At 69.0% G+C, this 57,671-nt stretch carries 54 protein-coding genes and 1 tRNA gene (2 of these 55 only partly in view); 20 read left to right on the top strand and 35 right to left on the bottom strand.

Features of this window, described 5'->3' with window-relative positions; translation table 11 throughout:
* The 4 genes from cydD to NV348_RS19445 all read right to left on the bottom strand — a co-directional run.
* A protein-coding gene (cydD, locus tag NV348_RS19460) for a thiol reductant ABC exporter subunit CydD (protein ID WP_447151094.1) crosses the window boundary here: on the bottom strand, positions 1–543 show its start. Its footprint begins 1,404 nt before the window's first position; only the first 543 of its 1,947 coding nucleotides appear in the window; its start codon is at positions 541–543; its stop codon lies beyond the left edge, outside the window.
* Between the two features lie 18 nt (positions 544–561).
* The gene (gene cydB, locus NV348_RS19455) at positions 562–1,590 is read right to left on the bottom strand and encodes a cytochrome d ubiquinol oxidase subunit II (protein WP_447148174.1); all 1,029 of its coding nucleotides are present in this window, start codon (positions 1,588–1,590) and stop codon (positions 562–564) included.
* Between the two features lie 9 nt (positions 1,591–1,599).
* Positions 1,600–3,096: a cytochrome ubiquinol oxidase subunit I gene (locus NV348_RS19450; protein WP_447148173.1), complete on the bottom strand. Its 1,497-nt coding sequence runs from the start codon at positions 3,094–3,096 to the stop codon at positions 1,600–1,602.
* 178 nt (positions 3,097–3,274) lie between these two features.
* Entirely contained in the window at positions 3,275–4,177 is a 903-nt protein-coding gene (locus tag NV348_RS19445; protein WP_447148172.1) for an aminodeoxychorismate lyase, read from the bottom strand.
* Positions 4,178–4,346: 169 nt separating this feature from the next.
* Between NV348_RS19445 and ygfZ the strand changes: the two genes are divergently transcribed.
* The 4 genes from ygfZ (at position 4,347) to NV348_RS19425 (ending at position 7,489) form a co-directional block, all read left to right on the top strand.
* Positions 4,347–5,462 (top strand): CAF17-like 4Fe-4S cluster assembly/insertion protein YgfZ, encoded by a 1,116-nt coding sequence (gene ygfZ, locus NV348_RS19440; protein WP_447148171.1) that lies wholly within the window; start codon positions 4,347–4,349, stop codon positions 5,460–5,462.
* An 11-nt stretch (positions 5,463–5,473) separates the two neighbouring features.
* Positions 5,474–6,142, top strand: coding sequence for an MOSC domain-containing protein (locus NV348_RS19435; protein ID WP_447148170.1), 669 nt, complete (start codon positions 5,474–5,476; stop codon positions 6,140–6,142).
* Positions 6,139–7,089 carry an asparaginase gene (locus NV348_RS19430; protein WP_447148169.1) on the top strand — a complete coding sequence of 317 codons (951 nt, stop codon included), beginning with the start codon at positions 6,139–6,141 and terminating at the stop codon, positions 7,087–7,089. The genes NV348_RS19435 and NV348_RS19430 overlap by 4 nt, the downstream gene beginning before the upstream one ends.
* Positions 7,090–7,264: 175 nt before the next feature.
* On the top strand, positions 7,265–7,489 hold the full coding sequence (locus NV348_RS19425; RefSeq protein WP_189030048.1) for a DUF3073 domain-containing protein: 225 nt from the start codon (positions 7,265–7,267) through the stop codon (positions 7,487–7,489).
* A gap of 289 nt (positions 7,490–7,778) precedes the next feature.
* On the opposite strand, the gene purM is transcribed toward NV348_RS19425, so the two are convergent.
* The 6 genes from purM to purF all read right to left on the bottom strand — a co-directional run bounded on the left by purM (position 7,779) and on the right by purF (position 16,082).
* Positions 7,779–8,858: a phosphoribosylformylglycinamidine cyclo-ligase gene (purM, locus tag NV348_RS19420; protein ID WP_447148168.1), complete on the bottom strand. Its 1,080-nt coding sequence runs from the start codon at positions 8,856–8,858 to the stop codon at positions 7,779–7,781.
* Positions 8,859–8,946: 88 nt separating this feature from the next.
* A complete protein-coding gene (locus tag NV348_RS19415) occupies positions 8,947–10,620 on the bottom strand; it encodes an ABC transporter ATP-binding protein (RefSeq protein WP_447148167.1) in 1,674 nt (557 codons plus the stop codon).
* On the bottom strand, positions 10,613–11,569 hold the full coding sequence (locus tag NV348_RS19410; protein WP_447148166.1) for an ABC transporter permease: 957 nt from the start codon (positions 11,567–11,569) through the stop codon (positions 10,613–10,615). Before NV348_RS19410 ends, NV348_RS19415 begins: the two co-directional genes overlap by 8 nt.
* Positions 11,569–12,585, bottom strand: coding sequence for an ABC transporter permease (locus tag NV348_RS19405; protein ID WP_447151093.1), 1,017 nt, complete (start codon positions 12,583–12,585; stop codon positions 11,569–11,571). Before NV348_RS19405 ends, NV348_RS19410 begins: the two co-directional genes overlap by 1 nt.
* A 77-nt stretch (positions 12,586–12,662) precedes the next feature.
* A complete protein-coding gene (locus NV348_RS19400; protein ID WP_447148165.1) occupies positions 12,663–14,279 on the bottom strand; it encodes an ABC transporter substrate-binding protein in 1,617 nt (538 codons plus the stop codon).
* Between the two features lie 255 nt (positions 14,280–14,534).
* The gene (gene purF, locus NV348_RS19395) at positions 14,535–16,082 is read right to left on the bottom strand and encodes an amidophosphoribosyltransferase (protein WP_447148164.1); all 1,548 of its coding nucleotides are present in this window, start codon (positions 16,080–16,082) and stop codon (positions 14,535–14,537) included.
* A gap of 252 nt (positions 16,083–16,334) precedes the next feature.
* Here purF and NV348_RS19390 point away from each other — a divergent pair, with 252 nt between their 5' ends.
* The 3 genes from NV348_RS19390 (at position 16,335) to NV348_RS19380 (ending at position 18,509) form a co-directional block, all read left to right on the top strand.
* Positions 16,335–17,642 (top strand): YhgE/Pip domain-containing protein, encoded by a 1,308-nt coding sequence (locus NV348_RS19390; RefSeq protein ID WP_447148163.1) that lies wholly within the window; start codon positions 16,335–16,337, stop codon positions 17,640–17,642.
* Positions 17,643–17,661: 19 nt separating this feature from the next.
* A complete protein-coding gene (locus NV348_RS19385) occupies positions 17,662–18,006 on the top strand; it encodes a type II toxin-antitoxin system TacA family antitoxin (RefSeq protein ID WP_447148162.1) in 345 nt (114 codons plus the stop codon).
* 92 nt (positions 18,007–18,098) lie between these two features.
* Entirely contained in the window at positions 18,099–18,509 is a 411-nt protein-coding gene (locus tag NV348_RS19380; protein ID WP_447148161.1) for a GNAT family N-acetyltransferase, read from the top strand.
* A 60-nt stretch (positions 18,510–18,569) separates the two neighbouring features.
* On the opposite strand, the gene NV348_RS19375 is transcribed toward NV348_RS19380, so the two are convergent.
* Both NV348_RS19375 and NV348_RS19370 read right to left on the bottom strand, forming a co-directional pair.
* Positions 18,570–18,968 (bottom strand): sterol carrier family protein, encoded by a 399-nt coding sequence (locus NV348_RS19375; RefSeq protein ID WP_447148160.1) that lies wholly within the window; start codon positions 18,966–18,968, stop codon positions 18,570–18,572.
* 31 nt (positions 18,969–18,999) lie between these two features.
* A complete protein-coding gene (locus NV348_RS19370) occupies positions 19,000–19,632 on the bottom strand; it encodes a TetR/AcrR family transcriptional regulator (protein WP_447148159.1) in 633 nt (210 codons plus the stop codon).
* An 82-nt stretch (positions 19,633–19,714) separates the two neighbouring features.
* Here NV348_RS19370 and NV348_RS19365 point away from each other — a divergent pair, with 82 nt between their 5' ends.
* Entirely contained in the window at positions 19,715–20,584 is an 870-nt protein-coding gene (locus NV348_RS19365; RefSeq protein WP_447148158.1) for an alpha/beta fold hydrolase, read from the top strand.
* Positions 20,585–20,785: 201 nt separating this feature from the next.
* Here NV348_RS19365 and NV348_RS19360 read toward each other — a convergent pair whose 3' ends face one another.
* Together NV348_RS19360 and NV348_RS19355 are read right to left on the bottom strand one after the other, a co-directional pair.
* The gene (locus tag NV348_RS19360) at positions 20,786–21,412 is read right to left on the bottom strand and encodes a CPBP family glutamic-type intramembrane protease (RefSeq protein WP_447148157.1); all 627 of its coding nucleotides are present in this window, start codon (positions 21,410–21,412) and stop codon (positions 20,786–20,788) included.
* 68 nt (positions 21,413–21,480) lie between these two features.
* Positions 21,481–23,214, bottom strand: coding sequence for an alpha/beta hydrolase (locus NV348_RS19355; RefSeq protein ID WP_447151092.1), 1,734 nt, complete (start codon positions 23,212–23,214; stop codon positions 21,481–21,483).
* Positions 23,215–23,355: 141 nt separating this feature from the next.
* On the opposite strand from NV348_RS19355, the gene NV348_RS19350 reads away from it, so the two are divergent.
* Positions 23,356–23,646, top strand: coding sequence for a YiaA/YiaB family inner membrane protein (locus NV348_RS19350; RefSeq protein WP_447148156.1), 291 nt, complete (start codon positions 23,356–23,358; stop codon positions 23,644–23,646).
* A 48-nt stretch (positions 23,647–23,694) separates the two neighbouring features.
* On the opposite strand, the gene NV348_RS19345 is transcribed toward NV348_RS19350, so the two are convergent.
* Positions 23,695–25,536 (bottom strand): alpha/beta hydrolase, encoded by a 1,842-nt coding sequence (locus NV348_RS19345; protein WP_447148155.1) that lies wholly within the window; start codon positions 25,534–25,536, stop codon positions 23,695–23,697.
* 22 nt (positions 25,537–25,558) lie between these two features.
* The gene (gene purL / locus NV348_RS19340; protein ID WP_447148154.1) at positions 25,559–27,853 is read right to left on the bottom strand and encodes a phosphoribosylformylglycinamidine synthase subunit PurL; all 2,295 of its coding nucleotides are present in this window, start codon (positions 27,851–27,853) and stop codon (positions 25,559–25,561) included.
* 163 nt (positions 27,854–28,016) lie between these two features.
* On the opposite strand from purL, the gene NV348_RS19335 reads away from it, so the two are divergent.
* On the top strand, positions 28,017–29,327 hold the full coding sequence (locus NV348_RS19335) for a glycosyltransferase 87 family protein (RefSeq protein WP_447148153.1): 1,311 nt from the start codon (positions 28,017–28,019) through the stop codon (positions 29,325–29,327).
* Between the two features lie 208 nt (positions 29,328–29,535).
* On the opposite strand, the gene NV348_RS19330 is transcribed toward NV348_RS19335, so the two are convergent.
* On the bottom strand, positions 29,536–30,828 hold the full coding sequence (locus tag NV348_RS19330) for a M18 family aminopeptidase (protein WP_447148152.1): 1,293 nt from the start codon (positions 30,826–30,828) through the stop codon (positions 29,536–29,538).
* Between the two features lie 374 nt (positions 30,829–31,202).
* The gene (locus NV348_RS19325; protein ID WP_447148151.1) at positions 31,203–31,634 is read right to left on the bottom strand and encodes a MarR family winged helix-turn-helix transcriptional regulator; all 432 of its coding nucleotides are present in this window, start codon (positions 31,632–31,634) and stop codon (positions 31,203–31,205) included.
* Positions 31,635–31,694: 60 nt separating this feature from the next.
* Here NV348_RS19325 and NV348_RS19320 point away from each other — a divergent pair, with 60 nt between their 5' ends.
* Positions 31,695–32,771 (top strand): substrate-binding domain-containing protein, encoded by a 1,077-nt coding sequence (locus NV348_RS19320; RefSeq protein ID WP_447148150.1) that lies wholly within the window; start codon positions 31,695–31,697, stop codon positions 32,769–32,771.
* A 445-nt stretch (positions 32,772–33,216) separates the two neighbouring features.
* Here NV348_RS19320 and purQ read toward each other — a convergent pair whose 3' ends face one another.
* Both purQ and purS read right to left on the bottom strand, forming a co-directional pair.
* Positions 33,217–33,894 carry a phosphoribosylformylglycinamidine synthase subunit PurQ gene (purQ, locus tag NV348_RS19315; protein ID WP_447148149.1) on the bottom strand — a complete coding sequence of 226 codons (678 nt, stop codon included), beginning with the start codon at positions 33,892–33,894 and terminating at the stop codon, positions 33,217–33,219.
* The gene (purS, locus tag NV348_RS19310; protein ID WP_218718741.1) at positions 33,891–34,127 is read right to left on the bottom strand and encodes a phosphoribosylformylglycinamidine synthase subunit PurS; all 237 of its coding nucleotides are present in this window, start codon (positions 34,125–34,127) and stop codon (positions 33,891–33,893) included. The genes purQ and purS overlap by 4 nt, the downstream gene beginning before the upstream one ends.
* A 180-nt stretch (positions 34,128–34,307) precedes the next feature.
* On the opposite strand from purS, the gene NV348_RS19305 reads away from it, so the two are divergent.
* Positions 34,308–34,952, top strand: coding sequence for an MBL fold metallo-hydrolase (locus NV348_RS19305; protein WP_447148148.1), 645 nt, complete (start codon positions 34,308–34,310; stop codon positions 34,950–34,952).
* Here the strand turns inward: NV348_RS19305 and NV348_RS19300 are convergent, their stop codons facing one another.
* The 5 genes from NV348_RS19300 to NV348_RS19280 form a co-directional block, all read right to left on the bottom strand.
* Positions 34,953–36,305, bottom strand: coding sequence for a dipeptidase (locus NV348_RS19300; RefSeq protein ID WP_447148147.1), 1,353 nt, complete (start codon positions 36,303–36,305; stop codon positions 34,953–34,955).
* Positions 36,306–36,315: 10 nt separating this feature from the next.
* The gene (locus NV348_RS19295) at positions 36,316–36,753 is read right to left on the bottom strand and encodes a hypothetical protein (protein WP_447148146.1); all 438 of its coding nucleotides are present in this window, start codon (positions 36,751–36,753) and stop codon (positions 36,316–36,318) included.
* Positions 36,750–38,174, bottom strand: coding sequence for a glutamate/gamma-aminobutyrate antiporter GadC (gene gadC, locus NV348_RS19290; protein ID WP_447148145.1), 1,425 nt, complete (start codon positions 38,172–38,174; stop codon positions 36,750–36,752). The genes NV348_RS19295 and gadC overlap by 4 nt, the downstream gene beginning before the upstream one ends.
* 360 nt (positions 38,175–38,534) lie before the next feature.
* The gene (locus tag NV348_RS19285) at positions 38,535–39,236 is read right to left on the bottom strand and encodes a DUF2334 domain-containing protein (protein WP_447148144.1); all 702 of its coding nucleotides are present in this window, start codon (positions 39,234–39,236) and stop codon (positions 38,535–38,537) included.
* A gap of 108 nt (positions 39,237–39,344) precedes the next feature.
* A complete protein-coding gene (locus tag NV348_RS19280; protein ID WP_447148143.1) occupies positions 39,345–41,492 on the bottom strand; it encodes a S9 family peptidase in 2,148 nt (715 codons plus the stop codon).
* A 126-nt stretch (positions 41,493–41,618) separates the two neighbouring features.
* On the opposite strand from NV348_RS19280, the gene NV348_RS19275 reads away from it, so the two are divergent.
* Positions 41,619–42,653, top strand: a complete 1,035-nt coding sequence (locus NV348_RS19275; protein ID WP_447148142.1) for a DUF2330 domain-containing protein — start codon at positions 41,619–41,621, stop codon at positions 42,651–42,653.
* Positions 42,654–42,723: 70 nt separating this feature from the next.
* Here NV348_RS19275 and NV348_RS19270 read toward each other — a convergent pair whose 3' ends face one another.
* From NV348_RS19270 to NV348_RS19250, 5 genes are all read right to left on the bottom strand, one after another.
* Positions 42,724–43,683 (bottom strand): alpha/beta hydrolase, encoded by a 960-nt coding sequence (locus NV348_RS19270; protein ID WP_447148141.1) that lies wholly within the window; start codon positions 43,681–43,683, stop codon positions 42,724–42,726.
* Positions 43,684–43,820: 137 nt separating this feature from the next.
* Complete coding sequence (locus NV348_RS19265; RefSeq protein ID WP_447148140.1) at positions 43,821–44,243, bottom strand: HIT family protein; 423 nt, start codon at positions 44,241–44,243, stop codon at positions 43,821–43,823.
* A 96-nt stretch (positions 44,244–44,339) separates the two neighbouring features.
* Positions 44,340–45,761, bottom strand: coding sequence for an adenylosuccinate lyase (gene purB / locus NV348_RS19260; protein ID WP_447148139.1), 1,422 nt, complete (start codon positions 45,759–45,761; stop codon positions 44,340–44,342).
* 6 nt (positions 45,762–45,767) lie between these two features.
* Entirely contained in the window at positions 45,768–46,421 is a 654-nt protein-coding gene (locus NV348_RS19255; protein ID WP_218718730.1) for a TetR/AcrR family transcriptional regulator, read from the bottom strand.
* Positions 46,422–46,577: 156 nt separating this feature from the next.
* Complete coding sequence (locus NV348_RS19250) at positions 46,578–47,738, bottom strand: pyridoxal phosphate-dependent aminotransferase (protein WP_447148138.1); 1,161 nt, start codon at positions 47,736–47,738, stop codon at positions 46,578–46,580.
* A gap of 614 nt (positions 47,739–48,352) precedes the next feature.
* Here NV348_RS19250 and NV348_RS19245 point away from each other — a divergent pair.
* Positions 48,353–49,255: a M23 family metallopeptidase gene (locus NV348_RS19245; protein ID WP_447148137.1), complete on the top strand. Its 903-nt coding sequence runs from the start codon at positions 48,353–48,355 to the stop codon at positions 49,253–49,255.
* 58 nt (positions 49,256–49,313) lie between these two features.
* Here the strand turns inward: NV348_RS19245 and purD are convergent, their stop codons facing one another.
* Positions 49,314–50,597 carry a phosphoribosylamine--glycine ligase gene (gene purD / locus NV348_RS19240; RefSeq protein ID WP_447148136.1) on the bottom strand — a complete coding sequence of 428 codons (1,284 nt, stop codon included), beginning with the start codon at positions 50,595–50,597 and terminating at the stop codon, positions 49,314–49,316.
* A gap of 206 nt (positions 50,598–50,803) precedes the next feature.
* Between purD and NV348_RS19235 the strand changes: the two genes are divergently transcribed.
* Both NV348_RS19235 and NV348_RS19230 read left to right on the top strand, forming a co-directional pair.
* Positions 50,804–51,181 (top strand): PH domain-containing protein, encoded by a 378-nt coding sequence (locus NV348_RS19235; RefSeq protein WP_447148135.1) that lies wholly within the window; start codon positions 50,804–50,806, stop codon positions 51,179–51,181.
* A 14-nt stretch (positions 51,182–51,195) separates the two neighbouring features.
* Complete coding sequence (locus NV348_RS19230; RefSeq protein ID WP_447148134.1) at positions 51,196–51,621, top strand: HIT family protein; 426 nt, start codon at positions 51,196–51,198, stop codon at positions 51,619–51,621.
* Positions 51,622–51,665: 44 nt separating this feature from the next.
* Here NV348_RS19230 and NV348_RS19225 read toward each other — a convergent pair whose 3' ends face one another.
* The 4 genes from NV348_RS19225 to NV348_RS19210 form a co-directional block, all read right to left on the bottom strand.
* Positions 51,666–52,076, bottom strand: a complete 411-nt coding sequence (locus NV348_RS19225; protein WP_447148133.1) for a DUF4189 domain-containing protein — start codon at positions 52,074–52,076, stop codon at positions 51,666–51,668.
* Between the two features lie 185 nt (positions 52,077–52,261).
* Positions 52,262–52,333: transfer RNA gene (locus NV348_RS19220), tRNA-Thr, on the bottom strand.
* 127 nt (positions 52,334–52,460) lie between these two features.
* A complete protein-coding gene (locus NV348_RS19215; protein WP_022565839.1) occupies positions 52,461–52,697 on the bottom strand; it encodes an MbtH family protein in 237 nt (78 codons plus the stop codon).
* Between the two features lie 119 nt (positions 52,698–52,816).
* Positions 52,817–53,650, bottom strand: coding sequence for an alpha/beta fold hydrolase (locus NV348_RS19210; RefSeq protein ID WP_447148132.1), 834 nt, complete (start codon positions 53,648–53,650; stop codon positions 52,817–52,819).
* Between the two features lie 174 nt (positions 53,651–53,824).
* On the opposite strand from NV348_RS19210, the gene NV348_RS19205 reads away from it, so the two are divergent.
* The 4 genes from NV348_RS19205 to NV348_RS19190 form a co-directional block, all read left to right on the top strand.
* Complete coding sequence (locus tag NV348_RS19205; protein WP_019044795.1) at positions 53,825–53,983, top strand: hypothetical protein; 159 nt, start codon at positions 53,825–53,827, stop codon at positions 53,981–53,983.
* Between the two features lie 65 nt (positions 53,984–54,048).
* Entirely contained in the window at positions 54,049–55,584 is a 1,536-nt protein-coding gene (locus tag NV348_RS19200; RefSeq protein WP_447148131.1) for an alpha,alpha-trehalose-phosphate synthase (UDP-forming), read from the top strand.
* 67 nt (positions 55,585–55,651) lie between these two features.
* The gene (locus NV348_RS19195; RefSeq protein WP_447148130.1) at positions 55,652–56,368 is read left to right on the top strand and encodes a response regulator transcription factor; all 717 of its coding nucleotides are present in this window, start codon (positions 55,652–55,654) and stop codon (positions 56,366–56,368) included.
* Positions 56,365–57,671: the 5' portion of a sensor histidine kinase gene (locus tag NV348_RS19190; RefSeq protein WP_447148129.1), read on the top strand. The gene runs 145 nt beyond the window's last position; only the first 1,307 of its 1,452 coding nucleotides appear in the window; it begins with the start codon at positions 56,365–56,367; its stop codon lies off the right edge, out of view. The genes NV348_RS19195 and NV348_RS19190 overlap by 4 nt, the downstream gene beginning before the upstream one ends.

Raw genomic sequence — 57,671 nt, 5'->3', positions numbered from 1 at the left:
CACCAGGACGATCGGCGGCACCAGACAGGCCAGCAGCAGGGCGGGCAGATAGCCGGTGAACCAGCCGCGCAACCCGCTGAGCCCGTTCCCGACGACGACCGCGATCTCGGTGCGGCGCGCGTCGAGTTCCCGTGGCGGCAGCTCGGCACCGGCCCGCAGCACCGCCGATTCGAGTTCGGCGACGACGGTGGCGCCGGCCCGATGGGCCAGCCGCGCCTGCCACCAGCTCGCCGCCGCGCGGACCAGCACCGCCACGGCGAGCCCGATCAGTTCCGTTGTCCACGCCCCGAACTCACGCTTGCCGGGGTCGGTGATGACCCCGGCGAGCACGCGTCCGAGGAGCACGGCGATCACCACGATCGTCGCCGTGATCACCAGGGCGAGCAGGACCGACACCACCAGGTGGGGCCGGGCCGAGCGGGCGTAGCGCCACAGGCGAGGGTCCACGGGACGGCGCTTGGCGGCCGTCGGCCGGTCGGCAGCCGAGCCGGCCGCCGAGGTGGCATCGGTCCGCCGATCGACGCCCGAACCATCCCGGGACATCCCCGCCCGCGCCATCGCTCAGTCCTTGCTGCGCAGCGGCAGACCGGTCGGCGCCGGGATCTGCTCGACGGTCAGGCGCTTGCGGAACACCCAGTACGTCCAGCCCTGGTAGACCAGCACCACCGGGGTGGCCAGCACCGCGGCCCAGCTCATCACCTTCAGCGTGTAGGCGCTGGAAGAGGCGTTGTAGATGTTCAGGTCGAACAGCGGGCTGATGGTCGAGGGCAGCACATTCGGGTACATCGAGCCGACGATGAGCACGGTCGCCGAGGCGATGGTGACCGCGGTGCCGACGAAGGCCCACCCGTCGCGGCCGGCCATGTTCGCCGCACCGGCGACCACCAGGCCGAGCACGGCCGTCACCAGTACCGCCCAGGTCCAGCCGGTGCCGTAGGCGAGCTGGGTCCACAGCCCGAACGCGCCGACGACCAGCGCGGTCGGCACCAGCAGCAGCCGGGCGGTGCGCTGGGCGTCGTCACGGACCTCGCCGCCGGTCTTGAGAACCAGGAACACCGCACCGTGCAGCGCGAACAGGATGCCGGTCGCCAGGCCGCCGAGCAGGGCGTACGGGCTGAGCAGTTCCCAGACCGAGCCGACGATCTGGCGCTCCTCGTTCAGCGGCACGCCGCGCACCAGGTTCGCGAACACCCAGCCCCAGGCCAGCGCGGGAATCCAGGAGCCGATCCCGATGCCGATGTCGCACCAGGCCCGCCACTTCGGATCGTTGATCTTGGCGCGGTACTCGATCGCGCAGATCCGCAGGATCAGCGCGACCAGCAACAGCAGCAGCGCGAGGTAGAAACCGGAGAACATGCTCGCGTACCACTCGGGGAAGGCCGCGAACATCGCGCCGCCCGCGGTGATCAGCCACACCTCGTTGCCGTCCCACACGGGACCGATGGTGTTGAGCACCACGCGCCTGCGCGCGTCGGAACCCTTGCCGAGGATCGGCATCAGCATGCCGACGCCGAAGTCGAAGCCCTCCAGCACGAAGTAGCCGGTGAAGAGCACGCCGATCAGGACGAACCAGAATTGCTGCAGATCCATCACCGGCTCCTAGTAAGCGAAGGAAAGTTGCTCGACGGCAGGCTCTTCCGGTTTGTGGTGCCTGCCGGTGTCCGGACCGTTGGGCCCGTCGCCCGGGGTCGGCCGCGTCGGCTCGTCCGGTCCGGCGATCGTGTACCGGCGGATGAGGTAGAACCACACCACCGCCAGCACGCCGTAGAGCAGGGTGAACACGATCAGCGAGAACACCACCGTCGCCGTGGCGTGGTCGGAGACGGCCTGCTGCACGGTCATCCGGATGTTCGGGTCACCGGTCGGGTTGGGTACCACCGCCCACGGCTGACGCCCCATCTCGGTGAACACCCAGCCCGCGCTGTTGGCCAGGAAGGGCGTGGGGATCGCGATCAGGCTGAGCCAGGAGAACCAGCGCTGGTCGGGCACCCGGCCACCGCGGGTCACCCAGAAGCCGGCGAGCAGCAGCAGCACCGACCCCGCGGCCAGACCGATCATGGCGCGGAAGGACCAGTAGGTGACGAACAGGTTCGGCCGGTAGTCGCCGGGACCGTATTTCACGTTGTAGGTCTGCTGGAGGTCGACGACACCGTCGAGGGTGACGTCGGTGAACTGGCCCTCGGCCAGGTACGGCAGCACGTACGGCACCTCGAGCACGTGGGTGACGCTGTCGCAGTTGTTGTGCGTGCCGACGGTCAGGATGGAGAAGTCGGGGTCGGTCTGGGTGTGGCACAGCGATTCCGCCGAGGCCATCTTCATCGGCTGCTGTTCGAACATCAGCTTGCCCTGAATGTCGCCGGTGAAGATCACCGCGACACCGGCCAGCGCGACGACCACCAGCGAGGCCCGCCCGACCGGCCGCCACATGGTGCGCGCGTCCTCGAGTTTCGCCGGGTCGCCGCTGCGCGCGTTGCGCACCATCCACCAGCCGGCGATACCCGCGACGAAGGTGCCCGCGGTGAGGAACGCGCCCGCGACGACGTGCGGGAACGCGGCCAGCGTCGTGTTGTTGGTGAGCAGCGCCGAGATGCTTTCCAGCTCAGCGCGTTCGGTCTCGGGGTTGTAGCGCGCACCGACCGGATGCTGCATGAACGAGTTCGCGGCGACGATGAAGTAGGCCGAGGCGTTCACGCCGAAGGCGACGATCCAGATGGTCGCCAGGTGCACCAGTTTCGGGAGCCGGGTCCAGCCGAAGATCCACAGGCCGATGAACGTCGACTCCATGAAGAACGCGATGAGCGCTTCCAGCGCCAGTGGCGCGCCGAAGATGTCGCCGATGAAGCGGGAGTATTCGCTCCAGTTCATCCCGAACTGGAATTCCTGCACGATGCCGGTGGCGACGCCGATGGCGAAGTTGATCAGGAAGAGTTTGCCGAAGAACTTCGTGAGCCGGTACCAGTGTTCCTTGCCGGTGATCACCCAGGCGGTCTGCATCATGGCGATCAACGGTGCGAGACCGATGGTCAGCGGCACGAAGATGAAGTGATAGACGGTGGTGATACCGAATTGCCACCGGGAGACGTCCACAATGTCCATCCGACCCTCCAGCTTCTACTACGACAAGTCGTAGTAGATCGTACGCCTGGATCAGGCCCCACAGAGCGTGACAACCGCCACGACACGCCGAAAGATTGCTGCACGATTGGATACAAGCGGTTCGACCGGGGAATCTCCGGCGCCGCAGGGGCACGCCCACCCGTGCCCCTCACACGACTCACCAGTCGCCGATGGTCCCCGGCCGCTCGATCCCCAGATCCACCATATCGATGATTTCCTGCGCGTTGTCCGGAGCCGACATGCGCACACCGTCGAGCTGATTCACCCGCGCGGCCAGCGTGATGCTCGACAGCAGCCAGATGCTGTCGCAGTCGAACAGGTCGGCGGTGAACAGCGACTGGTACTTGCACTCCCAGCCCTGCCTCTCCGCGACCGCGAACAGCGAACGCTGAGTGACCCCGGGCAGCACGCCGCTTTTCGCCGGCGGGGTGATGAGCTGCTTGTCGCGGGCGATCACCACGGTCGAGCGCGGGCCCTCGAGCACGCGGTGCTCGGTGCTGTGGAAGATCACGTCCTCGGCGCCCATCCGGCGGGCGAAACGCAGCGCGGCCATATTGGTCGCGTAGGACAGCGTCTTCGCGCCGAGCAGCTGCCACGGCGCCGCCTGCGCCAGGTCGACCGAGATGCCGCGGGCCAGCGACATCACCTTGACGCCTTCGGCGCGGGCGGTCGCGACGCGCGCCGGTACCGGGGAGACGAGCACGTACGCGGTGGGCTTCGGGTCCGTCGACGTCAGGCCCGTCGGAGCGTCGTATTCCGAGTCGCGGCCGCGGGTATAGATCAGCCGCAGCAAGCCTTCTTCTTCGGAACCCCATTCCTTGACCGCGACTTCCACCGCGGAGCGCCACTTCGACAGCCCCGGCTCCGGCAGATCCAGCGCCTGCGCCGACCGCCGCAGCCTGGCGAGATGGAACTCCAGCGCGGTCGCCGTGCCGCCGCGCACCAAAATAGTCTCGAAGACGCCATCGCCGCGCAGAGCGCCGATGTCGTCGGCATAAAGCGACGGCGCGTCCGCATCAGCGACCGCGCCGTCGAGTGTCACAAGAACCCGTTCTCCCATGTGACGAGCGTAGGCGTTATCGGTCCGTTATGCCTATGGCTGCGCGTATTGGCATCCTCGGACGGCCTGCGTGGTCACGCTCCGCTACCGCCTCCGGCCGCTGACCTCGCGGGCCGAATCGGACGCCCGGCTGCGGCGCGTGTCGGTGGACGCGCCTACAGTGGGTGCTGTGTCGGTGGTCGTCGCCCCCAGTCCTGTTCTCCACACTCCGGGTGCTGTCGCGGGCGCACCGGGTTCCCCGGACGCCGCAGTCGCCTGGCATTACGGTGACCCGTTCGGCGAACAGAAGGCCGCCGCGCAGCGGGTCGCGGTGGTCGATCGCTCGCATCGCAGCGTCGCCAGGATCACCGGCGCCGAGCGCCTGAGCTGGCTGCACACCATCACCAGCCAGCACATCGCCGCGCTGCCCGACGGGCACAGCGCCGAGAATCTGGACCTCGATCTCAACGGCCGCGTGCTACACCACTTCGTGCTCACCGATCTCGACGGCACCGTGTGGCTCGACACCGAGGCCGAGCGCGGCGCCGAACTGCTGTCGTTCCTGCAGAAGATGGTCTTCTGGGCCGATGCCAAGCCCGAGGCCGCGCCCGACTACGCCGTGCTGAGCCTGCTCGGTCCGCGCGTCGGCACGCTGCTGGAAACGCTCGGGATCCCGGCACTGCCCGAGGTCTACGCCGCTGTGGCACTGCCGGGCGGCGGATTCCTGCGCCGCATGCCGTGGCCGAGCGCCGATTCCTTCGATCTGGTCATCCCCCGCGCCGAGCTCACGAACTGGTGGACCGAGCTCACCAAGGCCGGTGCCGAGCCCGCGGGCATGTGGGCTTTCGAGGCACTGCGCGTGGCCGAACTGCGGCCCCGGATCGGCGTCGACACCGACGAGCGCACCATCCCGCACGAGGCCCGCTGGATCGGCGGCGTCGACGAGCACGGCGCGGTGCACCTGAACAAGGGCTGCTACCGCGGCCAGGAGACGGTCGCCCGGGTGCACAACCTGGGCAAGCCCCCGCGCAATCTGGTGCTGCTGCACCTGGACGGCTCGGCCGACGAACGCCCGGCCACCGGCGACGACGTCACCGCGGGTGGCCGCACGGTCGGCAGGCTCGGCACCGTCGTCGACCACTACGAACTCGGCCCGATCGCGCTGGCGCTGGTCAAGCGGTCGGTCCCCGCGGGCACCGAACTGGTGGTCGGTTCCATGGCCGCCGCCATCGACCCCGACTCGATCCCCGCCGACGATGTGGTGCAGGCGGGCCGGGCCGCCGTCGACCGGCTGCGCGGGCGATGAGCCGCCCGCTCATGCGTGTCGGTGATACCGGCCGCGTCGAGGCCGTGTGCGTCGTGCACGCCGAACTCGAGATGCGCACCCGCGTCGGCCGCAGCGCGATCGACAAGCGCCCGGTCGACGGCCGGGTCGCCGTCGGCGTGCTCGGCCTGGCCGGTGACCACGTCTGCGACACCGTCAACCACGGCGGCGTGCACCAGGCCGTCTACGCCTACGGCGCGGAGGACGCGCACCGCTGGGCGGGCGCACTCGACCGGGAGATTCCCGCGGGCTTTTTCGGCGAGAACCTGCGGCTGAGCGGGCTCCCGATCAGCGACGCGGTGCTCGGCGCGCACCTGGCCATCGGCGACACCCTGCTGGAGGTCAGCGCACCGCGCGTCCCGTGCTCGACTTTCCAGCAGTGGACCGGCGAGCGGCAGTGGGTGAAGCGGTTCACGCTCCGGTCCGACACCGGCGCCTACTTCCGGGTCCGGACCGAGGGCACGATCGGCGCGGGTGACGAGGTCCGCGTGACACGGGTGCCCGGCCACGGCATCACCGTGCGCGACGTGTTCACCGGCGCCGACCCCGCCCTGCTCGAACGGCTGCGCACCGAGGAGCCGACCATCTCCGACGATGTCCGCATGCAGATCGACCGGCACACCCGAACCCGGGCCGGCGTCACCGTGGAGGTCAGGCCATGAGCGTGGAACTGGTCGAGGTGGTCCGCTCGGGCTTCCGGGAGTGCGTGCACCGCGGGTCGGTGGTCGTGCTCGACGCCGACGGCACGCCGACGCTCGAACTCGGCGAGGTGCACGGCCCGATCTTCCCGCGCTCGACCAACAAGCCGATGCAGGCGTTGACCCTGCTACGCAATGGTTTCGACCCCGTCGACGACGACGAGCTGGCCGTGGCCACCGCCTCCCACTTCGGCGAGCCGGACCACATCGCCCTGGTCCGCAGGCTGCTCGACCGCTACGGCTTCACCCCGTCCGACCTCGCCTGCCCGCCCGACCTGCCGTTCGAGGAGCGTGCCCGCGCCGCCGCGCTCACCGGCTCGGGGCCGAGCCCGCTGTACATGAACTGCTCGGGCAAACACGCGGCGATGCTGGCCACCTGCGTGATCAACGACTGGCCGCGCACCGGATATCTCGACGTCGAGCACCCGTTGCAGCAGGCCGTGCTGGCCACTGTCGCCGACGTCACCGGCGAACCGGAGACCGACCTGGGCATCGACGGCTGCGGCCTGCCGATCGTGCCCGTCTCGCTGATCAACCTCGCGCGCGCGTTCGCCGGCTTCACCACGGCCGAGCCCGGTACCGCGCCGCGCCGGATCGCCGATGCCGTTCGGGCGAATCCGCGAGTGATTTCGGGCACGAAAGGCCCGGACCTGCTGGCCATGGCGGCCACCCCCGGCTTGTTCTGCAAGATCGGCGCGGACGGTGTCCATGCGGGCGCGCTCCCCGACGGACGGGCCTTCGCGTACAAGATCGACGACGGGCACGACCGGGCCCGGATGCCGCTGACGCTGGCGATTCTGCGCAGGCTCGGGGTCGATTGGACCGATCAGCACACCGAGCTCGCGGCCACTGCGGTCCTCGGCGGCGATGCCCGAGTCGGCGTCATCCGGGCGATCCCGGGAGTGCTCTGAGACCGTGCGGTCTGGGCGAAGAAGGGGCAAACGGCGGCGGTTCGGTAGTTCTTCACCCACTCCTGGGAGCGCGACCGTCTAACACACGCTAAAGTGTCTGTCAGGAAGAGTATTAATTCGAACGGGGCCGCCAACAAACCCCAGGCCGCCCCGCAGTGACGCGAGGGGGTCAGCCATGGGCCGTGGCCGGGCTAAGGCAAAGCAGACCAAAGTCGCACGTGAGCTCAAGTACAGCTCCGCGCCGACCGACTTCGCGAGCCTTCAGCGCGAGCTGTCGGATAGCACTCCGCTCCACTCCCAACCAAGGAGTGGCGGCGTGATTTCCGATGAGCACGACGCAGACGATTCGCCGTCCCGTTGGAACAACGAGGACGACGACTACGACAGCTGGCGTCGCTGATCGAACGCCGGTGAAAAGGGGGAGGCCACGCGGCCTCCCCCTTCAACCGTTGTTCCGGCAGCGACCCAGGCTCGCAGCAGTACGGCGAACATCCGAATAGACGACGAGCGTCCTGTGCACACACAGGACGCTCGTCGTGTTCGCCGCCTCGGGGCCCCGACCTCCCCGAGCCGACGGGCACCTACCCACTCGTCAGGGATAGCCGTTCCTACGGCGAACAAAACAAACCACGACAAAGACGTGAGCCGGGTCGTGGTGGCGACCCGGCTCACGTGGTGAACGTCGTGCGTCAGAACCTGGGGTGATCGCCCAGCAGCACCGCGCGCGGGGCGTCGGCGTCGGCGGCCTTCTTGACCTGGCCCAGGGTCCAGCAGTCGATGTGGCGCGCGGTGAGCACCGCCAGCGCCCGGTCGGCGTCCTCGGGCGCGACGACGGCGACCATGCCGACGCCCATGTTGAACGTCTTCTCCATCTCGACCCGCTCGACCCGGCCGCGCTGCGCGATCATCTTGAACACCGGCGCCGGGTTCCAGGTGCCACGATCCAGCTCGGCGACCAGGCCCGCGGGCAGCACGCGCGCCAGGTTGGCGGCCAGGCCACCACCGGTGACGTGCGAGAAGGTGCGCACATCGGTCTCGGCGATCAGCGCCAGGCAGTCCTTGGCGTAGATGCGGGTCGGCTCGAGCAGTTCCTCACCGAGGGTGCGGCCGAACTCCTCGACGTAGCCGGTCAGCGACATCCGGTCGATGTCGAGCAGGACCTTGCGGGCCAGGCTGTAGCCGTTGGAGTGCAGGCCCGAGGAGCCCATCGCGATGACGACGTCGCCGGGGCGCACACGGTCGGGGCCGAGCACCGAGTCGGCCTCGACGACGCCGACGCCGGTGGCGGACAGGTCATAGTCGTCCGGGTCCATCAGGCCCGGGTGCTCCGCGGTCTCGCCGCCGAGCAGCGCGCAACCGGCCTTGATGCAGCCCTCGGCGATGCCGGAAACCAGCTCGGCGACCTTCTCCGGGATGACCTTGCCGATGGCGATGTAGTCCTGCAGGAACAGCGGCTCGGCGCCGCAGACCACCAGATCGTCGACGACCATGGCGACCAGGTCGAGGCCGACGGTGTCGTGCTTGTCCAGCGCCTGGGCGACGGCGATCTTGGTGCCGACGCCGTCGGTGGAGGCGGCGAGCAGGGGCTCGCGGTAGCCACCCTTGAGCGCGAACAGACCGGCGAACCCGCCGATGCCGCCCTGCACCTCGGGTCGGCTGGCCTTCTTCGCCAATGGTCCGAACAATTCGACGGCGCGGTCACCGGCTTCGATGCTCACCCCTGCCGCAGCGTAGGAAGCGCCGGCACCGCTGGGGGTCTGTTCAGTCATTGTGGGGGAAAGCTCCAAACCGAATCGGCGGACAGATGCCTGATAACTCTAAGTGATCCGCCGGTTCAGCTGTCGTGCGGCTCCTAGCTCATTGTTCCAGCTCCGTGGCGAAAGTGGCGGCGATCTCAGCCCGGCGCCCGCGCTGTTGCACGGGGTCGGGGACCGGAACCGCGGCGACGAGGCGGCGGGTGTAGTCGTGGCGCGGGTGGCGCAGGATCTGTTCGTTGTCGCCTTCCTCGACGCAGGATCCCTCGCGCAGCACCATGATCCGGTCGGCGAGCTGGTCGACGACAGCGAGGTCGTGGCTGATGAACAGACAGGCCCAGCCGCACTCGCGTTGCAGCTGGGCGAACAGCTCGAGCACCGCCGCCTGCACCGAGACGTCGAGCGCGCTGGTCGGTTCGTCGGCCACCAGCAGGTCCGGATCGAGCACCAGCGCTCTGGCCAGGCTGGCCCGCTGCCGCTGCCCGCCGGACAGCTCGTGCGGGTAGCGGTTCTCGGTGCCCACGGGCAGCTGGACGTCGTCGAGCAGCGTCCTGACCCTGGCTCCGATGGCGGCCCGGTCACCGGTGCGGTGCACCACCATCGGCTCGGCCACGCACTCGCCGATGGTCAGGCGCGGGTTGAGCGAGCCGGCCGGGTCCTGGAACACGAACCCGAAGCGCCGCCGGATCGGCCGCAGCTTGCGCTGGGACAGCTCGGCGATGTCCTGCCCGCGGATCAGCACCCGCCCCGAGGTCGGCCGCTGCAACGCCGCGACACACCGCCCGATGGTCGACTTCCCCGACCCCGACTCCCCCACCAGCCCGAGGGTCTCCCCCGGCCGGATCCGCAGGCTCACCCCGTCGACGGCCCGGAACGCGGGACGCCCGAACGGCCCGGGGAACTGGACCACCAGATCACTCACCTCGAGCACCGGCTCGGCGTCGGGGTCGATGGCGGGCCGCTCGATGGTCGCCGCGCCCAGATGCGGGACGGCGTCCAGCAGCGCCCTGGTGTAGTCGGCGCGCGGACTGGCGAACAGCTCGTGCACCGGTGCCTGCTCGACGACCTCGCCCGCCCGCATCACCACCACCCGGTCGGCCAGGTCGGCGACCACCCCCATGTTGTGGGTGATCAGCACGATCGCGCTGCCCAGCCGGTCGCGCAGGTCGCGCAGCAGTTCCAGGATCTCGGCCTGCACGGTGACGTCGAGCGCCGTGGTCGGCTCGTCGGCGATGATCACCTTGGGCTCGCAGGCGATGGCGATGGCGATCATCACCCGCTGCTTCTGCCCGCCGGAGAGCTGGTGCGGGTAGTAGTCGACCCGGTGCTCCGGATCGGGCAGGCCGACCGTGCGCAACAGCTCGATCGCCTTGGCGCGGGCATCCTTACGACTCATCCCGCTGTGCGCGCGCAGGGCTTCGCAGATCTGGAACCCCGCGGTGAACAGCGGGTCGAGCGCGCGGGCGGGTTCCTGGAAGACCATCGAGACCTCGCCGCCGCGCAGCGCGGTCAGCTGTTTCTCGGTCATCGAGGTCACCGTGCGGTCGCCCAGGGTGACCAGCCCGCGCACCTGGGCGGTGTGCGGCAGCAGCCCGATCGCGGTGCGCGAACTCACCGATTTCCCCGAGCCGGACTCGCCGACGATGGCGAGCACCTCGCCGGGGAACACCTCGTAGGACACCTCACGCACGGCCGCGACCGGCCCGCTGTCGGTGGCGAAGGTCACCGACAGCCCCGACACCGACAGCGCGGGTGTTCGTACGGCGGTCTCAGTCATCGACCTTCTCCTTCTCGTCCACCGTGGTGACCGCGCGCCGGGTGCGCAGCAGCGGGTTCAGCGTCTCGTCGATGCTCTCCCCGACCAGCGTCATCCCGAGGACGACGAGCACGATCGCGGTACCGGGGAAGATCGAGGTCCACCAGATCCCGTTGGACACGTCGTTGAGTGCCTTGTTCAGGTCGTAGCCCCACTCGGCGGCCTGGGTCGGCTCGATGCCGAAGCCGAGGAAGCCGAGCGCGGCCAGCGTCAGAATGGCGTCGGCGGCGTTGATGGTGATGATCACCGGCAGCGAGCCGGTGACGTTGGACAGGATGTGCCGGAACATGATCCGCGCCGTCGAGGCGCCGGTGACCCGCGCCGCGTCCACGTACGGCTCGGTCTTCACCGCCACTGTCGCGTTGCGCACGACCCGGAAGTATTGCGGCACATAGACGACCGTGATCGCGATGGCCGCCGACAGCATGCCGCCGAGACTGCTCGACGTGCCGCCGGCGACGACGATCGACACCACGATGGCCAGCAGCAGCGACGGGAACGCGTAGATGGCGTCCATGATCAGCACCAGCACCCGGTCCACCCAGCGCCCGACGAAGCCGGACAGCAGCCCGAGCGGCACGCCGACCAGCAGCGAGAGCACCACCGCGATCACGATCACCAGCAGCGCGGTGCGCGCGCCGAACAGCACCCGTGAGAACACGTCCTCACTGCGCACCGAGGTACCGAACCAGTGCTCGGCCGATGGTCCCTGCTGGGGCACGAACGCCACACCGTCGGCGCTGTTCTGGGCCAGCCCGTAGGGCGCGAGCAGCGGCGCGAACACCGCGACGAACACGAAGCCGGCGACCAGCACCAGTCCCGTGATCAGCGTGATCCGTTGCAGCCCAGCGGTCATCGACAGCAGCCCGGCACCGGGAATCCGGCGCCGCTTCACCGTTGCGGTGCTCATCAGAACCTCACCCTCGGGTCGATCAGCGCGACGATGGCGTCGACGACGAAGCTCATCACCGCGACCACCAGCGCGATGAACGCGACGATGCCCTGCACCGCGATGAAGTCACGCGCCCGCAAGTACTCGGCGAGCTGATAGCCCAGGCCCTTCCATTCGAAGGTGGTCTCGGTGAGCACCGCGCCGCCGAGCATCATCGCGATGCACATGCCCATCACCGTGATGATCGGGATCAGCGCGTTGCGCACCGCGTGCCTGCCGGTGACCACGCGCGCGGAAAGCCCACGCGCCCTGGCCGCCTCGACGTAATCGCTGCGCAGCGTCTGGATCAGGTTCACCCGCACCAGCCGCAGGAAGATGCCGCCGGTGAGCAGCCCGAGGGCCACGGCGGGCAGCACCGCGTGCTCGAGCACGTCGAGCACATAGGCCGGGTCGCCGTACAGGATCGAGTCGATGATCAGGATGTTCGTCTTCGGCGAGACGTGCTGCAGCGCGAGTTCCACCTCGGTACTCGCCCGCCCGCCGACCGGGAACCAGCCCAGCCACACCGAGAAGACCAGCTTGAGCAGCATGCCGACGAAGAACACCGGGGCCGCGTAGGCCAGCACCGCGGAGAACCGCAGCACGGCGTCCGAGGTCGAATCCCGGTGTGTCGCGGCGTATCTGCCCAGCGGCACGCCGACCGCGAACGCGACGACCAGGCCCCAGAACACCAGCTCGAACGTGGCCGCGCCGTAGGTGATCACGACATCGCTGATCGCCTGGTTGTCCTGGGTCTGCCCGAAATCACCGTGCAGGAAGCCGGTGATGTACTCCCAATACTGGGTCAGGATCGGTCGATTGAGGCCGGCCGCCTCCTTGCGCTCCTCGATCTGCTCCTGGGTCAGCCTGCCACCCATGGCGGCGCTGATCGGGTCGCCGATCACCCGCATCAGGAAGAACACCACCGTCACCAGCAACCAGGCGGTCGGCAGAATCAGCAGCAGCCGAATCAGCAGGTACCGCAGCAAAGCCACCTGGCGGGAACCCCCGCCGCGCGTCCATCCGAAACGCCGCACCCGGATGAGCGATCCGGGTGCGGCGGGAACGTCACTCACTTGCTCAGTACCGTGAACCGGAACTTGAAGGAGCCGTCGAGGGTCTGATCGACACCCGAGACGCCGGGCTTGGACACCGCGACCTGCTTACCCGACAGCAGCGGGAGCGTGGGCAGGAAGTTCTGCGCCAGGTCGGTCTGGATCTTCTGCAGCAGCTCGACCCGCTTGGCCGGATCGGACTCGGTGGTCTCGGCGGTCAGCTGCGCGTTGATGCCAGGGTTCTCGAAGTGCGACTGCAGGAAGTTGTTCGGGCCGAAGAACGGCGTGAGGTAGTTGTCGGCATCCGGGAAGTCCGGGAACCAGCCGAACTGGTACATCGGGTAGCCGTCGGAAGCCCGTTCCTTCTGGTAGGTCACCCATTCGGTGGACTGCAGGTTCACCTTGAACAGGCCCGACGCCTCGAGCTGCGACTTCACCGCGGCGTACTCCTCGGACGAGCTGGAGCCGTAGTGGTCCGGGTTGTACTGCAGGTTCAGCGTCACCGGCGTGGCCACGCCCGCGTCGGCCAGGAACTTCGCCGCCAGCGTCTTGTCCGGCTTGGCGCCGTAGAGCTGCTTCAGCGGCTCGGCCGCACCCGACATACCCTGCGGCACATAGCCGTACGCGGGCTGATAGGTGTTCTTGTACACCGCCGAAGCCAGCGCCTCGCGGTCCACCGAGGACGCCATCGCCTTGCGCACGGCCAGCTTCTGCTCGGGGGTGTTGCCCGGCATGGTGTTCATGTTGAACACGATGTAGCGCAGCTCGCCGCCGGGACCGTCGGTGACCTTCACCTTGGAATCGGCACGCAGGGAGTCGATGTCGGTGGGCGTGAACGAGCGGTAGCCGACGTCGATGGCGCCGTTCTGCAGGTCCAGCTTGAGGTTGTCGGAGGTGGCGTAGTACTTGGTCGAGACCGTGGAGTTCTTCGGCGTGCCGAGGATGCCCTGGTAGTCCGGGTTGGCCTGGTACTCGACCAGCTTGTTCTTGTCGTAGCTGGTGATCGTGTACGGGCCGGAATAGCCCTTGCCCTTGACGACCTCGTCGTCGGTGGCGACCTTGTCGGCCGGGAACACCTGCTCGTCGACGATCGGGCCCGCCTGGGTCGGCAGGATCGTCGGGAAGGTCTGATCGTTGGCGACCTTGAGCGTGAACGCGACGGTGAGATCGTCGACCACGTCGGTCTTGTCGAGATTGCCGAGCAGCGAGGCGGGACCGTGCGGATCGTTGATCTTCAGCATCCGGTCGAAGGAGAACTTGACGCTCTTGGCGGTCAACGGATTTCCGCTGGCGAATTTCAGCCCGGATTTGATCTTGCAGGTGTATACGGTGGGCGCGCTGAACTCGCACTTCTCCGCCGCGTCGGGCTTGGGCGTGGTGTCGCCGGGCGCGAAATTCAGTAGATACGAATAGATCTGGGTCTCCACGAGCAGCGAGCCGTTGTCGTAGGCGGCCGCCGGGTCGAGCGAGAAGATCTTGTCCGTCGTGCCGACGACCAGCCCCGCGCCGGACCCCGCCGCATCGGTGCGCCCCGAACCACAACCCGCCAGCGCGGCCGCGACCACCGCCGCGACACCTACTGCGGCAACTTGTTTCGCGCGATTCTTGCGAGCGCTCATTGCACTGTTCAACATCAGGTCCCATTCTCGAACGCCACGTCGTCGCCGCGCCCGGATCACGGGAGCGGCGACCACACGGTGAGCCAGCGATATACCGGGGGACCGTACAGGCGAACCATTACCGCCCAGTTTCAAATCGAGCGAAAAATTGCGGGGATGTTATGAACTAATCTTACGTAATTATCGGTTACCGGAATTATTCACGTACACAGCGCAAGAGGGGCCGATCAGGTTTATCCTGACCGGCCCCTCCTGAGATGCGTTGCGGCGCTACGGCCTGCTCAGCGCATCGACGTTGACGTTCTCGCCCAGCAGCTTCGCCTCCGGCTGACCCGAGAGCATGCCCTCGAGGACGTTCTTGCCGATGGCCGCTTCCTGCGGCAGCGGGATCGGGTAGTCGCCGGTGAAGCAGGCGGTGCACAGCCGGGTGGCCGGCTGCTCGGTGGCGGCGATCATGCCCTCGGTGGAGATGTAGCCGAGACTGTCGGCGCCGATCGAGCGGCGCACGTTCTCGACCATGTCGACGTAGCTGTCGTCGGCGCCCGTGCCGTTGGCGATCAGCTCCGCGCGCGAGGCGAAGTCGATGCCGTAGAAGCAGGGCCACTTCACCGGCGGCGAGGCGATGCGGACGTGGATCTCGAGCGCGCCCGCCTCCCGCAGCATGCGGATCAGCGCGCGCTGGGTGTTGCCGCGCACGATCGAGTCGTCGACGACGATGAGCCGCTTGCCGCGGATCACCTCACGCAGCGGGTTGAGCTTGAGCCGGATACCGAGCTGGCGGATGGTCTGGCTCGGCTGGATGAAGGTGCGGCCCACATAGGCGTTCTTCATCAGGCCCTGGCCGTAGGGAATGCCGGAGCCCTGCGCGTAGCCGACCGCGGCCGGCGTGCCCGACTCGGGCACCGGGATCACCAGATCGGCCTCGATCGGATGTTCCTTGGCCAGCTTGCGGCCGATCTCCACGCGGGTGGAGTGCACCGAGCGACCCGCGATGGTGGTGTCGGGGCGCGCCAGATACACGTACTCGAAGACGCAGCCCTTGGGCTCGGGGTTGGCGAAGCGCATGGAGCGCACGCCGTCGGAGTCGATGGCCAGCAGCTCGCCCGGCTCGATCTCGCGGACGAACGCGGCGCCGACGATGTCGAGCGCGGCGGTCTCGGAGGCGACCACCCAACCGCGGTCGAGCCTGCCCAGCACCAGCGGGCGCACGCCGTGCGGGTCACGCGCGGCGTAGAGGGTGTGCTCGTCCATGAAGGTCAGGCAGAACGCGCCGCGCAGCTGCGGCAGCAGCTCCATCGCGGCCTGCTCGATGCTGGAGTCGGCGGCGGCATGCGCCAGCAGCGCGGTGACGATGTCGGAATCGGAGGTCGCGCCGGTCATCTGCGGGCGGCCGTTGATCACGCCCGCCCCGATCAGGCCCAGTTCGCGTGCGCGACCGGCCAATTCGGCGGTGTTGACCAGGTTGCCGTTGTGACCAAGCGCGAGGCCGGAGCCGACGGCGGTGGTGCGGAAGATCGGCTGCGCGTTCTCCCAGGTGACGCCACCGGTGGTGGAGTAGCGACAGTGACCGACGGCGATATGCCCCGGCATCGCGCCGAGGGTCTGCTCGTCGAAGACCTGGGAGACCAGGCCGAGATCCTTGAAGACCAGGATCTGGGAGCCATCGGAGACGGCGATACCGGCCGCCTCCTGCCCGCGATGCTGCAGGGCATACAGGCCGTAGTAGGTGAGCTTGGCGACGTCCTCATCGGGAGCCCAGACGCCGAAGACGCCACACTCCTCGCGGGGCTCGTTCTCGGGCTCGTGGGGGTCATTCACCGTTTGCTCCCTGTTCGGGCGGGCTGGGGGCACCCGTCATTCTACGGGTGAAAAGGGCCACGTTGTACGCGCGCTCGCATCCCGGCAGCAATCACCGCTCGGCGAACCCACCGATCGGCCGCCTGGAGCTGTTACCGTGCGCACGTGACGACGGACGACAGCGCAGACGTTGCTCCCGGTGGAACCGGTCCGGACAGTGAAAACGCCAGGTCGGAACCGAAAGATTCCGGACCCGCGCGGACCGGCGGAGCGATGTTCGCCACACCGGGGCTCGATCGGCGTCGCTGGACCCAGATGGTGGCCGTGCCCACGCTGGTCCTCACCGCGCTCACCGCGCTGCTCGGCGTGATGTACCTCGGCTACGTCGCCGATCCCGAGGAGAATCTGCACGATTTCCCGATCGCGCTGGTCAACCTGGACGTCGGCGATGTCACCGGCGCCGGTGACCAGCAGAAACGCGTCGACTACGGCAAGCAGGTCACCGAGGGGCTGATCGCGAACGTGCCCGCCGACAAGGTGGATCTGCGGGTGGTCGGCAAGGCCGAGTCCGAGCAGATGCTGCGCACCGCCCAGATCTACGGCGCCATCATCATCCCGGGCGACTTCAGCAAACGGCTGGGCATTCTCGGCGCGGGCAGCATCGTCGCGGGCGAGATGGAGCGCCCGGTGATCACCGTGCAAACCAATCCCGGCATGGGCGCGTTCGGCGTGCAGATCGTGCACCGCATCGGTGACCAGGCCCTCGCCGAGGTCGACAAGCAGGTCGGCGCCCAGCTGACCGACCAGGTCGGGGCCGCGCTCGCGCAGACGCCGGAGGGCGCACCGGCACCGCAGGTGTCCGGCGCGGCGATGATCACGCTGGAGAGTCCGATCGATGTGGTGGCGCAGCAGTTCCGTCCGCTGCCGCAGGGTTCGGGCGAGGGGCTGACCGCGTTCTTCTACGCCCTGCTGCTGTTGCTGGCGGGCATGGTCGGCGCGATGGTGATCCACACGATGGTCGACGCTCAGCTCGGCTTCGTCCCCACCGAGTACGGGCCCTGGTTCGTCCACTACCCGACGGCCTCGATCTCCCGGTTCCGTACCCTGCTCATCAAATGGGGCGTGATGACGCTGGCGGCGGTGGTGATCTCGGGGGTCTTCCTTGTCTCGGCGAAGATCGTCGGGATGCCCATCGGGAACCAGCTGGCGATGTACCTGTTCTCGGTGCTGGCGATGGTCGCCGTCGGCTGGACCGGCCTGATGACGCTCGCCGCCCTCGGCAGCGCGGGCCTGCTGGTGAACCTGATCCTGTTCGTCATCCTGGGCCTGCCCTCCTCCGGCGGCACCGTGCCGATCGAAGCGGTCCCGCCCCACTACGCCTGGCTGGCCGAATTCGAGCCGATGCACCAGGTGTTCCTCGGCGCCCGCTCGATCCTGTACTTCGAAGCCAATTTCCAGGCCGGCCTGGCCCGCGGCGTCGGCATGTCCCTGCTCGGCATCGCGATCGCGGTCGTCTGTGGCGTCACCGTCACCCGCTACTACGACTACAAGGGCCTGCACCGCAAGAACGCCGACGCCTGAGTCCCGTCCTCAGACAAGAGTGTCGATCAATCCGTACATTGTCCGTACACTTGCAGGCATAGTCGGCCCGTGCCGCACCGAGGAGGGCATCGATATGACCACCAAGTCCCAACGAGTCGAAGTCCGGCTCGACAAAGAACGACAGACCCAGATTCAAGCCGCCGCCGACGCAGTCAACGAGACTCTCAGCGAGTTCATCCGAGCCGCGGCCTTCGACCGCGCAGACCGGATCCTGGCGCTGTCGAGCCGGACACTGATGCCCGCCGAGCAGTTCGACGCGATGATGTCATCGCTCGATTCACCCGATGAGGCCACGGCACTGGCGAAGGCCGCAGCCAAGCCCCGAGTCTTCGTTCGCCGGTGACCTGGATTTCGACGGCGATCACCGTCGACCACAAACTCAGCGAGTTCGATTGTGGAAAGCCGGTTCTCGACGAGTGGCTCCAGCGCAGGGCGTTGCAGGCCGAACAGCGTTGGACGAGCCGCACCTATGTCTGGATCACCGAGGATGATCCGACCGTGCGCGCCTACTATGCAATCGCGCCTACCCAGGTGGAGCGCGATGTCGACGGACTCTCGCAGAAGCTCTCCTCCGGACTGAAAGTTGTCCCGGCCTTTCTCCTGGCGAAGTTCGCCCTCGATCGAAGCCTGCACGGGCAGGGGCTCGGGGGACAGCTGCTCATCGATGCGGTCACCAAGATCCTGGGAGCGGCCCAGACCACAGGTGGCCGTCTGATCGTCGTCGATGCCATCGATGAATCCGCAAGCGAGTTCTATTCGCGTTTCGGGTTCGTGCGGGTCGGCGATACCGAGAACCGACTGGTGATGAAGACATCGACCGCGCTGTCCGCGTTCGGAGTGCGCTGAGACCGGTTCCGTCGGCCGATGCACCGGACAGGTTCCGCCCGATTCCCGATCGGGACCGCTTCATTCGGTGCCGGACAACGGCACGATCGGCAGCCACGCCGCGATCTCCCCGGCACGCAGGCCCGACACCGACAGCACCCCTGACTCCACCGCGTCGTCGAACTCCAGCAGGCCCGTGGCCAGCAACAACCAGGTCCGCGGGTCGGTCTCCACGACATTCGGCGGCGTCCCCCTGGTGTGCCGTGGTCCCTCGATGCACTGCACCGCGACGAACGGTGGCACCCGAACTTCCACCGAATGCCCCGGTGCGTCCGCCGCCAGCGACCTCGCCGTCCCCCGCACCGCCGCCGCTACCGCCGATCGCTCCGGCGCCGCCATGTCTGCCGCCCGCAACCACTCCGCCACCGCGACCACCGCCGCCCGCACCGCCGCGGGCTCCACCGCCTTACGTCCAGCCATCCCGGGAACGCTACCGAAGGGGTGCGACGGGTCAGCCGCGTCCGGCCCGGAGGGCGTCGATGCGCAGGTCGAGGTACTCGAGCATCATGTGGCGGGCGTCGACGCCGCCGAGCAGGGCGAGACGTTTGGTGTGGGCGAGCAGGAGCAGGCCGGACAGGTGGGCGAGGACGTCGGCGGTGATGACGCGGGCGCGGTCCTCGGTGGCGCCGAGTTCGATCGCGGCCGAGACGATCGGGCCGAGGCCGGCCAGCATGGCCGCGTTGAGGCCCGCGTCCAGTTCGGCGCCGAGGCCGTGCGGGCGGATGCCGCCGCGGAAGAGGTAGAAGCCCAGGTCCAGGTCGCGGGGGTTGCCGTCGTAGAAGTCGAAGAACGCCAGGCCTGCGGCGCGGAACCGGGCGGCGGGGTCGTCGAGGGCGGTCACCGCCGCCACCTCGGCCGAGAGCCGGGCCAGCGATTCGCCGAGCAGGGCGGCGTAGATGTGTTCCTTGCTCGGGAAGTAGGCGTAGAGCGCGCCGGGGGTGTAGCCGGCGGCGGTGGCGATGGCCCGGATATTGGCCGCGTCGACACCGTCGGCCTCGAAGATCGTCCTGGCCGCACGCAGGATGATCGCGCGTTTCGCCTCGGCGATCTCGTCACGGCGCTCGGCCCGGCTCGATTCGGCCACTGGTCCCCACTTCCCTTCGATCGGGGCTTCACGCTACATTCTGAACAACGTTCAGCCCAGTGAACTACGTTCAGGAGGTGTCATGCCGAGTTCCACCGAGCCGACCGAACCGACGACGCTGCGGTTGCGCAGCTCCGACGATCTGACCCTGGTCGCCGACAGCTTCGGCGCCCCGGGTGGCCCGCTGGTCGTGATGCTGCACGGCGGCGGCCAGAACCGGCACTCGTGGAAGCGCACCGGCCGGGCCCTGGCCGCGGCGGGTATGCACGTCGTCGCGGTGGACGCCCGTGGCCACGGTGACAGCGACTGGTCACCGACGCGCGACTACACCCGCGACTCCATGGTCGGCGACCTGCTCACCGTGCTCGATCAGCTCGGCGCCACCCCCGACAACGGCGCGGTCGTCGTCGGTGCCAGCATGGGCGGCATCACCGGCCTGCTCGCCACCGCAGAACCAGGCGGTGCCGCTATCCGGGCCCTTGTCCTGGTCGACATCGTGCCCCGCTCGGAATCCGCGGGCGTGGAACGGGTCATGGACTTCCTCGGCAAGCACCGCGACGGCTTCGACACCCTCGATCAGGTCGCCGACGCCGTCGCCGCCTACCTCCCGCACCGCCCGCGCCCCGACAACGCCGACGGCCTGCTGCGCAACCTGCGTCAGCGCGAAGGCCGCTGGTACTGGCATTGGGACCCGGACCTGCTCACCGGCCTCGAGGACAACCCGCAGGCCCGCATCGATGACATGGAAGCCGCCGCCGAAGCCCTCACCATCCCGGTCCTGCTGGTGCGCGGCGGCAAGTCCGACGTGGTCAGTGACGAGGGCGCCGCCGCCTTCCTCGCCCTGGCCCCGCACGCCCGCCTGGCCGAGATCACCGCCGCCGCCCACACCGCCGCAGGCGACGACAACGACGCCTTCACCGACGCCGTCGCAGGCTTCGTCGCCACCGCGTGAGCAATGCACCAGCCGACCCCGCAAAGGCAACCACACCGTGTGGATTTGCCGGCACGGCGTCATTGCAGTAACCGTGGCATCCGGACACAACTCGCAGTCACCCGGGATGGTCCGCACTGTCGACAAGGCGATCACCCAGTGCCAGGCGACCGGTGTACGGCCGGGTCGGCCTGAGCGGTGCGCCGGCTCGGCGACGACGGGTTAGACCCCGCGTCCCGATCTCGTTTCGATCAGCTGCGCCGCGAGCGGCAGCAACGCTCCCCCGGCATTGATCGCCAAGTGCAGCAGGGCGGGAGCGGTCGCGCTGCCGGCGTGCCTGCGCAGCGCGCTGAAAACCAGACCGGCGAGCGTGGTGAGCGCGACGGTCCCGGACACCGATTCGCCGGTGGCCTGCGCCGGACGGATATGGCACAGCCCGAAATCGAGCGCGCCCATCGCCGCCGCGACGCGCGGTTCGGCGATCTCGTCGAGCAGTGGATCGAGCGTGCCACGGAACACCGTCTCCTCGACGAGCACCGTGCCGACGGGAATGTGCAGGACGATCCACTCGAACGTGGAGGTCTCCGGCATCCGCTCGACCACCTCGAGCGGCAACCGCCGCAGCGCCGGAACAGCCAGCGCCACACCGTAACCGGCGAATACCAGCGCCGCGCTGCCCAGGCCCCACCGGAAACCGCGGGCCGACAACCAGTTCGGCCGTCCGCCGAAGACCGCCGCATAGCCCGCCGCGAACCCGATGTTGGCCGCAGTCCGCCCGCGTAGCCGAAGACTCGAAGCGGGCAGCAGCCGATTGCTCCACAGCACCGGCAATCCGAGCGCGACCGCCATCCGAAACCGCTGCCGCAGAACGGGTGTACTCGCTCCGTCCCGGAGAGCGAAAGCGGCCACGATCCGGCTCACTTGACCGCCCGCTCGTAATCATCCGCGGCTTCCAGTGCGGCACGGATGCTTTCGACGACATCAGCGCTCACCTCCGGCGGCGCCCCGACCGCCAGCCACCCGTCCAGCACCAGGCTCCCGTAGCGATGCCCGTGTCCGTCCGAAACCCCTTGGGCATTGGTGAGATCCGCGGTGACCTGCCAGAACGTCACGAACGGCGCCCATCGCATCTGGGTGGACACATCCGGTCCGCGCGGCTCGCTGAGCCAGTCCGGCTGGCTGAGGATCAGATCGGCCGACCACCACACGATCGGATCGGACGGGTGCTGCAGGTAGGCGATGCGCGGTGCGCGCCAGGTCGCGGCGGGACCGAGATCGCTCGCGTCGTCGGCGAACCGGACGACGAGCCCGTCGGCGTACACCGGCGCCACCTCGGGCGAACCGGGATCACGCCGGTCGACGAACTGACTCCACAACCGATTCGAGTTCGGCGGCCCGACCCACAGTGCGCCGTCGACCTTCTCGCGCAGGTCACCGAGCCCCTCGAACGCCTCCTCCGAGCCCTGCGAACCCAGACTCTCCCCGTAGACGAACAGCTTCGGCCGCTGCCCCTCCGGCTGGGCCAGCCAGCGCTCATACACCGCGTCGAACAGCTCCCAGCTCGCCGCGGCCGCCTTCTCCCGGTCGGACAGGAACGACAGCACGCTGGGCAGATACGAGTACTGGGTGGCCACGATCGCCGTGTCGCCGCCGTAGAGGTATTCGATCGCGCCCGCCGCCGTCGCGTTGACCCAGCCGGTCCCGGTGGTGGTCACCACCACCATGGCCTCGCGTTCGAACGCCTTGGTCCGCTCGAGTTCGGCGACGGCCAGCTGCGCGGCGGTCTGCTCGCCGGTCACCGATTCCAGCCCGACGTAGGCCCGAATCGGTTCGCGCGCGGGCTTTCCCGTCACCTCGGTGATGTCGTCGGCGCTCGGCCCGTTGGCGACGAACCAGCGGCCCTCGAAGCCGAGGGTCTGCCACGGCGCGAGCGAGGCCGCGCTGCCCGAGCGCTCCGGGTTCGCGGGCTGGAGCGCGTAGTCGGAGGTGCGGTCGTTGCGCACGCTGAACGCGGAGTTGGCCACGGCGAAGAACGCGCGCGAGGCGACACCGTTGAACACCGTCACCGCGAACACCACCAGCACCAGCGCGCCCGCGGCGGGCGCGAGCTCACGCGGCACCCGCACCCAGCGGTTGAGCGAGCGGGCCAGCACCAGCACCAGGATCCGGATCGTCCGGTAGGCGGCGACGACGGCGATCCCGACGGCCAGGCTGAGCAGGCCGGTGCGCAGGTAGGCGGACGTGGTCGTCCCCGTCATCCCCATCAGCGAGGTGATCTCGCGCTGCCAGCGCGCCGACTGCACCAGCATCACCGCCGCGACCAGCGCGCACACGACCAGCACGGTCGCCTTGATCGCGTAGCGCAGCCGGTCCGACGGGCTCGGAATCGGGATCCGCGACCGCACCCAGCGCCGGAAGATCCACTCGAGCACACAGCCGAGCCCGTACCCGATCGCCGCGTTGATCCCGCTGATCAGGCCCTGGAACAACCAGTCGCGCGGGACCAGCGACGGCGTCACCGACAGTGCGAAGAACAGCGTCGCCAGAACCAGACCCGGGTAGTTGAGGTCGACGACGTCCTCGACGCGGCGCAGCAGCCGGGCGCCGCGCGCACGCAACGTCACGAGGGTGGAGCCGGTCGCGGACACCAACCCAGTATGGCTGGCCGGTTCGGCGCGGCGGGGCGTTGTGGCTGGCGGGTCGGTCACTCCCGGTGGTGTTCGGCAACTACCCATCGCACTCGAGTAGTTTCACGCGCCCGCGAGAATCTCCCGGTCAGCACACTGATTTCCATGAGCACACCCAATGCCAAGCCGAAGAACACCTCGGCGTACATGGTCCAGGCCGCGATCGCTTTCGGCGTCAGCCTGATCGGCACCGGCGCCGGGATCGCCTACCTGCCGCTGGACGCCTGGCAGCGCGGGTTCCTCGCGATGTCCGGATTGTTCCTCGTGACCAGCTGCTTCACCCTCGCCAAGGTCGTGCGCGACCAGCAGGAGGCCAAGTCCCTGATCGGCCGGATCGACGAGGCGCGGCTGGAACAGCTGATCGCCGAGCACAATCCGTTCCGAACAGTGTCGTAGCCGGGTCCGGGCAGCCCCGATCGAGGGGTTCGGCGCTGCCCGGCCCGGTTACTTCAGCTGATGCTCGGTGGCGGCCGACTCGACCAGATACGCCTTGATCCGCTCCGCCAGTTCCGGTGTGTAGTCCGGTGGTTGGGCCACCGCGGCCCACGCGTCGGGCACCACATTGCCGTAATTGTGGCCGTGCCCGTTGGAAACCGTCTGCGCGCGTGGCAGATCCGCCGCGACCTGCCAGAAGGTGACGATCGGATACCACGACATCGCCGGGGACACATCGGGTCCGCGCTTCTCCCGCAGCCAGTCGGGCTCGGAGAACAGCAGATCCGGCGACCACCACACCACCGGGTCCGACGCGTGCTGCAGGTAGACGATGCGCGGGTCGGTCCAATTGTCCGAGGGCCGGGCCAGCTGATCCGCGTCGGCGGCGAAGCGCACCGAGAGACCGTCCGCGAAGATCGGGGTGATCTCCTCGGTGCCCGGATCGCGCCTGCGCACGAACTCCGCCCACAGCCGGTTCGAGTTGGGCGGGCCGACCCAGAGCACGCCGTCGGTGCGGTTGCGGATGTCGGCCAGGCCGGAGAACGCGCCCTCGGAGCCCTGCGAACCGAGGCTCTCGCCGTAGACCAGCAGCTTGGGCCTGGCGTCCTCGGGCAGCGCCGACCAGCGGTCGTACACCTTGTCGAACAGCAGCCGGCCCATGGTCATCGACTTGTCGCGGTCGGACAGGAACGACAGGGCGCTGGGCAGATACGAATACTGGGTGGCCACCAGGGCGGTGTCCCCGTTGTACATCAGCTCGATCGACTCGGCGCTGGTCGAGTCGACCCAGCCGGTGCCGGTCGTGCTGATCACCACCAGCACTTCGCGTTCGAAGGCCTTGGTGCGGTCGAGTTCGGCGACGGCCAGGTCGGTCTGCGCCTCGAAGCCGTCGGCCGATTCCAGCCCGGCGTACACCCGGATCGGTTCGCGCGCCGGCTTGCCGGTGACCTGCCCGATCGCCAGCGCGGTCGGCGCGTTGGACACGAACCACCGGCCCTCCGACCCGAGGGTGTCCCACTTCGCCAGCGACTCCGGGCTACCGGAGCGTTCGGGCAGCGTCGGCTGGATCGCGTGCGCGGAGGTGTGGCTGTTGCGGGCGCTGAACGCCGAATTCGCCACGGTGAAGAAGGCTTTCGCCAGCACGCCGTTGAACAACAGGACGGCGGCGATCATCACGATGAGCACGCCGAGTGGCCGCGCGAACGAGGCCGGGATCCGGACCCACTGGTTCAGGCCGCGCGCCACGGCACGCACCAGCCGGACCACACCGCGCGAGATCCAGATCAGCAAGCCGACCACCACCGCGCCGACCAGCACGGTGCGCGGGTATCCCGAGTCGGAGATCGGTTCCATCCCCATCAGATCGGTGATCTGGTGCTGCCAGTGCGCGGACTGGATGCTCAGCGCGATCGAGACGATCAGGCAGCCGAGCACAATCGCGGACTTCACCGCGATCGACGTCCAGCTCGGCCGCTTCGCCCAGAGTTCGGTGACCCGGTCCGGCAGGCTGATCCTGGGCGCTACCCAGGTGCGCCAGGCCCAGGCCAGCGCGCAGCCGATGCCGTAGCCGATGGTGGCGTTGATACCGCTGAGCAAGCCCTGGAAGAACCAGTCACGCGGCAGCAGCGACGGCGTCAGCGACCAGCAGAAGAACACCGTGGCCACGATGAGGCCCGGGTAGTTCGGGTGGAAGAACCGTTCGACCAGACGCATTCCGCGCACGACCGGGTTGTCAGGCGCTGCGGGAGTGTCCGGTACGACCGGGTTGTCGGGCGCCGCGGGGGTGTCCGACGCGACCGGGCTGTCAGGCGCTGCCGGGGTGGGAGTCGAGCTCGTGTCCGCTGTGGTCAAGCTCGACTCCTCATCCGATGATTCAGGCGGTATGCGCTCCGAACAGCTTAGGCAGCGTGCCCTCGAACGCCTCGCGCAATTCGGCGAGTGTCACCGAGAACTGGCCCTGCACCTCGATCGAGTCCGAGCCCTGGTCGACCACGCCGATGCGCACCCACGGCAGCTGCCGCGCGTCGCACATCTTGGTGAAGCGGGTCTCCTCCGAGCGCGGCACCGCGACGAGCACACGCCCGGCCGACTCCGAGAACAGCTGCACGAACGGGTCCGAGCCCTCCGGCAGCACGATGCGGCACCCGGTCTCGCCGGCCAGCGCGGCCTCGACGACCGTCTGCGCCAGGCCACCCTCGGACAGGTCGTGTGCGGCCGAGATCATGCCGTCGCGCGAACCCGAGGTGAGCACCTCCGAGAGCAGCTGCTCGCGGGCGAAGTCGACCTTCGGCGGCACGCCACCGAGGTGATCGTGCACGACCTGCGACCAGATCGAGCCGTCCAGCTCGTCGTGGGTCTCGCCGAGCAGGATCAGCGACTCGCCGGGCTCGAGGCCCAGGCCGGTCGGGATGCGGCGGTGCACATCGTCGATCACGCCGAGCACGCCGACCACCGGGGTGGGCAGGATGGCGTCCTTGCCGGTCTGGTTGTAGAAGCTGACGTTGCCGCCGGTCACCGGAATGCCCAGGGCCGCACAGCCGTCCGCGAGACCGCGCACGGCCTGCTGGAACTGCCACATCACGCCCGGGTCCTCCGGCGAACCGAAGTTCAGGCAGTTGGTGACGGCCTTCGGGGTGGCGCCGGTGGTGGCGACATTGCGGAAGGCCTCGGCCAGCGCCAGCTGCGCGCCGGTGTACGGGTCGAGCTTGGTGTAGCGGCCCGAGGCGTCGGTGGCCAGCGCGATGCCGCGGCCGGACTCCTCGTCGATGCGCACCACGCCCGCGTCGGCGTGCTCGGCCAGCACGGTGTTGCCGCGCACGTAGCGGTCGTACTGCTCGGTGATCCACTTGCGGCTGCACAGCTGCGGGCTGGCGATCATCTGCAGCAGGGTCTCGCGCAGCTCGTCGGCCGTCTTGGGCCGGGGCAGCGTGGCGGTGGTGTCGGCGATCAGCGCGTCCTGGGTGTCGGGACGCTGCACCGGGCGCTCGTAGACCGGGCCCTCGTGGGCGACCGTGCGCGGCGGCACGTCGACGACGGTCTGGCCGTGCCAGGTGATGACGAGGTGGTCGCCGTCGGTGACCTCACCGATGACGGTGGCCAGCACGTCCCACTTCTTGCAGACGGCCATGAAGGCGTCCACGTTCTCGGGGGTGACGACCGCGCACATGCGCTCCTGCGACTCGCTCGACAGGATCTCGGCGGGGGTCATGTGCTTGGCGCGCAGCGGGACCCTGGTCAGGTCGATGTGCATGCCGCCGTCGCCCGCCGCGGCCAGTTCGGAGGTGGCGCAGGACAGCCCGGCGCCGCCGAGGTCCTGGATGCCGACGACGAGTCCGGCCTTGTACAGGTCCAGGCAGCACTCGATGAGCACCTTCTCGGTGAACGGGTCACCGACCTGCACGGCGGGCAGCTTCTTGCGGCCGGTGCCGGTCTCCTCCCCGGAGAAGGTGTCCGAGGCCAGCACCGACACGCCGCCGATGCCGTCGAGGCCGGTGCGCGCGCCGAACAGGATGATCTTGTTGCCCGCGCCGGAGGCGAAGGCCAGGTGCAGGTCCTCCACGCGCATCGCGCCCGCGCACAGCGCGTTCACCAGCGGGTTGCCCTGGTAGGAGGCGTCGAAGACGGTCTCGCCGCCGACATTCGGCAGGCCGAGGGAGTTGCCGTAGCCGCCGACGCCGCGCACCACACCGTCGACCACGCGACGGGTGTCGGCCGCGTCCGCCGCGCCGAAGCGCAGCTGGTCCATCACCGCGATCGGGCGCGCGCCCATCGCCATGATGTCGCGCACGATGCCGCCGACGCCGGTGGCCGCGCCCTGGTACGGCTCGACGTAGGACGGGTGGTTGTGGCTCTCGACCTTGAAGGTGACTGCCCAGCCGTCGCCGATGTCGACCACACCGGCGTTCTCGCCGATGCCGGCCAGCATGGAGGCCTTCATCTCGGGGGTGGTCGTCTCACCGAAGTAGCGCAGGTGCACCTTGGAGGACTTGTAGGAGCAGTGCTCGCTCCACATCACGGAGTACATCGCCAGCTCGGCATCGGTGGGCCGGCGGCCCAGGATCTCCTTGATGCGGGCGTACTCGTCGTCTTTGAGACCGAGTTCCTTGTACGGCTGCGGAGCATCCGGGGTGGCTGCGGCGGTGGCGACGGTGTCGACCTGCAGTGTCACGGGAGACCAGGGTCCTTTCGGCCGGGGGGAACTTGACTACAGAGTCTAATTGGCTACGCGGAGCGCGCCCGCCCCGGCCCGTGTTGCGAACAAGTGACAGACCTCGCACCCGGCCTGGTCACACCTACGCTTCGCTCGGCAACGCACCCGCTAGTCTGACGCCGTGAACGAGAGTCCGGGGGTTGCCGAGCAGGTCGAGTCGACTGCGCCCGCGCATGACGCGGTGCCGAGTTCCACTCCTGCCGGACCGACGGCGCCCCCACGCGAGCGGGCCACCCGCGACCGGCAGCTGCGCTGGCTGGCCGCGGCGATCGGCCTGTTCGTCGTCTCGGCCGCCGTGGCGCTGCTCGCGCACTGGTGGGACGGCTACATCGACCTGCGGGTTTACCGCAACGGCGCCCGGGTCTGGCTCGACGGCGGCGACCTCTACGGGCCGATGCCGCCGGTCTACGGCCTCGGTCTGCCCTTCACCTATCCCCCGCTGGCCGCCGCGTTCTTCGTGCCGCTGGCGCTGATGCCGATCCCGGTGGCCGAGATCGTCGTGCTGGCGACCTCGCTGCTGAGCCTGGGGATCGCGCTGTGGCTGGTGCTGGTCCGGCTGCGCCCCGAACTCGACCGGATCGCGGTGCTGACCGTGGTGATCGCCGGACTCGGCCTGGCCCAATTCCTCGAACCGGTCCGCCAGACGTTCAACTTCGGCCAGATCAACCTGATCCTGATGGCCGCGATCACCGTCGACATCCTGGTGCGCAAACCGTTCTGGCCGCGCGGCATGCTCATCGGCATCGCGGTCTCGATCAAGCTGATCCCCGCGGCCTACCTGCTCTACTTCCTGCTGAAGCGGGACTGGAAGGCGTCGATCACGCTGGTCGTCTCGGCCGTAGGCGCGGTCGGGATCGGCTTCCTGCTGTTCCCGGCCGATTCGGTGGAGTACTGGTTCCACACGGTCACCGACACGGGCCGCATCGGCACGCCGTATTTCGCGGGCAACCAGTCGATCAAGGGCACGCTGTTCCGCCTCGGGATGGACGAGTCGGTCGCCACCGGGCTGTGGATCGCGCTGTCGGCCGTGACGGTCGCGCTGGCCGCGGTGTGGATGTACCGGCTGATCGGCGCGGGCAAGGACGTCTCGGCGCTGCTGGTCAACGCCGCCGCCGTGCTGCTGGTCTCGCCGGTCTCGTGGTCGCACCACTGGGTGTGGGTCGCGCCCGCGCTGGTCGTCGCCGTCGATCAGGTCACCCGCCGCCGCTCGCGGGGGTTCACCGCCGTGGTCGCGCTGTTCACCGTGATGTTCATCGTCGGCCCGCAGTGGGTGCTGCCACATTCCGGCGGCAAGGAACTCGACTGGGCGTGGTGGCAGCAGATCATCGGCAGCGCCTACGTGTGGGCCACGTTCGCGGTGATCGTGTACGCCGTGATCACCTACCGCCCCGCCAGGAAAACCTCCGCCGCACCGGAACTCGCGACCTCCTGACGGCGGAAACCCGCACCGACACAGCCATTGCGGTCCGGCAGGCCACCGCACCGAGACCCGTTGTGACTCGACGTCGACCAGTCGCGGACGCTGCCGGGTCGGCCGCCGTGCGCGTCAGCATGTCCCACTCGCCGGGGGGCGGCCGGTGCGCCCGAGCCGTTCGTGATCGAGTGCTTCGCCCCACGACGGTTGGCGCACCGGTGTTCGCTCAGTCCAGGGCAGCCGGAGTGAGGAAGGCGGCGAGCGCGGCGGCGTAGGCGGGGACGTCGGCCGCGCCCATGAGTTCCCGGCACGAGTGCATGGCCAATTGCGGCGCGCCAACGTCGACGGTCGAGATGCCGGTGCGAGCGGCGGTCATCGGTCCGATGGTCGACCCGCACGGCAGATCCGCGCGATGCACGTAGCGCTGCAACGGAACTCCCGCCTGCGCGCAGGCCAGCGCGAACGCGCCGGCCCCCGCCGCGTCGGTGGCGTAGCGCAGGTTCTGGTTGACCTTGAGCACCGGCCCGCCGCCGACCTCGATCCGGTGCGCGGGTTCGTGCCGCTCCGGGTAGTTCGGGTGGGTCGCGTGGGCCATGTCACCGGAGGCGACCACCGAACCGGCCAGTGCGGCCAGGTAATCCGCCCGACCGCCGCCACGGGCCAGCACGATGCGCTCGAGTACCGCGGGCAGCAGATCCGACTGTGCGCCCCGATCGGACTGGCTGCCGACCTCCTCGTGGTCGAACATCACCAGCACCGGCGTCGCGGCGCCCGGCTCGTCGACGGCGGCGAGGAACGCCTGCAGCCCGGCGTAACAGGTGCCCTGGTTGTCCAGGCGCGGCGCGCTCACCAGATCGTTGTCCCGGCCGACCAGCGTGCTCGGCGCGAGATCGTGGGTCATCAGTTCCCAGCCGAGGACGTCGGCGCCGTCGACCCCGGCGCGTTCGGCCACGAAATCCAGGAAGGACGCGGGGGTGTCGCCGATGCCCCAGATCGCGTTCACATGCCGCTGCGGGTCCAGCGTCACCCCGCGCCGGTCCTCGGACAGGTGGATCGCCAGCTGCGGCACCCGCAGGATGGGGTCGTCGATGCGGACCAGCACGTCGCTCATCCGCGCGCCGTCGCGCACGCTCAGCCGCCCGGATAGGCCGAGTTCGCGGTCCAGCCAGGAGTTCAGCCACGCGCCGCCGTAGGGCTCGAGCCCGACCAGCTGCCAGCCCGCCGTCGCCAGATCCGGATGCTGCTTCACCCGCAGGTTCGGGCTGTCGGTGTGCGCGCCGACCACCCGGAACGGGTCGGCGGGCGCGGCGTCCTCGTCGGCCCACGCGATCAGCGAACCACCGCGCACCACATAGTGTTTCCCGCCCGCGCTCGCCCACGACTGCGCCTCGTCCAACGGCGTGAACCCGTTCGCCGCCAGCTCGGCGGCGACCGTCGCGCACACATGGAACGGCGAGGGCGAAGCATCGATGAACGCGCACAAGCCACTCGCCGTGGCCGCAGTCAGGGATACAGGCACAGCCGCGATCCTAGCCCGCGAGTTCGCCGCGCCGCCGTTCCGTAGCCTGCCTCGGCGGCTTCGTCGCCGGGCTTCCCCTCGCGGCCATGCGGGTGCGCGGTGCGGGTGCCGCGTGCATCGAGGTTCGGATGTCGCCGGTCCAGGCATATTCGCGGTTGGGGGTGTCCCCGGCGGATCCGGGCCGGGGCGCGGTCGCCCTGGAGGACCTGTGAGGATCGGCGAGCTCGCCGCATCGCTCGGCTGGAGCCACCAGCGTCGCCGATGTCGACACCGGACGCCCGCCGTGGCGAAGACGACAGGGCAAGCCACAGCCTTATCCCATCGACGACGTGCTCGGCGCATTCACTTAGCTGGCGCTGGGCGGCTGAACCCGGCTACAGCTCGGCGATGATGGCGAGCGCGGCGGCCAGCTCGCTGTAGCGCCGCGTGCCCAGCCGGGCGCGCAGCTCTTCCTCGGCGAGCTGTTCCTGGGCGCGGATCTTGGTGACCAGCTTCGCCCCGAGACTGCTGAGCCCGATCAGGATCCGGCGGCGGTCGTCGGTGGCGGCGACCCGGAAGATCAACCCGCGCTCGGCGAGATGATCGGCGTGCCGGGTGGCCGAGGACGGCGCGAGCCGCGCGGCCGCCGCCAATTCCGACATGGTCATGCCGTCATCGGTGGACAACTGCGACAGAATCGCCCAGTGGTCGGCCGTGAGATTGTCGGCCGACAACGCCGATTCCAGCTGGCGCACCCAGTTACGTTCTGCCGAGCGCAGCGCGCCGTGCAGCGTGGAACACCCACTTATGATGGACACCGATCGCATTCCCACCTGCCGACACATTCAATCGAACAAACCTGTTCGCACTAGGCGTTAGAGTACAGAATGCCCACGTTCGACGAGAGTCGGGACGAAACGATCGAGATTCTCTCGATCGTGCCCACTCAGGGCCCCGGTGGGATCATCGCACCGTCGTGTACCGCCGCCATTTCCCTGGCCGTCGACGAAATCAATAGTGGGACAGGAATTCTGGGTCGCGAAATTCGGCTGACGACGCTCGACGGCGGCCGTCCGCCCTACGAGGTGGCCGCCGAAGTCGACGCTTTTCTGGCGACCGGAATGGTCGGCGCGATCACCGGCTGGCACACCTCGGCCGTGCGCCGCGCCGTCGCCGACGCCGTCGACGGCCGGGTCCCCTACCTCTACGCGACCGACCACGAGGGCCTGCCCGACGAGCGCCCCGGTGTCCTGCTGGTGGGCGAGCATCCCGATCACCAGACCGTGCCCGCGGTCGCCTGGATGGCCCGTGAGCTGGGCGTGCGCCGCTGGGCCGTGATCGGCAACGACTACATCTGGCCGCGGCAGACGGTCAACGCGCTGCGCCGCGCGCTGCCCTCACCCGCCGACATCGTGGTCGAGCAGTACGTGCCGCTGGGCACCACCGATTTCCACGCGTTCCTCGACAGCCCGGCCCTGCTGCGCGCCGACGCGGTGCTGATCCTGATGGTCGGCGCCGACACCGCCCGCTTCAATCGCCAGTTCACCGCGACCGGCCTGCCCGCGATCATGCCCCGGCTGAGCCCCGCCGTCGACGAGAACGTGCTGCTGAGCGCGGGCCCGGCGGCCAACGCCAACATGTTCGTCGCGTCGAGCTTCTTCGTCGACGAACACACCGCCGACGGCCGCGACCGCCGCACCCGCTACCGCGAGCACCACGGCGCCTTCGCCCCCGCGCTGACGACGTTCAGCAACTCCACCTACGAGGCCGTCCACCTGCTGCGCACGCTGGCCGACACCGTCGGCACCCTCGACGTTCCGGCCATCGCGGCCAGACTCGCCGACGGCATCGTCCTGGACGGCCCGTCCACCCGCAACGGCTTCCTCGGCAACCAGGCCGTCGGCCCGGCCCACCTCGCAAGAGCGAACGGCGTCGACTTCGACCTCATCGACCGCCTGCCCTGACAACCACCACGCCCCGACCCGAGGAGGGGCAGGCCGACGAAGTCGGCCGTCGCGGCCGTCCCGCCGATCAGGCGCCGTGGCGCAAGCGACGAAGGAGCAAGCCACGGTGCCTGATCGGCGGGACAGGAGGGGCCGCGACTCGAGCGCGCCAGCGCTCCAAGAACCCCGCCAACTCGAGCCCGCCAGCGCTCCAAAAACTCAAACGTTGATCAGGCGGTCGGCGGCCCACCGAGCAAGAGCGAACGGCGTCGACTTCGACCCCATCGCCCACCTGCCCTGACAACCACCACGCCCCGACCCCGAGGAGGGGCAGGCCGACGCAGTCGGCCGTCGCGGCCGTCCCGCCGATCAGGCGCCGTGGCGCAAGCGACGAAGGAGCAAGCCACGGTGCCTGATCGGCGGGACCAAGGGGCCGCGACCTCGAGCGCGCCAGCGCTCCAAAAACTCAAGCCTTGATCAGGCTGTCGATCACCGAGAAGAACATGCCGAGACCGTCGTCGCTCGGGCCGGTCAGCGCCTCGGTGGCGTGCTCGGGGTGCGGCATCAGGCCGACGACCCGGCCGTTGGCCGAGGAGATGCCGGCGATGCCGCGCTGCGAACCGTTCGGGTTGCCGCCCGCGTAGCGGAACACCACGCGGCCCTCGCCCTCGAGCTCGTCGAGCACCTGCGCCGAGGCCTGGTAGCGGCCCTCGCCCGACTTCAGCGGGATGAGGATCTGCGCGCCCGGCTCGTAGCGGGAGGTCCAGGCGGTGTTCGTCGCCTCGACCTGCAGCCACTCGTCGCGGCAGATGAAGTGCAGGCCCTCGTTGCGGGTCAGCGCGCCGGGCAGCAGCCCGGCCTCGCACAGCACCTGGAAGCCGTTGCAGATGCCCAGCACCGGCAGGCCCTGACCGGCCGCGCGCACGACCTCGCCCATCACCGGCGCGAACCGGGCGATGGCGCCGCAGCGCAGGTAGTCGCCGTAGGAGAAGCCACCGGGCACGATGACCGCGTCGACGCCCTTGATGTCGGCGTCGGCGTGCCACAGGCTCACGGCCTCGGCGCCGGCCAGCCGCACCGCGCGAGCGGCGTCGACGTCGTCGAGTGTGCCGGGGAAGGTAATAACGCCGATGCGTGCGCTCACGAGACCCGAACGACCTTCCAGTCCTCGATCACCGTGTTGGCCAGCAGCGCCTCGGCGATCTGCTCGAGCTCGGCGTCGGAGACACTGTCGTCCACCTCGAGCTCGAATCGCTTGCCCTGCCGCACATCCGAGATTCCGGCGAATCCCAGACGCGGGAGCGCGCCGACCACGGCCTGTCCCTGGGGGTCCAGGATCTCGGCCTTCGGCATGACCTCGACCACGACTCGTGCCACGCGTTGCTCCTCATGTGGTGTGGGGGGTTACCTCAGAAATCCTAGTTGACCCGGCCGTCGTGCCCGCGTTCCGGGGTCGCGGCGGCGGTGTTCGATGGCGCCGACCCCCGAGGGCCCGGCGTGGCCACGCTCCGCTCCCGCCTCCGAGCCCACCGGCATCGGCGGCGATAGCATCGGCGTATGCGCATCGCCCACTTCGGTCATTCCTGCATCCTCGTGGAACTGCACGGCGTGAAAGTGCTGTTCGATCCCGGCACCTTCGCGCACGGCTTCGAGGGCATCACCGGACTGGACGCGATCGCGGTGACCCACCAGCATCCCGACCACATCGATCCGACCCGGATCGAGGCGCTGATCGAGGCCAACCCGACCGCCCGCCTGCTCTCGGACCCGCAGACCGCCCAGCAGCGCGCCGAGGGCTGGGAGCCGGTCTCGGCCGGTCAGGTGCTCGATATCGGCGACCTGCAGATCACCGGCGGTGGCGGTCGTCACGCCGTGATCCACCCGGACATCCCGGTGATCGATAACACCGTCTTCCAGCTCGGCACCGCGGCCGACCCGGCCCAGCTGGTCCACCCCGGCGACTCGCTGTGGGTGCCGCCGGTCCCGGTCGGCGTGCTCGCCATCCCGGCCGTCGCGCCGTGGATGCGGATCTGGGACACCGTCGACTACCTGCGCGCGGTCAATCCCCGCACCGCCGTCCCGGTCCACTTCGGGATCGTCGAGCCGGCGGCGCAGGGCATCTACTTCGGCAGGCTGACCGAGATGGCCCCGGCCGGGACCGAATTCCGGGTGATCCAGCCGGAGGACCAGGCGCAGTTCTGATCAGCGATAGGTGCTGAGGAACAGCGCCTCGGCCAGCGCCATGTGCTCGATCTCGGTCGGGTCCACGCTCTCGTTGGGCGCGTGGATCAGGCATTTCGGCTCTTCGACGCCGATCAGCATGATCTCGGCCTCGGGGTAGGTGTCGGCGAAGACATTGCACAACGGGATCGAGCCGCCCTGCCCCTCGGTGGTCACTGGCCTGCCGTAGGAGGTGGCCATGGCCTGCGCCAGCGCCGACCGGGCAGGCCCGTTCTCGGCAGCGACGAACGGTTCACCGAGCGCCTCGAGTTCGATATCGAGCTCGGCGTTCCACGGCACGTGCGCGCGCAGGTGCTTTTCCAGCAGGCCGTAGGCCTGCTTCGGTTCGGTGCCCGGCGGGATACGCAGGTTGAGCCTGGCCCGCGTACTGGGTTGGATCGCCGCGGACGACCCGACAACGGCGGGCACGTCCATCCCGAGCACGGTCAGCGCGGGCCGCGCCCACACCATGTCCGAGACGGTGCCGCTACCGAGCAGGTCGACGCCGTCGAGCACACCCGCGTCGGCGCGGAAGTCCTCGACCGGGTACTGCACGCCGGTCCACTGCTGGTCGTCGGTGAGACCGTCGATGGTGGTGTTGCCGTGTTCGTCCCGCAGCGACGACAGCAGCCGGATCATCGCGGCGAGCGCGTCCGGCGCCGGGCCGCCGAACATGCCCGAGTGCATCGGTCCCGCGAGGGTCCGCACGGTGAGCACGACGTTCACCATCCCGCGCAGGGTCTGGGTGAAGGTCGGCACGCCGACGGCGAAGTTGCCGCAGTCGGCGACCAGAATGGCATCGGCGCGCAGCAGATCGGGATTGGCGACGACGAACTTCTCCAGCCCGCCGGTGCCCTGTTCTTCCGAGCCCTCCGACACCACCGTGATCCCGATCGGGAAGTCCGGCCCGATCGCGCGCAGGGCCGTCAGGTGGGTGACGATGTTGCCTTTGCAGTCGGCGGCGCCACGGCCGTACCAGCGGCCGTCCTTCTCGGTCAGCGTCCACACCGGGGTCCGCCACGCGGCGTCGTCGAGCGGCGGCTGCACGTCGTAGTGGCAGTACAGCAGCACGGTCGGTGCGCCGGGCGGGGCCGGCTTGGATGCGATGACGGCCTTGCTGCCGTCGGGCGTCTCGTGCAGGCCCACCTCCGTGAGCCCGGCCGCGGCGAACGCGTCGGCCACCCACTGCGCGGTCTGCTCACATCCCGCCGGCGGGAACTGGCGCGGGTCGGCGACCGACTTCAGCGAAACCAGCTGGGTGAGGTCCCTTTTCGCCTGGCCCATCAGCCCGGAGATCTTGGTGCGCAGGGCCGCCACTTCGGGTGTTTCAGTCATCGAGCACGCCTCACTTCGTGGTGTCGTCCAGCTTCAGGGTGTCCAGATGAGAAAGGTAGTCCGACAGGCGATCCGGGCAATAGACGGCGATAGTCAGCGCCACCGCCTGGGTCGTCGCGCGTGGGCCGATGACCGGGCGCTGGCCGGGGCCCGACGCGCCGTTGCTGATCGAGGCCTGGTAATTCGCCTTGATCAGTGCGGAACTCGGGTCCTCGCAAACCAAGCCGCCATCGTCGCCGAGTGAATCGGCGAGCACCTTCGGCTCCGGTGCGGGCAGGCCCGCCGCGAGCAGATTGCTGTGCAGCTGTTCGGCTTTGGCGGTGGCCTGCGAGTTGTCGCGGATCTCACTGAAGGTGAGCAGGCCGATCAGGGCGAACACCACGAGCAGCACGCCCGTGGTGATGTAGATCCAGCGGCGCTTGCGGTAGGGGGCGTCTCCGGTCGTCATGCCTGCTCCCCTTCCGGAACGGCGAGTTTCCAGCTTTCCCTGCGGTTTCGGTAGAACAGGTAGGGGATCAGCAGGCCGACGATGCCCATGCCGCCGCCGACGATGAGCAGATACACCCACGGACTACCCGAGCCGAATTGCGAAGGCGGCACGAACCCGATCGCGAACGCCGCGATCGAGGACGCGGCACCGAGACCGCAGAGCGCGAACAGCGCGGGCGCCCGGTAACCGCGCGGATGATCGGGATGGTCGCGGCGCAGTTTGGCGGCCGCCGCGAACATCAGCACGTACATGATCAAATACACCTGCGTGGTGATCACCGACAGAATCCAGTAGGCGCTGGAGACATTCGGGATGAAGGCGTAGAGCAGCGCGATGAATGTTGTGAACACACCCTGCGCCACCAGCATGTTCTGCTGCACGCCGTGCTTGTTCATCGTGGTCAGCCACGGCGGCAGATAGCCCTCGCTGCGCCCGATCAGCAACAGCCCCTTGGACGGTCCGGCCAGCCAGGTGAGCATGCCGCCGAGCGCGGCGGCCACCAGCGCGATGCCGACGATCGGGGTGAGGAAGCCGATGCCGAAGTGGCTGAAGAATCCGTCGAAGGCCTGCATCACGCCCGCGGTCAGGCTCAGGCTGGCCGACGGGACCACCCAGCTGATCGCCAGCGCGGGCAGGATGAAGATGACCAGCACCAGGCCCATCGCCAGGAACATCGCCTTCGGGAATTCCTTGGCCGGGTTCCTCAGCGACGACACGTGCACCGCGTTCATCTCCATGCCCGCGTAGGACAGGAAGTTGTTCACGATCAGCACCAGACTCGCCAGCCCGGTCCAGGCCGGCAGCAGGTGGCTCGAATCCATCGGCGCCGCAGACGGATTGCCCTGTGCGAGGAACACCATGCCCAGCACGACCAGAATGGTGCCGGGAATCAGCGTGCCGATCACCAGCCCCATGCTCGACAGACCGGCCACCGTCTTGGTGCCCTGCGAGGACACGTACACACCGGCCCAGTAGACGGTGATGATCACGATCGCCACATACAGCCCGTTGGACGCCAGTGACGGATCGATGATGTACGCGAAAGTGCTTGCCACATAAGCGAGCAGGCTCGGATAATAGAAGATCGTCATGGCGAACTGGCACCAGACGGCGAGAAAGCCGAGCGGCTTGTTCAGCCCGTCCCCGACCCATTTGTAGACGCCACCCTCCCAGCCCGAAGCGAGTTCCGCGGCGACCAGCGAGGTCGGTAGCAGGAACAGGATCGCGGGAATCACGTAAAGGAATACGCAGGCCAGTCCGTAGATGGCCATCGTGGGCGCCGAGCGGAGGCTGGCCACCGAACTCGTGGTCATCAGCGCCAATGTCACCCAGGACAAATACTTCGTCGTCGTCGCGGCTTTCGTCGCGGTGCCCGTCATCAGCGCTGCCTCCTGCTGTGTATGCACAACTAGCGGAAACCCTTGATCAACTGCCCATGCATAGTAACTGCCGAGCATCTTCCCGATAGGCCCGAAACGAGCGCATATGCAACGGAGTTGTTGCAGACTCCCGGTAGAGCTATCACCTGGCAGTGCATCCGCCGACTGGAGGAACAGGGCCGAGAACCACGATCCCCACGACCTTTTCAGCCTTCCCGGTTACACCCGCCCCGCACGGCGTCGGCTGGGCGGTCCGACGCGCGGTGTTCCGGCACGGCTTCACCCACGGTGCGCCGGAGGTGCCGTGACAGGGGCCGTCGCCGCGCGCGTGATCGCCGATGCGCGCGCGGCGACGGCCGGTCAGGCAGCCCTGGCCGCGGTGAACGGCTCCCAGCGGTACACGTCGCTGCGGGCGCCGTGGTACAGCGCCAGGTCGACGGCGTCCAGCATCGCCTGGCGCGGACCCGAGCGCTGCAACTGCGCGGCCGAGATCGCCAGCCGCAGTACACCGCCGCGCCGGGCAGTGCGTGCCGCGCCCATCACCAGGGCCCGGCACCACCACGGCTCGGCACGGAATCCCTCACCGATTCCGTACACCCGGGCACGCTGGGCCACCTCGCGTTCCAGATCGAGGATGGTGGTCAGGCCGAGCGCCAGCCGGAAGCCGACATCGGGCAGCGCGGCCAGCGCACCGGCCGAGGCGTCCCAGCGCGGCGCGGCGAACAGCCGGGTGCGCAGCTGCACCTGTTCCATCACCCGGTCGGCCGCCTTGAGCCGCAGCGTGGCCTCGTGCCTCGGCAGGCTCGCGAACTCGGCGCGGCGGCTCTTGGTGGCCGCCTGGTCGTAGCCGTGCAGCACGATCGCGTCGCCCGCGAGCCGCCTGCCGCGCAGCCAGGACTGCGTCGCCGGGTCGTCGACCAGCCGGTACTTGCCCTTCAACCGGGGCGCGACCAGCAGTGACAGCCGCACATCCCGCTGGTCCATCTCCGCCGCGAACTCGATCGCGGCGTCGCGGGTCGTGTCCCGGATCCCGGATACGGAAACGATCAGCTCAGCGTTCATGGACCTACGGTGTCAGCCTCAGGTGACACCCGCGTGCTCCACCGATGACGCCCCGACGAACATCCGCGCACGCCTCACCGCCGCTGCCGGTGCAGTACAAGGCAGCGCTTACGCGTCCGCCAGGCCGACCTTGTCGAGCACCCAGGCGTACTCGAAGCCGACTTCCTTCCACTTCTCGTAGCGACCGCTGACACCGCCGTGACCGGCGCTCATCTCCGTCTTGAGCAGCAGTTCGCTGTCACCGGTCTTGGTGGCGCGCAGCTTGGCGATCCACTTGGCCGGCTCGACGTAGAGCACGCGGGTGTCGTTGAGGCTGGTGATCGCCAGGATCGCCGGGTAGTCCTTGGCCTCGACGTTCTCGTACGGCGAGTACGACTTCATGTACTCGTAGACGTCCTTGTCGGCCAACGGGTTTCCCCACTCGTCCCATTCGATCACCGTCAGCGGCAGCGACGGGTCCAGGATCGAGGTGAGCGGGTCGACGAACGGCACGTTGGCGAGGATGCCGGTGAACAGCTCCGGCGCCAGGTTGGCGACCGCGCCCATCAGCAGGCCGCCCGCGCTGCCGCCGTCGGCGATCAGCCGGTCCGCCGCCGTGGCGCCGGAATCGATGAGATGGCTCGCGCAGGAGACGAAGTCGGTGAAGGTGTTCTTCTTCAGCAGCGTCTTGCCGTGCTCGTACCAGAGCCTGCCCATCTCGCCGCCACCGCGCACGTGCGCGACCGCGAACACCATGCCGCGATCGAGCAGCGACAGCCGCGAGACCGAGAACGACGGGTCGATGCTGGCCTCGTAGGAGCCGTAGCCGTAGAGCAGCATCGGCTTCGGGCCGTCGGGGAGCCCACGGCGCTTGATGATCGAGATCGGGATCCGGGTGCCGTCGTGCGCGACCGCCCAATCCCGGTGCTGCTCGTAGTCGTTCGCGTCGTAGCCGCCCAGCACCGGCTGCTCCTTGCGCAGCAGCAGCTCACCGGTGGCGGGCACGTAGTCGAACACCTGCATCGGGGTGATGAAGGAGGTGACGCCGACCCGCAGCGTCGGCTGCTCCCACTCCGGGCTGGAACCCGCACCGGCGGAGAACAATTCGAGCCCGAAGTCGAGTTCGGTGAGCTCGCCGTAGCCCTCGGCGGTGAGCGGCCACACCGACAGGCGGGGCAGCGCGTCGCGGCGGTAACCCAGCACCAGGTGGTTGGCGAAGGCGTCGATGTCCTCGAGCCGCACGTCCTCGCGGTGCCCGATCAGGATCGTCATGTCCGACGGATCGGTGGCCGGTGCCTCGGCGAGGACGAAGTTCTCCGCCTTCACGCCGTCGACCACGTCGTTGTGCAGGATCAGGAAGCGGTCCTCGCCGCCGATCACCGCGTGCTCGGCCGAGTACTCCACGCCCTCGCGGCGCTCCAGCAGCACCCGGAACTCGCCCTCGGGGTTGTCCGACTCCAGTACCCAGCCCTCGGTGGTGATCTTGGAGCCGAGCCAGATCATCAGGTACTTCTCGGAGCGGGTCGCGCCGACGCTCACCCAGTAGCGCTCGTCGGGCTCGTGGAACACCGTCACGTCGGCGTCGGAAGCCGTGCCGACGCGGTGCCGCCACACGGTGTCGGGCCGCCAGGACTCGTCGACGGTCTGGTAGAAGATGTGCGTGCCGTCCAGCGACCAGGTCGCGCCCGGGGCGACGCCGGCGACCTCGTCGGGCAGCAGCTCACCGGTGCGCAGGTCCTTGATCCGCAGGGTGTAGCGCTCGTCGCCCGTGCTGTCGACGGAGTAGGCCAGCAGGGTGCCGTCATGGCTGAGCGAGAACGCGCCGAGCGCGAAGAAGTCCAGGCCCTCGGCCAGGACATTGCTGTCGAGCAGCACCTCCTCGCCCTCGATCACCGTATCTACCTCGAGCTGGGGCGGGGTCCACGCGTCGATGCCGTCGGCCTTCGCGTCGATGGGACAGCGGCAGTGCACGCCGTACTGCTTGCCCTCGAAGCTGCGCGAGTAGTACCAGTACTCGCCCAGCCGGGTCGGCACCGACAGGTCGGTCTCCTGGGTCCGCGCCTTGATCTCGTCGAAGATCTTGTCCCGCAGCGGCTGCAGCTGGTCGGTCAGTGCCTCGGTGAAGGCGTTCTCGGCCTCCAGGTACGCGATGACCTCGGGGCTTTCCTTGTCCCGTAGCCACTCGTACTCGTCGACGAACGTGTCACCGTGATGCACCCGCTCGAAGGGCACCTTCTTCGCGATCGGCGCCGACACCGTCTCATTCTCGCCAGCCATGGGTCCACCGTAGCCGGACCTTTGCGGCCGGGCCCGCCAACTCGGCCGGGGCGGGCGCCGGGCCGGGCCCGCTCGGTGAGTATTTCTGCGCATGTGCGCGCGGCGCCGAGTCCGTAGCCTGCTCGCATGGGGATGCGGTACGCGATTCGATCGTTCGTGGTGAGTGTCGGGGTGGTGCTGGCGGCGGGGTCCGCGGCAGTGACTCCCGCGACAGCGTGCGCGTGCGGTGGAGTGGTCAGCGGCGGGAACTCGGCGCGGGTCGACAACGAAACGGCGGTGCTGGGATGGGACGGCACCCGCGAGACGGTGCTGATGCGTCTCGGTATGCGGTTCGACGGGGCCGACGCGGCCTTGATCGTCCCGACGCCGACACCGGCGACCGTCTCGGCGGGCACCGCGGCCTCGTTCAGCGAGCTGTCCCGGCTCACCGCCCCCGAGGTCGTCACGGAGCACCGCTGGTTCGGGAGCGACTACTCCTTCGGCGACACCTCGGGCTCCGCGCCCGGCTCCGGGCCCGAGGTGCTCGGACAGGTCCAGCTCGGCCCGCTGGAGGCGACCACCCTGCGCGGCGGCGACCTCACCGGCGTCCGGGAATGGCTGGACGCCAACGGCTATCAACTCCGCCCCGAGGTCAGCGCCACCCTCGACCCGTATCTCCGCGCGGGCTGGTCCTTCGTCGCGATGCGCCTGACCAGCGCGAAACCCCTTTCCGGTGCGCTCGATCCGGTCCGGTTGACCTTCGACTCGGACCGGCTCGTCTATCCGATGCGGATGTCCGCCGCGGCCACCGGCCACCAGTCGGTCCACCTCTATGTCTTCAGCGACCACCGGGTGACGCGCACCGACGCCGATACCGCCACGCAGTCCACCACCACCGAATTCGCCTCCCCCATCGCCGAACTCACCGATCCGGACCTGAAAGCCCTCGCGGCGGGCAAGAACTACCTCACCGAACTCGACGTCGCCATCCCCCGGCCCGCGACCATCACCACCGATTTCGCCTTCGGTCCCGCCGCGACCGACGAGACCGTTCGCGACCAGGTGGTGCGCCGGGAGTACGTCGAGATCCTGGGCTTCCCCGCGGGTTACGTACTGATCGTCGCGGGGCTCGCGGTGATCGGCGTGCTCGCGGGTGTCGTGTTCCGGCGACGGACCAGGTAGCCGAAACGCACCGCGGCCCGGCTCTCGGGCTGTGGAAGCCGTCGAACCGGGCCGCGGGGTGGAAGAACTCTCAGGCCCCCAGCGCGGGGCCGATGGTCGGCCAGGAGGCGTGCAGCGCGTCCTGCCAGTAGGACCACGAGTGGGTGCCGACCGGGTGGTAGTCGATCTTGGCGCCGATTCCCGCGCCGCGCAGGCGCTGGTCGAAGGCCACCATGCAGGTGTTGACGCCGAGCTCGATGGGACCGCCGAGGAAGATGTTCTCCGCCAGCTGCGGCTTCAGCTCGGCCTCGTGCGGGCCCGGGATGCCGGTCCCGGTGGACATGTACAGGGCCTTGCCGCGCAGTCCCTCGACCATCAGGGCCGGATCGTGCGAGGCCCACTCGGGACTGCCGGGCGCGCCCCACATATTGAGCGGGTTGCCGCCGCGATTGGCGATCGAGAACATGATCGCGCCCGCGGCCATCGCGCTGTCGGGACACGCACTGTAGCCGGCGACGGCCCGGTACAGCCCGGGGTGCCGCGCGGCCAGGATGTAGGCCGCGTTGCCGCCCATGGACAGGCCGCCGATGCCGTTGACGCCGTTACCGTCGAACTCCGCGTCGATCAGGCCGGGCAGTTCCTGGGTCAGGAACGTTTCCCACTTGTACCGGCCGAAGCGCGGGTCGTCGGAGATCCAATCGGAGTAGTAGCTCGCCTGCCCGCCGGTCGGCATCACCACGTTGACGTTCTTGTTCCTGAAGAAGGCCTCCGCGTCGGTCGCGTTGGTCCAGGTGCTCTGGCCGACACCGGGGTCGAGTCCGTCGAGCAGGTAGTAGGTCGAGCGCGAGCCGCCGCCTGCCGGATGCAGCACCTGCAGGTCGACATTGCGACCCATCGCAGGCGAGGCGACCGTGATCGCCGTGCGGGTGGGGCTGAGGTTGTTCACCCCGACGATCTGGGCGGCAGCTGCGGGGGCGGGGTTCACCACCGCGGGTCCGATCAACGCGATGGCGAAAGCCAGCACAGAAGCAGCAACACCTGTACGACGCACGTCCCACCCTCCATTACCGCATGCCAATGACAGTCCAAAGTAACCCAGAGGTGAACGAACTGGAAGCATTCGGCGTTTCGGGCGTTTCTTCAGCAAACTTACCGGTATGCAATGACCGGTTCGCCCGAAAAGGCAGGTCAGCGGGACAGTGCGCCGCGAATCGAACCGGCCAGATAATCGAGATCGGCGCGCGCGGGCGAGGTCGGCCGGGCCCGCAGACCGAAACCGTCACCCGGCGTCCGCGGGATCACGTGCAGGTGCACATGGAAGACTTCCTGCCCGGCCGTGACCCCGTCGGCGAGAAAGAAATTCACCCCGTCGGCGGCCACCTCGCTGGACCGCAGCGCGGCGGCGATCCGCTGCCCGACCTGGAACAGCTTGCCGCCGAGGGCGGGATCGAGATCGGCCAGACTCGGCGCGGCCGCCTTCGGCACCACGAGCACATGCCCCGGCGTCACCGGACGAATGTCCATGAACGCCAGCACATCATCGTCCTCGTAGACCTTGGAGGCGGGCGCCTGCCCGGCGATGATGTCGGCGAAGATCGTGTACGGATTCACCCGGGTACGGTAGCGAAACCGCGCCAGGACCCGCCGCGCGATCGCCCGCCGCCGGTGCTGCGACAGCGACAGCGGCGGGCTGACTCTCAACGGAACTCAGAGAATCGGCGAGGGCGTGTAGCGGGCGGCCGCGGGATTGGCCTCGACCAGCTTCTGCACCTGCGCGACGACCTCGGAGACCTGGTCGGACGCGGCGCCGATGAACGCGGACTTGTCGGCCAGCGCGGCGTCGAGTGCGGCGCGGTCCAGCGGCATCCGATCGTCGGCGGCGAGCCGGTCCAGCAGGTCGGGCTCGCGTCCCTGCTCACGCATGGCCAGCGCCACCGCGACGGCGTGCTCCTTGATGACCTCGTGCGCGGTCTCGCGGCCGACGCCCGCGCGCACCGCCGCCATCAGGATGCGGGTGGTGGCCAGGAACGGCAGGTACCGGTCGAGCTCGCGAGCGACGACCGCCGGGTACGCGCCGAACTCGGCGAGCACGGTCAGGAAGGTCTCCATCTGGCCGTCGATGGCGAAGAACGCGTCCGGCAGCGCGACGCGGCGCACCACCGAGCAGAACACGTCGCCCTCGTTCCACTGCGCGCCAGCGAGCTCGGCGGCCATCGAGCCGTAGCCGCGCAGCACCACCTGCAGGCCGTTGACGCGCTCGCAGGAGCGGGTGTTCATCTTGTGCGGCATCGCCGACGACCCGACCTGGCCGGGCTGGAAGCCCTCGGTGACCAGCTCGTGGCCCGCCATCAGCCGGATGGTGTGCGCGAACGAGGACGGCCCCGCACCCAGCTGCACCAGCGCCGAGAGCACGTCGTGGTCCAGCGAGCGCGGGTACACCTGGCCGACGCTGGTGAAGACCTTCGCGAAGCCGAGGTGCGTCGCCACCTGCTGCTCGAGCGCGGCCAGCTTGCCCGTGTCGCCGTCGAGCAGGTCGAGCATGTCCTGGGCGGTGCCCATCGGGCCCTTGATGCCGCGCAGCGGGTAGCGGTCGATCAGCTCACGCAGCCGGGTCAGCGCGACGAGCACCTCGTCGGCGGCGGAGGCGAAGCGCTTGCCCAGCGTGGTGGCCTGCGCGGCGACGTTGTGCGAGCGGCCCGCCATCACCAGCGCCTGGTACTCGGCGGCGCGCTCGGCCAGCCGGGCCGCGATGGCGACACCGTGGTCGTAGACGTGCTCGAGCGAGAGCCGGATCTGCAGCTGCTCGACGTTCTCGGTGAGGTCGCGGCTGGTCATGCCCTTGTGCACGTGCTCGTGCCCGGCCAGCGCGTTGAACTCCTCGATGCGCGCCTTCACGTCGTGGCGGGTGACCCGCTCACGCTCGGCGATCGAGGCCAGGTCGACGTGTTCGAGCACGCGCTCGTAGTCGTCGAGAACACCCGCGGGGACATCGATGCCGAGTGCCGACTGCGCCCGCAGCACCTCGAGCCACAGCTTGCGCTCGAGCACGATCTTGTTCTCGGGCGACCAGAGCGCGACGAGCTCCGGGCTGGCGTATCGGGTGGCGAGGACGTTCGGGACAAGGCTCACGAACACTCAGTCTAGTTGCCGCGCCCGTTCCAGCTGCTGGGGCATCATGTTGGGCACCACGGGCGGGGCGACGATGTCGATCATCTCCAGCAGACCGGCCCGTGCGGGCCGCCTCGGCTCCGGATGGCCCTCGATCAGCGCGGCGACCACCGCGCCGTCCACCACGGCGACCAGCCTGCGCAACTGTTCGGGGCGCACCACTCGATCGGAGCGGCGCAGCACGTCGGCGAGCAGTTCTTCGAGCTGCGTGCGTAGTCGCAGCTGGACCTCGCGTAACTCGGGATGACGGGCCGAGGCCACCGAGCGCTCGTAGCGGGCGATCAGCTGACCGCGCGCGTCCAGGTCGCTGTCGTCGGGGCCGACCAGCAGGTCCAGGACGAGGTCGACAGTCGCGTCGGTACCGCGCCTGCGATGGCTGACCTCACCGACCCGGCGACGCATCGCGTCGAGCTCGATCGCGCCGCTGAATTCGACGGCCCGGGCGATCAGATCTTCCAGAGATTCGAAGTAGTAGGTGGTCGAGGCGAGCGGAAGATCGGCCCGCGACGCCACCGAGCGATGTCGTACAGCGTCGAAGCCGCCCTCGAGCAACAGTTCAGCCGCCGCCGCCACCAGGGCCTGGCGACGCCGTTCGCCTTTAGGGGTCGTCGCGGTGGTCACCGTGCCATCGTGCCAGTCATCATCAGTTCAACCGTGCGCAATCGTCATCGGGGAAACGCGGGAAATCGGGATAACTGAGTTTTACCGCATCCCGGCACGGAAGTGTTCGTACTAGGCAAAGTTGTTGTCGCACATCACTGTTGACAGCGGTACCGATCAGCCCTTCAGGAACCTTCCCAACCGGTCGAGTGCTGCGGAGATGTCGTCGCCGGAGCCCGCGAAGGAGAAGCGAACAGTGCGAATGCCGTGCACGGTGTCGAAGTCGAGACCGGGTGCCAGCGCGACGCCGGTGTGCTCGAGTACCTCGGCGCACCAGGCCCGGGAGTCATTGGTCAAATGACCGATATCCGCATAGGCGTAGAAGGCGCCGTCGGCGGGGGCGAGTTCGGTGATCCCGATACTCGGCAGACCCTCCAACAACAGCGCCCGGTTGCGCGCGTATCGGCGGACGTGGCCGTCCAGCTCATCCTTGGCTTCCGCGCCGAACGCGTGCACGGCGGCGTACTGGGAGATGGCGGGCGGGCACACCGTCATGTTCGACGCCAGCCGCTGCAGGGCCGGGCGCAGGTCGGCGGGGGCCAGCATCCAGCCCAGCCGCCAGCCGGTCATCGAGAAGTACTTCGACACCGAGCCGATCACCACCGCCGCACGGGAGAACTCCCAGGCCGAGGCGGTCGGCGTCGCGTCGTCGAAGGTGATGCCGTGGTAGATCTCGTCGGAGATCAGCAGGGTGCCGTGCGCTTCGCACCAGCGCGCCAGCGCGGCCAGCTCGGCCGGGTCGATCATCGTGCCGGTCGGGTTGGCCGGGCTCGCCACCACCAGGCCGGCGGGCGGCTCGGGCAGCGCCTCGAGCATGGCGACGGTCGGCTGGAAGCGGGTCTGCGGGCCGCAGTCGAGTTCGACCACCTCGCAGCCGAGCGCGGTGAGGGTGTTCCGGTAGGCCGGGTATCCCGGCCTGGCCACCACCACGGTGTCGCCCGCGTCGAAGGCGGCCAGGAAGATCAGCGTGAACGCGCCCGACGAGCCCGTGGTCACCACGACCTCGTCCGGATGCACGTCATACCCGTAGGCGTCCCGGTGATGCTCCGCGATCGCCTCCCGCAGCGGCAGGATCCCGAACGTCTCGGTGTACCCGAGCAGCTCGTCGTCGATCGCCGCCTTGGTGGCCCGCAACACCGGAGCCGGCGCCTGCGTCGACGGCTGCCCCGCCGCCAGCACCAGCACATCCCCGTGCGACCTGGCCCGTTCAGCAGCCGCTTTCCACACATCCATCACGTAGAAGGGGGGAATGGTCGACCGGCGCGATTCTCTGGACACCCGAGTGACGGTAGAGCACCCCGATCGCGCGCGTTGACAGATATGGTCGGCAGAATGGCTCCGACAGCGAATACGCAGCCACCGGCGCAGCTGGATAGGCCGCGTCGGGGCAGGGCCGCGGGGGCACCATGGAGTGGGTAAGAACGGCGGGGCGAGTGCGGCGGGCGAAGTCGGAGACGGTGGATCGTGCCGCCACGTCGCCGGGCGGCGACGACACTTCCGCTGAGGAGAATTCGCAGGCAGCGGCCGTTACCGCGAGCCGAGCAGCGGTCAGGACCGACTCCCGTGCCGAGACCGCAGCGGTTGCCGTGAGTCGCTCAGCCACCGAAACCAGCACACACCGTCAAGCCACAGCCGACGCGGCAACCGATGAGACCAGCACGCGAAAGCAAGCCACCGCCGGCGCGACAGCAGGCGAGAGCCGCGCACGCAAGCAAGCCATCGCTGACGAGGGCAGCAGCCGCGCGCAGGTCGCGCGCGACGATGCCACGGACGACACCTCGGAGCCGACCGCTGGCGGCCGTGTGAGCAAGCGCGTTGTCAGCATCAATGGCCGTGTTCTGCAGGCGAATTGGCGCGAGCAGTTGCCGTCGAAAGTCGGGGTTCGCGAGCGCGTGACGACCTGGGTCGGTGAGCATCCGACGGTGGGCGAGATCGTCGGGGAACTGCGTGCGGGCGACGTGCGCACGGTGTTCTGGTTGCGCCCCAAGGCGCGGGCCGAGGCGCTGTGGGAGCGGCGGCCGAGCCGGGATCGGGTGCGGCAGGTACTGATCCAGCAACGCGTGCTGATCGCGGGCGTCACGATCGTGGCGGTGTTCGTCGCGGCCGACGGGCGGATCGGCGGCGACGTCGAGGGCGGTCCACTCGCGCCGGGTGAGGCGCAGCGGGTGGCGATCGCCTATATCCCGGAACTCGCGCCGAACCCCCAGTCGACGACGCGTCTGCTCGCCGCCATCGCCAGCGGCGAGAAGCGGCGCGAGGCGGCGGTGGTCGCGGCGGCGGCCCGCGCCACCCTGGAGCGCGCGAAGGCCGAGGCGGCGGCCGCGGCCTCGGGCGAGTGGCAGGACTGGATGGGGACCCGGGCACCGGTGGTCCCCGGGGTCGTGACGCCCGGGTCGACCCCGTCCCTCGGCGGCTTCAGCCTGCCTGCGAAGGGCGCTTTCACCTCGGGTTTCGGCTCCCGCTGGGGCACCATGCACCGCGGCATCGACATCGCCGCCCCCATCGGCAGCCCCATCTACGCCGTCGCCGACGGCACCGTCGTCGAAGCGGGACCCGCCCAGGGCTTCGGCCTGTGGGTGCGCATCCGGCACGACGACGGCACCATCAGCATCTACGGCCACATGTACGACTTCTTCGTCTCCCCCGGCGAACGCGTCCCCGCGGGCATGCAGATCGCCCGCATCGGCAACCGCGGCGACTCCACCGGCCCCCACCTGCACTTCGAGATCGTCCAGAGCGGCAACCACGTCGACCCCCAGGCCTGGCTCGCCATGCACGGCCTCCAGCTCACCTGACGACACGGAAAAGGCATCGAGCCCAGCCGGCCCGATGCCCTCCGTTCGTGTTTCCCGATTACTCGGCCGCGGCCTTGCGTTCCGGGACCACCACCTCGGTCGCGCCGATGTCGGTGCGGAAGTGGCTGCCGGGCAGCTTGATCTGGGCGAGGCGCGCGTAGGCGCGCTCCCTGGCCTCGGCGAGGTCGGCGCCGACGCCGACGACGTTGAGGACCCGGCCACCGGCCGAGACCAGTGCCTTGTCCTCGCGCTGGCCGGTGCCCGCGTGCAGCACCAGCGTCTTGCCTTCCAGCGCACCGTCCTCGGCGCCGGTGATCACGTCACCGGTGCGCGGGCGGGCCGGGTAGTTCTCGGCGGCCAGCACGACGGTGATCGCGGAGCCGTCCTTCCAGCGCGGCGCCTCGACCTCGGCCAGGCGGCCGGTGGCGGTGGCGTACAGCAGCTCGGCGAACGGGCTGTCCAGTAGGGCCAGCACGGCCTGGGTCTCGGGATCGCCGAAGCGGCAGTTGAACTCGACGACCGCGGGACCGTTGGTGCCGACGGCCAGACCCGCGTACAGCAGACCGGAGAACGAGCTACCCCGGCGGACCAGCTCAGCCGCGACCGGCTTCACCACGTCCTCGACGATCTCGGTCAGTGTCTCCGCGGGCAGCCAGGGCAGCGGCGTGTAGGCGCCCATGCCGCCGGTGTTGGGGCCGGAGTCGCCGTCGCCGACGCGCTTGTGGTCCTGGGCGGGCAGCAGCGGTACCACGGTCTCGCCGTCGACCAGGCAGAACAGCGATACCTCCGGACCGTCCAGGAACGACTCCAGCAGCACCGGGTGGCCCTGTTCGAGCAGCTCGGCACCGTGATCGCGGGCCGCGCGGCGGTCGTCGGTCACCACGACGCCCTTGCCCGCGGCCAGTCCGTCGTCCTTGACGACCCAGGTCGGGCCGAAGCGGTCGAGCGCGGCGTCCAGGTCGGCCGGGGTGTCGACGATCTCACTGTGCGCGGTCCGCACACCGGCGGCCGCCATCACGTCCTTGGCGAACGCCTTCGATCCCTCGATCCGGGCCGCGTCCTTGGACGGACCGAACACCGGGAATCCGGCCGCGCGCACGGCGTCGGCGATGCCGAGCACCAGCGGCACCTCGGGTCCGATCACCACGAGATCGGCGGCGACCTCGGTGGCCAGCGCGACAACGTCCTCGGCGGCGCACGGATCGACCGGCCGTAGCTCGGCATGCTGTCCGATGCCCGGGTTGCCCGGGGCGGCGATCACCGCCGTCACCGACGGATCCCGGCGCAGCGCCAGGACGAGGGCATGTTCACGGGCTCCGGAACCGATGACGAGTACGCGCACGGTCACAGATTAGTCGCGCACTTCGCGCGTACTTCGCACGCCCCGGCCTGCTGCCGGGTCGTGATATCCGGCGGCAGCCACCGCCCCGCGGATCCCCGCCCCGGTACCGGGAATTCACCCGCACACGCCACCCACATCGGGTTCGATTGGGGGACAATGGGGCTGGCGTGCCAACAGGGCCGCCGAACAGGCGAGGGGAGCACAGCATGAGTCTGCTCGACGGAATGATGGGCAATGCGGGCCGGATCGACCCGGCCGCCGCCCAGCAGGAGTACGCCAAGCTGTTCGGCCAGGGTGAGCAGGTCTATTCGGCCTTCATCCTGGTGCGCGACGCGATGCTGTTCACCAATCGCCGGCTGATCCTGGTCGACAAGCAGGGCGTCACCGGCCGCAAGGTCAGCTATCACTCCATCCCCTACCGCTCGATCACCCATTTCGCCGTCGAGACCGCAGGCACCTTCGACCTCGACGCCGAGCTCTACATCTGGATCGGCAGCGGGGACGAGCCGGTCAAGCAGCGGTTCAACCGTCAGGTCGACATCTACGAGGTGCAGGGCATCCTGTCGCATTTCGTCGCGATCTAGCTAGGCTCGCCGCTATGGCATCCGTCTTCAGCGCGATCATCGCCGGACAGCTTCCCGGCCGTTTCGTCTGGGAGGACGACGAGTTCGTCGCCTTCCTCACCATCGCCCCCGTCACCCAAGGTCACACCCTCATCGTCCCGCGCGCCGAGATCGACCAGTGGCAGGACGTCGACCCGGCCGTCATGGCGCGCCTGACCGGCCTCGCCCAGAAGATCGGCCAGGCCGTCCGCATCGCCTTCGACGCCCCCCGCGCCGGCCTCCTCATCGCGGGTCTGGAAGTCCCCCACCTGCACATCCACGTCTTCCCCGCCTACACCATGGGCGACTTCGACATCTCCGGCGCCGACACCGCCCCCACCCCCGAATCCCTCGACGAGGCCCAGACCAAGATCAAGGCCGCCCTCCGGGAACTCGGCTACGAGGCCAACGTCCCGGCCTGAGGCGGCCTGGCCGTGCGGTCAGGATTGAACCGACGGCCTGTCGATCAAAGCCAGGTGCAGGCGTGGTCGCGATTGAACGAGCCGGCGCTTCCGGCGCCGGTGGGGAGGTTGCGGGTGGCGTCTGCGATTGCCTCCCCCGGGGTCGCACCCTTACCGAAGCCCACGATCGGGAACCCCGCGAGGATCGCGAGCGGACTCGTCACGACTGCACCGCAGCCGTTCGCGAACGTCACCATCGTCCGGCAGTCGATGATGCCTTGACCCTTGCACGCCCGGTCTGCGGCTCGAACAGCGTCGGCTTCCGTCGGGTGGTTGACCGAAAACGCGTAGACGTTGCCCCACACGCTGAGGGAAACGGCGCCCCAGTTGACCGGGTCGGCGGTGGCGGGCGGTGCCGCGAGGACGGCAGCGGCGCTCACCGAGAGCACGGCGGCCGCAAAGGACTTGTCGAACATGTGGAGTGTCTTCCTCTGCGCGCCGGCTGGTGCGGCGATCGCATGGAAGATACCGCAGCGCATGGACGCGGGGTCGCCCCAAAAGTCTTGGGGTCGACCGCCCCCGCTTTTCTCGGGCACGACCCGCCGTTGCGCACCACGAACGACAAAGAACCCGACCCGTTGTACGGGTCGGGTTCTGTGAGAGCCCCCTGTCAGGATTGAACTGACGACCTTCGCTTTACAAGAGCGGTGCTCTACCACTGAGCTAAGGAGGCGGGTACGAACAGGTGCCCCGGAGGGCAGCGATCATCATAGCGGGACGCGGCGGCCGCGTGGCATCGGTAGGAGTGCCACGCAGCCGTCGTGCTCAGCGATGTCCCGGCGCAGTATCGGTGTTACTGCTCAGGACTGGGCGCGGGCCGCATCGTCGGCGGCCATCGCGTCACGCAGGCTCTTGGGACGCATATCGGTCCAGTTCTTCTCGACGTACTCGACGCACGCGGCCCGGCTCTCTTCGCCGAACACGACACGCCAACCCGCCGGGACCTCCGCGAACGCGGGCCACAGGGAGTGCTGCTCTTCGTCGTTGACCAGAACGAAGAAGCGGCCGTCCTCGTCGTCGAAGGGGTTGGTGCTCAATTTCACCTCACTGGATACTGGCGCTGTGTACGGGATCGCTTCGGGGGGCGAACCCCGGGCGTTGTGTCGACCCTAGCAAGGCTGACGTTACGTGTAGGTGGTTACCTCAGCCTCGACGGTCAAGCCGCGAAGAAATCGAGGAGGATCTTGTTGACCGCCTCGGGGCGTTCCAGGTAGCCGTAGTGGCCGGTGTCCGGGATTTCCTGGTACCTGGCGCCGGGGATGGCGTCAGCGACTTCCCGCGACAGATAAGGCGGAATCATCCTATCATCGGCGAAGCCAATCGCCAGGCAGGGAACCGTGATTCCGCGATAGGCGGCCACCCGGTCGAACTCGTGATCCATCGCGCGCTGGGCCCGGATACCGGGGGTAGCGGCGCCGCCGGTGAACTCGAACAGGTCCAGCCAGTCGCGGGCGGCGTTGGTATCGGACATCGTCGCGGGCGACAGATTCATCACCGCGGTCAGCGCCGCTTCGAACTTGGCGGGCAGCTTCACACCGGCGGCGTCGAGGTCCTGTTCACCGGCCGAGAGCGTCTTCTGGAACTGGTCGAGCCTGCCGTGCCCGGCCATGAAAACGGCCTTGCGGACCAGGTCGGGACGGGCCAGTGCCAATTCCTGGGCGACCCTGGCGCCCATCGAGGTACCGGCGACCAGGGCGGGCCCCTCGTCGAGGAACTCGATCAGTGCCGCCGTGTCGGCGACCAGCTCTTCGATCCGCATGCCGCCCGCGGCTTCGAACGACGGCGCGATACCCCGGTTGTCGAAGGTGCACACCCGATACCCGGCCGCGACCAGGGCGGGGACCTGGTGGAGTTCCCACACCCGACCCGGCGATCCGGTGCCCATGATCAACACCACCAGCGGACCACCGCGCTTGACGTCGGTGCCCTTGGTACGGTCGCCCTTGACCTGATAGTTCAGTGCGATGCCGTTCACCGTGGCCACTGGCATGAAAACAAACCTCTCTGCGGGGTTGAGCTGTCCGACACTCACGGTAACGGGACCGCCACGACACTGCACCGGGGTGGGGTGATCGGGTCGGGAGTTCATCGGCCGTGCACGGGCGACCGATAGTATTGACTACTCGCACGCAGAGCGTTTGGAAACCCGGGAGGACGAACCACTATGGCCGCCAAGAGCAGCGCCAACGACATCGCCGACGACGAGCTCGAGCCGCTGGCCGACGAGACCGCTCGCCAGGCACAGCGTGTCGTCGCGGCGTACGCCGAAGACGCCGACGAGTGCCGGATGCTGCTGTCGATGCTCGGCATCGGCCCCAGCTGACCCTCCTACGACCACAATCTCAAAGCGGGACCCTGCGACGCGCAAAGGATGCGTGAGTGGACCAAATGATCGATAAACAGTCCAACGACCGTCCGTCCGAGAACAGCGAATCCGTCGCGGCCGCACCGACCGGTGCGGGCTCGGGATTCGTCGTCGTCGCGAACCGGCTGCCGGTCGACCTCGAGCGTCTGCCCGACGGCACGACCAGGTGGAAGCGCAGCCCGGGTGGTCTGGTGACCGCCCTGGAACCGGTATTGCGCAGCAACAAGGGGGCGTGGGTCGGCTGGGCGGGCGTCCCGGACGTCGAGGTCGCGCCGATCATCGAAGACGGTCTGGAACTGCATCCGGTGCCGCTGACGGCGCAGGAGGTCGAGGACTACTACGAGGGGTTCTCCAACGGCACGCTGTGGCCGCTGTACCACGATGTGATCGTGCGCCCGGTCTACGACCGGGCGTGGTGGGCCGCCTATGTCGAGGTCAACCGCCGGTTCGCGGAGGAGACCGCCAAGGTGGCCGCCGAGGGCGCCACCGTCTGGGTGCAGGACTACCAGCTGCAGCTGGTGCCGAAGATGCTGCGCATGCTGCGGCCCGACCTCACCATCGGCTTCTTCCTGCACATCCCGTTCCCGCCGGTCGAGCTGTTCATGCAGATGCCGTGGCGGACCGAGATCGTCGAGGGCCTGCTGGGCGCCGACCTGATCGGTTTCCACCTCCCCGGCGGCGCGCAGAACTTCCTCTACCTGGCCCGCCGACTGGCCGGTCAGCCCACCTCACGGGGCACCATCGGGGTGCGTTCCAAGCTGGGCGTCGTGCAGGTCGGCTTCCGCACGGTGCGCGTCGGCGCGTTCCCCATCTCGATCGACTCCGCCGAGCTCGACGAGCACTCCCGGCGCCGTTCGGTGCGGGAGCGGGCCGCCAAGATCCGCGCCGAGCTGGGCAATCCGAAGAACATCATGCTCGGCGTCGACCGCCTGGACTACACCAAGGGCATCGACATCCGGCTCAACGCCCTGCAGGAACTCCTGGAAGAGGGCCGGGTCGACCCCGCCGAGACGGTGATGGTGCAGCTGGCCACCCCGAGCCGGGAGCGGGTGCAGAGCTACATCAAGATGCGCGGCGACATCGAGCGCCAGGTCGGCCGGATCAACGGCGAGTTCGCCCGGGTCGGCTACCCGGTCGTGCACTATCTGCACCGCCCGATCCCCCGCGACGAACTGATCGCCTTCTTCGTCGCCGCCGACGCCATGCTGGTCACGCCCCTGCGCGACGGCATGAACCTGGTCGCCAAGGAGTACGTGGCCTGCCACAGCGACCTCAACGGCGCCCTGGTGCTGAGCGAGTTCACCGGCGCCGCGGCCGAGCTGCGCCAGTCCTACCTGTGCAACCCGCACGACCTGGACAGCGTCAAGGACGCCATCATCGGCGCGCTCGACGACGACCGCGACACCAAGCGCCGCCGGATGCGCTCGATGCGCCGCCAGGTGCTGACCCACGACGTCGAACGCTGGGCCCGCGCCTTCCTCGACGCGCTGTCCCAGGGCAATGTCGCCGGATCGGCCCTGCTCAGCGAGGACGAGGACGTGTTCCGCGAATCGCGCTGAGGCGCTCACAGCTACCTCACAGCGCGGGTCCAGCCACTTCCCAGCCGGGTGGTGGACCATGACACCTATGAGCGGTGTGCCGGAAGCACCCGAAGCCAGGGTGCTCGTCGTCGACGACGAACCGATGATCGTCGAATTGCTGGCCGTGAGCCTGCGCTACCAGGGCTTCGAGGTGGCCACGGCGAGCGACGGCGCCGCGGGCCTGGACAAGGCCCGCGCGTTCCGGCCGGAGGCGCTGATCGTCGACGTGATGATGCCCGGCATGGACGGCTTCGGCCTGCTGCGCCGGTTGCGCGCCGACGGCATCGACGCGCCGGTGCTGTTCCTGACCGCCCGCGACGAGGTCGAGGACAAGATCACCGGCCTCACCCTGGGCGCCGACGACTACGTCACCAAGCCGTTCAGCCTCGAGGAAGTGGTGGCCCGGCTGCGGGTGATCCTGCGCCGCGCCGGCCGCACCGCGCCCGAGCAGGCCGGCACCCGGCTGCGCTTCGCCGACATCGAACTCGACGACGACACCCACGAGGTGTGGAAGGCGGGCGAGCCGGTGGCCCTGTCCCCCACCGAATTCACGCTGCTGCGCTATTTCATGGTGAACGCGGGCAGCGTGCTCAGCAAACCCCGCATCCTGGATCACGTGTGGCGCTACGACTTCGGCGGCGAGGTCGGCGTGGTGGAGACCTACGTGTCGTATCTGCGCAAGAAGGTCGACACCGGCGAACAGCGGTTGATCCACACCCTGCGCGGCGTCGGGTACGTCATGCGGGAGTCGGCCGCGCGATGAATCCGCGCGCTCGCGTCGCCCGTGCGTTCTCGGCGATCCCGCTGCGCGTGACGCTGGTGGTCATGCTGGTGGCCTTGGCCGGATTCGGTTTGATCGCTTCGGGTTTCGTCGTCACCAAGGCGATGGAGAACTCGCTGCGGAACCGCACCGACCAGCAGCTGACCGATGCCGCGATCGAATGGGAGCGCCGGGTCGGGCTACCCGCGCCGCCCCTGCCCGCGCCCGCACCGGACCGGCAGCCGCCGGGGCGGTACTACCTGACCGCCGCGAGCACCGACGGCACCCGCACCATCACGCTGGACAACGTCTTCGGCACCGATGCCGAGCCAGCTCTGCCGAATCCCCCTGCGCTCCAACCGGTCACCGTCGGCTCACAGGGCGATTCGACCGACCAGTGGCGGGTGCTGACGGTGAACGGGCAACGCGCCACGGCGACCGTCGCGTGGCCGCTCACCGAGAACATCGAGACAGTGCGCAATCTCGTCGTGCTGCAACTGGTGGTGGGCGCGATCGTGCTGATCGCCCTGGCCGTCGCCGCCTACTTCGTGGTGCGCGGCAGTCTGCGGCCGCTGCGCCGGGTCGAGGCCACCGCGGCGGCGATCGCGGAAGGCCAGCTGCATCGCCGGGTTCCGGTGCGCGGCACCGACACCGAGGTCGACCGGCTCTCGCGTTCGCTCAACAGCATGCTCACCCAGATCCAGCAGGCCTTCGCCGCGACCGAGGCCTCCGAGGCCGCGGCGCGCGAATCCGAGGCCAGGATGCGCCGTTTCGTCGCCGATGCCAGTCACGAACTGCGCACCCCGCTCACCACCATCCGCGGCTTCGCCGAGCTGTACCGGCAGGGCGCGACCGGCGATCCGGCGATGTTCATGAACCGCATCGAGCACGAGGCACAGCGAATGGGCCTGCTGGTGGAGGACCTGCTGATGCTGGCCAGACTGGACGCGCAACGCCCCGCCGACCTGCGACCGGTCGATGTGCTCGCGATCGCGGGCGATGCCGTGCACGGCGCCCGCGCGGTCGAGGCCGCCGAGGGCGAGCACCGGCCGATCACCCTCGAGATCGCCGATGGCACCGGCACCTTGGAAATCCTCGGCGACGATCACCGGCTGCGCCAGATCATGACCAACCTGCTGAACAACGCCCGGACCCATACGCCGGACGGTACGTCGATCACCGTGCGGCTGACCCCGGCCGAGGACGAGGTGCTCCTCGAGGTCGCCGATACCGGCCCGGGATTGTCCACGGAGGAATCGGCGCGGATCTTCGAACGCTTCTATCGCGCCGACGCCTCACGCACCCG

The organism is Nocardia fodinahabitans, from assembly GCF_052983615.1.
This window is presented reverse-complemented; position numbering and strand designations above follow the sequence as displayed.

Coding starts and splice junctions, on each gene's coding strand:
- cydB (WP_447148174.1), bottom strand. CDS start 1,590: ATGGATCTGCAGCAATTCTGGTTCGTCCTGATCGGCGTGCTCTTCACC.
- NV348_RS19450 (WP_447148173.1), bottom strand. CDS start 3,096: ATGGACATTGTGGACGTCTCCCGGTGGCAATTCGGTATCACCACCGTC.
- NV348_RS19445 (WP_447148172.1), bottom strand. CDS start 4,177: ATGGGAGAACGGGTTCTTGTGACACTCGACGGCGCGGTCGCTGATGCG.
- NV348_RS19435 (WP_447148170.1), top strand. CDS start 5,474: ATGCGTGTCGGTGATACCGGCCGCGTCGAGGCCGTGTGCGTCGTGCAC.
- NV348_RS19430 (WP_447148169.1), top strand. CDS start 6,139: ATGAGCGTGGAACTGGTCGAGGTGGTCCGCTCGGGCTTCCGGGAGTGC.
- NV348_RS19425 (WP_189030048.1), top strand. CDS start 7,265: ATGGGCCGTGGCCGGGCTAAGGCAAAGCAGACCAAAGTCGCACGTGAG.
- purM (WP_447148168.1), bottom strand. CDS start 8,858: ATGACTGAACAGACCCCCAGCGGTGCCGGCGCTTCCTACGCTGCGGCA.
- NV348_RS19415 (WP_447148167.1), bottom strand. CDS start 10,620: ATGACTGAGACCGCCGTACGAACACCCGCGCTGTCGGTGTCGGGGCTG.
- NV348_RS19410 (WP_447148166.1), bottom strand. CDS start 11,569: ATGAGCACCGCAACGGTGAAGCGGCGCCGGATTCCCGGTGCCGGGCTG.
- NV348_RS19400 (WP_447148165.1), bottom strand. CDS start 14,279: ATGTTGAACAGTGCAATGAGCGCTCGCAAGAATCGCGCGAAACAAGTT.
- NV348_RS19390 (WP_447148163.1), top strand. CDS start 16,335: ATGTTCGCCACACCGGGGCTCGATCGGCGTCGCTGGACCCAGATGGTG.
- NV348_RS19375 (WP_447148160.1), bottom strand. CDS start 18,968: ATGGCTGGACGTAAGGCGGTGGAGCCCGCGGCGGTGCGGGCGGCGGTG.
- NV348_RS19365 (WP_447148158.1), top strand. CDS start 19,715: ATGCCGAGTTCCACCGAGCCGACCGAACCGACGACGCTGCGGTTGCGC.
- NV348_RS19360 (WP_447148157.1), bottom strand. CDS start 21,412: ATGGCGGTCGCGCTCGGATTGCCGGTGCTGTGGAGCAATCGGCTGCTG.
- NV348_RS19350 (WP_447148156.1), top strand. CDS start 23,356: ATGAGCACACCCAATGCCAAGCCGAAGAACACCTCGGCGTACATGGTC.
- NV348_RS19325 (WP_447148151.1), bottom strand. CDS start 31,634: ATGCGATCGGTGTCCATCATAAGTGGGTGTTCCACGCTGCACGGCGCG.
- NV348_RS19320 (WP_447148150.1), top strand. CDS start 31,695: ATGCCCACGTTCGACGAGAGTCGGGACGAAACGATCGAGATTCTCTCG.
- NV348_RS19305 (WP_447148148.1), top strand. CDS start 34,308: ATGCGCATCGCCCACTTCGGTCATTCCTGCATCCTCGTGGAACTGCAC.
- NV348_RS19300 (WP_447148147.1), bottom strand. CDS start 36,305: ATGACTGAAACACCCGAAGTGGCGGCCCTGCGCACCAAGATCTCCGGG.
- NV348_RS19295 (WP_447148146.1), bottom strand. CDS start 36,753: ATGACGACCGGAGACGCCCCCTACCGCAAGCGCCGCTGGATCTACATC.
- gadC (WP_447148145.1), bottom strand. CDS start 38,174: ATGACGGGCACCGCGACGAAAGCCGCGACGACGACGAAGTATTTGTCC.
- NV348_RS19285 (WP_447148144.1), bottom strand. CDS start 39,236: ATGAACGCTGAGCTGATCGTTTCCGTATCCGGGATCCGGGACACGACC.
- NV348_RS19280 (WP_447148143.1), bottom strand. CDS start 41,492: ATGGCTGGCGAGAATGAGACGGTGTCGGCGCCGATCGCGAAGAAGGTG.
- NV348_RS19275 (WP_447148142.1), top strand. CDS start 41,619: ATGGGGATGCGGTACGCGATTCGATCGTTCGTGGTGAGTGTCGGGGTG.
- NV348_RS19235 (WP_447148135.1), top strand. CDS start 50,804: ATGAGTCTGCTCGACGGAATGATGGGCAATGCGGGCCGGATCGACCCG.
- NV348_RS19230 (WP_447148134.1), top strand. CDS start 51,196: ATGGCATCCGTCTTCAGCGCGATCATCGCCGGACAGCTTCCCGGCCGT.
- NV348_RS19225 (WP_447148133.1), bottom strand. CDS start 52,076: ATGTTCGACAAGTCCTTTGCGGCCGCCGTGCTCTCGGTGAGCGCCGCT.
- NV348_RS19210 (WP_447148132.1), bottom strand. CDS start 53,650: ATGCCAGTGGCCACGGTGAACGGCATCGCACTGAACTATCAGGTCAAG.
- NV348_RS19205 (WP_019044795.1), top strand. CDS start 53,825: ATGGCCGCCAAGAGCAGCGCCAACGACATCGCCGACGACGAGCTCGAG.
- NV348_RS19200 (WP_447148131.1), top strand. CDS start 54,049: ATGATCGATAAACAGTCCAACGACCGTCCGTCCGAGAACAGCGAATCC.
- NV348_RS19195 (WP_447148130.1), top strand. CDS start 55,652: ATGAGCGGTGTGCCGGAAGCACCCGAAGCCAGGGTGCTCGTCGTCGAC.